The organism is Amycolatopsis sp. NPDC054798 (assembly GCF_053611505.1).
In genome coordinates, this window is sequence record NZ_JBSHAM010000049.1 from 1 (window position 1) to 55,033 (window position 55,033).

Annotated in this window: 56 protein-coding genes and 1 pseudogene; 31 read left to right on the forward strand and 26 right to left on the reverse strand. The window is 70.8% G+C overall.

All coding sequences use genetic code 11. The annotated features are described in order from the left end of the window. Positions 1-299: 299 nt before the first annotated feature. A complete protein-coding gene (locus ACWGIC_RS26980; RefSeq protein ID WP_452078714.1) occupies positions 300-1,022 on the reverse strand; it encodes a hypothetical protein in 723 nt (240 codons plus the stop codon). A gap of 693 nt (positions 1,023-1,715) precedes the next feature. On the opposite strand from ACWGIC_RS26980, the gene ACWGIC_RS26985 reads away from it, so the two are divergent. Beyond that, positions 1,716-2,051 carry a hypothetical protein gene (locus ACWGIC_RS26985; protein WP_452078715.1) on the forward strand — a complete coding sequence of 112 codons (336 nt, stop codon included), beginning with the start codon at positions 1,716-1,718 and terminating at the stop codon, positions 2,049-2,051. A 578-nt stretch (positions 2,052-2,629) separates the two neighbouring features. Here ACWGIC_RS26985 and ACWGIC_RS26990 read toward each other — a convergent pair. Next, on the reverse strand, positions 2,630-3,211 hold the full coding sequence (locus ACWGIC_RS26990) for an STAS domain-containing protein (protein ID WP_452078716.1): 582 nt from the start codon (positions 3,209-3,211) through the stop codon (positions 2,630-2,632). A 324-nt stretch (positions 3,212-3,535) separates the two neighbouring features. Here ACWGIC_RS26990 and ACWGIC_RS26995 point away from each other — a divergent pair, with 324 nt between their 5' ends. The 7 genes and pseudogenes from ACWGIC_RS26995 (at position 3,536) to ACWGIC_RS27025 (ending at position 6,983) form a co-directional block, all read left to right on the forward strand. Continuing rightward, the gene (locus ACWGIC_RS26995) at positions 3,536-3,775 is read left to right on the forward strand and encodes a hypothetical protein (protein WP_452078717.1); all 240 of its coding nucleotides are present in this window, start codon (positions 3,536-3,538) and stop codon (positions 3,773-3,775) included. Continuing rightward, positions 3,772-4,170, forward strand: a complete 399-nt coding sequence (locus ACWGIC_RS27000; protein WP_452078718.1) for a hypothetical protein — start codon at positions 3,772-3,774, stop codon at positions 4,168-4,170. The genes ACWGIC_RS26995 and ACWGIC_RS27000 overlap by 4 nt, the downstream gene beginning before the upstream one ends. Positions 4,171-4,382: 212 nt before the next feature. Continuing rightward, positions 4,383-5,081, forward strand: a complete 699-nt coding sequence (locus ACWGIC_RS27005; protein WP_452078719.1) for a GAF and ANTAR domain-containing protein — start codon at positions 4,383-4,385, stop codon at positions 5,079-5,081. Between the two features lie 5 nt (positions 5,082-5,086). Then, entirely contained in the window at positions 5,087-5,887 is an 801-nt protein-coding gene (locus ACWGIC_RS27010; RefSeq protein ID WP_452078720.1) for a GAF and ANTAR domain-containing protein, read from the forward strand. A 36-nt stretch (positions 5,888-5,923) separates the two neighbouring features. Beyond that, positions 5,924-6,208, forward strand: a pseudogene (locus ACWGIC_RS27015) (WhiB family transcriptional regulator); the annotation flags it as partial. Further along, complete coding sequence (locus ACWGIC_RS27020; protein WP_452078783.1) at positions 6,148-6,582, forward strand: hypothetical protein; 435 nt, start codon at positions 6,148-6,150, stop codon at positions 6,580-6,582. The pseudogene ACWGIC_RS27015 and the gene ACWGIC_RS27020, both read left to right, overlap by 61 nt. Positions 6,583-6,692: 110 nt before the next feature. Next, a complete protein-coding gene (locus tag ACWGIC_RS27025; RefSeq protein ID WP_452078721.1) occupies positions 6,693-6,983 on the forward strand; it encodes a hypothetical protein in 291 nt (96 codons plus the stop codon). 174 nt (positions 6,984-7,157) lie between these two features. Here the strand turns inward: ACWGIC_RS27025 and ACWGIC_RS27030 are convergent, their stop codons facing one another. Both ACWGIC_RS27030 and ACWGIC_RS27035 read right to left on the reverse strand, forming a co-directional pair. Next, complete coding sequence (locus ACWGIC_RS27030; RefSeq protein ID WP_452078722.1) at positions 7,158-7,322, reverse strand: hypothetical protein; 165 nt, start codon at positions 7,320-7,322, stop codon at positions 7,158-7,160. Positions 7,323-7,415: 93 nt separating this feature from the next. After that, positions 7,416-9,023, reverse strand: a complete 1,608-nt coding sequence (locus ACWGIC_RS27035) for a choice-of-anchor P family protein (RefSeq protein WP_452078723.1) — start codon at positions 9,021-9,023, stop codon at positions 7,416-7,418. Positions 9,024-9,958: 935 nt separating this feature from the next. Between ACWGIC_RS27035 and ACWGIC_RS27040 the strand changes: the two genes are divergently transcribed. From ACWGIC_RS27040 to ACWGIC_RS27050, 3 genes are all read left to right on the forward strand, one after another. Further along, positions 9,959-10,174 (forward strand): hypothetical protein, encoded by a 216-nt coding sequence (locus ACWGIC_RS27040; RefSeq protein WP_452078724.1) that lies wholly within the window; start codon positions 9,959-9,961, stop codon positions 10,172-10,174. A gap of 433 nt (positions 10,175-10,607) precedes the next feature. Next, a complete protein-coding gene (locus ACWGIC_RS27045) occupies positions 10,608-11,363 on the forward strand; it encodes a GAF and ANTAR domain-containing protein (protein WP_452078725.1) in 756 nt (251 codons plus the stop codon). A gap of 736 nt (positions 11,364-12,099) precedes the next feature. After that, positions 12,100-12,621, forward strand: a complete 522-nt coding sequence (locus ACWGIC_RS27050; RefSeq protein ID WP_452078726.1) for an ATP-binding protein — start codon at positions 12,100-12,102, stop codon at positions 12,619-12,621. A gap of 33 nt (positions 12,622-12,654) precedes the next feature. Here ACWGIC_RS27050 and ACWGIC_RS27055 read toward each other — a convergent pair whose 3' ends face one another. After that, positions 12,655-13,872: a PP2C family protein-serine/threonine phosphatase gene (locus tag ACWGIC_RS27055; RefSeq protein WP_452078727.1), complete on the reverse strand. Its 1,218-nt coding sequence runs from the start codon at positions 13,870-13,872 to the stop codon at positions 12,655-12,657. A gap of 140 nt (positions 13,873-14,012) precedes the next feature. Between ACWGIC_RS27055 and ACWGIC_RS27060 the strand changes: the two genes are divergently transcribed. The 9 genes from ACWGIC_RS27060 to ACWGIC_RS27100 all read left to right on the forward strand — a co-directional run bounded on the left by ACWGIC_RS27060 (position 14,013) and on the right by ACWGIC_RS27100 (position 21,536). Beyond that, positions 14,013-14,483 carry a MarR family transcriptional regulator gene (locus ACWGIC_RS27060; protein ID WP_452078728.1) on the forward strand — a complete coding sequence of 157 codons (471 nt, stop codon included), beginning with the start codon at positions 14,013-14,015 and terminating at the stop codon, positions 14,481-14,483. A 94-nt stretch (positions 14,484-14,577) separates the two neighbouring features. Continuing rightward, the gene (locus ACWGIC_RS27065; RefSeq protein WP_452078729.1) at positions 14,578-15,447 is read left to right on the forward strand and encodes an STAS domain-containing protein; all 870 of its coding nucleotides are present in this window, start codon (positions 14,578-14,580) and stop codon (positions 15,445-15,447) included. Continuing rightward, positions 15,444-15,836: an STAS domain-containing protein gene (locus tag ACWGIC_RS27070; RefSeq protein ID WP_452078730.1), complete on the forward strand. Its 393-nt coding sequence runs from the start codon at positions 15,444-15,446 to the stop codon at positions 15,834-15,836. The genes ACWGIC_RS27065 and ACWGIC_RS27070 overlap by 4 nt, the downstream gene beginning before the upstream one ends. Further along, a complete protein-coding gene (locus tag ACWGIC_RS27075) occupies positions 15,826-16,263 on the forward strand; it encodes an ATP-binding protein (RefSeq protein WP_452078731.1) in 438 nt (145 codons plus the stop codon). The genes ACWGIC_RS27070 and ACWGIC_RS27075 overlap by 11 nt, the downstream gene beginning before the upstream one ends. Beyond that, entirely contained in the window at positions 16,260-17,282 is a 1,023-nt protein-coding gene (locus ACWGIC_RS27080; protein WP_452078732.1) for a SpoIIE family protein phosphatase, read from the forward strand. The genes ACWGIC_RS27075 and ACWGIC_RS27080 overlap by 4 nt, the downstream gene beginning before the upstream one ends. Next, positions 17,282-18,484 carry a PP2C family protein-serine/threonine phosphatase gene (locus tag ACWGIC_RS27085; protein ID WP_452078733.1) on the forward strand — a complete coding sequence of 401 codons (1,203 nt, stop codon included), beginning with the start codon at positions 17,282-17,284 and terminating at the stop codon, positions 18,482-18,484. Before ACWGIC_RS27080 ends, ACWGIC_RS27085 begins: the two co-directional genes overlap by 1 nt. Before the next feature lie 91 nt (positions 18,485-18,575). Next, positions 18,576-19,067, forward strand: a complete 492-nt coding sequence (locus tag ACWGIC_RS27090) for a MarR family transcriptional regulator (RefSeq protein WP_452078734.1) — start codon at positions 18,576-18,578, stop codon at positions 19,065-19,067. A 135-nt stretch (positions 19,068-19,202) separates the two neighbouring features. After that, positions 19,203-19,595: an STAS domain-containing protein gene (locus tag ACWGIC_RS27095; RefSeq protein WP_452078735.1), complete on the forward strand. Its 393-nt coding sequence runs from the start codon at positions 19,203-19,205 to the stop codon at positions 19,593-19,595. 1,383 nt (positions 19,596-20,978) lie between these two features. Further along, entirely contained in the window at positions 20,979-21,536 is a 558-nt protein-coding gene (locus tag ACWGIC_RS27100; RefSeq protein ID WP_452078736.1) for a DUF3558 family protein, read from the forward strand. A gap of 569 nt (positions 21,537-22,105) precedes the next feature. On the opposite strand, the gene ACWGIC_RS27105 is transcribed toward ACWGIC_RS27100, so the two are convergent. Beyond that, positions 22,106-22,246 carry a hypothetical protein gene (locus tag ACWGIC_RS27105; protein WP_452078737.1) on the reverse strand — a complete coding sequence of 47 codons (141 nt, stop codon included), beginning with the start codon at positions 22,244-22,246 and terminating at the stop codon, positions 22,106-22,108. A gap of 224 nt (positions 22,247-22,470) precedes the next feature. Here ACWGIC_RS27105 and ACWGIC_RS27110 point away from each other — a divergent pair, with 224 nt between their 5' ends. Continuing rightward, the gene (locus ACWGIC_RS27110; protein ID WP_452078738.1) at positions 22,471-23,595 is read left to right on the forward strand and encodes a S1 family peptidase; all 1,125 of its coding nucleotides are present in this window, start codon (positions 22,471-22,473) and stop codon (positions 23,593-23,595) included. Positions 23,596-23,786: 191 nt separating this feature from the next. On the opposite strand, the gene ACWGIC_RS27115 is transcribed toward ACWGIC_RS27110, so the two are convergent. After that, a complete protein-coding gene (locus ACWGIC_RS27115; RefSeq protein WP_452078739.1) occupies positions 23,787-25,247 on the reverse strand; it encodes an MFS transporter in 1,461 nt (486 codons plus the stop codon). A 110-nt stretch (positions 25,248-25,357) separates the two neighbouring features. Here ACWGIC_RS27115 and ACWGIC_RS27120 point away from each other — a divergent pair, with 110 nt between their 5' ends. The 4 genes from ACWGIC_RS27120 (at position 25,358) to ACWGIC_RS27135 (ending at position 28,006) form a co-directional block, all read left to right on the forward strand. Continuing rightward, positions 25,358-25,933 (forward strand): MerR family transcriptional regulator, encoded by a 576-nt coding sequence (locus ACWGIC_RS27120; protein ID WP_452078740.1) that lies wholly within the window; start codon positions 25,358-25,360, stop codon positions 25,931-25,933. Positions 25,934-26,191: 258 nt separating this feature from the next. Beyond that, entirely contained in the window at positions 26,192-26,557 is a 366-nt protein-coding gene (locus ACWGIC_RS27125; protein WP_452078741.1) for a RidA family protein, read from the forward strand. Positions 26,558-26,678: 121 nt separating this feature from the next. Further along, positions 26,679-27,407 carry a DinB family protein gene (locus ACWGIC_RS27130; protein ID WP_452078742.1) on the forward strand — a complete coding sequence of 243 codons (729 nt, stop codon included), beginning with the start codon at positions 26,679-26,681 and terminating at the stop codon, positions 27,405-27,407. Continuing rightward, a complete protein-coding gene (locus tag ACWGIC_RS27135; RefSeq protein ID WP_452078743.1) occupies positions 27,404-28,006 on the forward strand; it encodes a hypothetical protein in 603 nt (200 codons plus the stop codon). The genes ACWGIC_RS27130 and ACWGIC_RS27135 overlap by 4 nt, the downstream gene beginning before the upstream one ends. 48 nt (positions 28,007-28,054) lie before the next feature. On the opposite strand, the gene ACWGIC_RS27140 is transcribed toward ACWGIC_RS27135, so the two are convergent. Continuing rightward, positions 28,055-28,780 (reverse strand): helix-turn-helix domain-containing protein, encoded by a 726-nt coding sequence (locus ACWGIC_RS27140; protein ID WP_452078744.1) that lies wholly within the window; start codon positions 28,778-28,780, stop codon positions 28,055-28,057. Between the two features lie 356 nt (positions 28,781-29,136). Between ACWGIC_RS27140 and ACWGIC_RS27145 the strand changes: the two genes are divergently transcribed. Further along, positions 29,137-29,961, forward strand: coding sequence for an oxidoreductase (locus ACWGIC_RS27145; protein ID WP_452078745.1), 825 nt, complete (start codon positions 29,137-29,139; stop codon positions 29,959-29,961). A 32-nt stretch (positions 29,962-29,993) separates the two neighbouring features. On the opposite strand, the gene ACWGIC_RS27150 is transcribed toward ACWGIC_RS27145, so the two are convergent. Continuing rightward, positions 29,994-31,760 carry a P-loop NTPase fold protein gene (locus ACWGIC_RS27150; protein ID WP_452078746.1) on the reverse strand — a complete coding sequence of 589 codons (1,767 nt, stop codon included), beginning with the start codon at positions 31,758-31,760 and terminating at the stop codon, positions 29,994-29,996. A 189-nt stretch (positions 31,761-31,949) separates the two neighbouring features. Between ACWGIC_RS27150 and ACWGIC_RS27155 the strand changes: the two genes are divergently transcribed. After that, a complete protein-coding gene (locus ACWGIC_RS27155; protein ID WP_452078747.1) occupies positions 31,950-32,396 on the forward strand; it encodes a hypothetical protein in 447 nt (148 codons plus the stop codon). A 70-nt stretch (positions 32,397-32,466) separates the two neighbouring features. Here the strand turns inward: ACWGIC_RS27155 and pepE are convergent, their stop codons facing one another. Genes pepE through ACWGIC_RS27175 form a run of 4 tightly spaced genes read right to left on the reverse strand, consistent with a single transcriptional unit; the run spans position 32,467 to position 36,807 of the window. Next, positions 32,467-33,201 carry a dipeptidase PepE gene (pepE, locus tag ACWGIC_RS27160; RefSeq protein ID WP_452078748.1) on the reverse strand — a complete coding sequence of 245 codons (735 nt, stop codon included), beginning with the start codon at positions 33,199-33,201 and terminating at the stop codon, positions 32,467-32,469. Positions 33,202-33,230: 29 nt separating this feature from the next. Further along, entirely contained in the window at positions 33,231-34,520 is a 1,290-nt protein-coding gene (locus ACWGIC_RS27165) for a M20/M25/M40 family metallo-hydrolase (protein WP_452078749.1), read from the reverse strand. Then, entirely contained in the window at positions 34,517-35,857 is a 1,341-nt protein-coding gene (locus ACWGIC_RS27170; protein WP_452078750.1) for a cytosine permease, read from the reverse strand. Before ACWGIC_RS27170 ends, ACWGIC_RS27165 begins: the two co-directional genes overlap by 4 nt. Beyond that, positions 35,854-36,807, reverse strand: a complete 954-nt coding sequence (locus tag ACWGIC_RS27175; protein ID WP_452078751.1) for a DUF1177 domain-containing protein — start codon at positions 36,805-36,807, stop codon at positions 35,854-35,856. The genes ACWGIC_RS27170 and ACWGIC_RS27175 overlap by 4 nt, the downstream gene beginning before the upstream one ends. A gap of 100 nt (positions 36,808-36,907) precedes the next feature. On the opposite strand from ACWGIC_RS27175, the gene ACWGIC_RS27180 reads away from it, so the two are divergent. Then, entirely contained in the window at positions 36,908-37,702 is a 795-nt protein-coding gene (locus ACWGIC_RS27180) for an IclR family transcriptional regulator (protein ID WP_452078752.1), read from the forward strand. A 41-nt stretch (positions 37,703-37,743) separates the two neighbouring features. Here ACWGIC_RS27180 and ACWGIC_RS27185 read toward each other — a convergent pair whose 3' ends face one another. Next, positions 37,744-38,670 carry an AraC family transcriptional regulator gene (locus tag ACWGIC_RS27185; protein ID WP_452078753.1) on the reverse strand — a complete coding sequence of 309 codons (927 nt, stop codon included), beginning with the start codon at positions 38,668-38,670 and terminating at the stop codon, positions 37,744-37,746. 142 nt (positions 38,671-38,812) lie between these two features. On the opposite strand from ACWGIC_RS27185, the gene ACWGIC_RS27190 reads away from it, so the two are divergent. Then, positions 38,813-40,042: a cytochrome P450 gene (locus ACWGIC_RS27190; protein ID WP_452078754.1), complete on the forward strand. Its 1,230-nt coding sequence runs from the start codon at positions 38,813-38,815 to the stop codon at positions 40,040-40,042. Between the two features lies 1 nt (position 40,043). Further along, positions 40,044-41,057, forward strand: a complete 1,014-nt coding sequence (locus tag ACWGIC_RS27195; protein WP_452078755.1) for a 2Fe-2S iron-sulfur cluster-binding protein — start codon at positions 40,044-40,046, stop codon at positions 41,055-41,057. Here the strand turns inward: ACWGIC_RS27195 and ACWGIC_RS27200 are convergent. The 12 genes from ACWGIC_RS27200 to ACWGIC_RS27255 form a co-directional block, all read right to left on the reverse strand. Beyond that, entirely contained in the window at positions 41,038-42,624 is a 1,587-nt protein-coding gene (locus ACWGIC_RS27200; RefSeq protein WP_452078756.1) for a PucR family transcriptional regulator, read from the reverse strand. The genes ACWGIC_RS27195 and ACWGIC_RS27200 overlap by 20 nt on opposite strands. A 117-nt stretch (positions 42,625-42,741) precedes the next feature. Continuing rightward, positions 42,742-43,761, reverse strand: a complete 1,020-nt coding sequence (gene fgd, locus ACWGIC_RS27205; protein WP_452078757.1) for a glucose-6-phosphate dehydrogenase (coenzyme-F420) — start codon at positions 43,759-43,761, stop codon at positions 42,742-42,744. 97 nt (positions 43,762-43,858) lie between these two features. Next, complete coding sequence (locus tag ACWGIC_RS27210; protein ID WP_452078758.1) at positions 43,859-45,448, reverse strand: helix-turn-helix domain-containing protein; 1,590 nt, start codon at positions 45,446-45,448, stop codon at positions 43,859-43,861. Then, positions 45,445-46,761 carry a hydantoinase/oxoprolinase N-terminal domain-containing protein gene (locus ACWGIC_RS27215; protein WP_452078759.1) on the reverse strand — a complete coding sequence of 439 codons (1,317 nt, stop codon included), beginning with the start codon at positions 46,759-46,761 and terminating at the stop codon, positions 45,445-45,447. The genes ACWGIC_RS27210 and ACWGIC_RS27215 overlap by 4 nt, the downstream gene beginning before the upstream one ends. Continuing rightward, positions 46,758-47,828, reverse strand: a complete 1,071-nt coding sequence (locus ACWGIC_RS27220) for a DUF917 domain-containing protein (protein ID WP_452078760.1) — start codon at positions 47,826-47,828, stop codon at positions 46,758-46,760. Before ACWGIC_RS27220 ends, ACWGIC_RS27215 begins: the two co-directional genes overlap by 4 nt. Before the next feature lie 29 nt (positions 47,829-47,857). Continuing rightward, positions 47,858-49,006, reverse strand: coding sequence for a M20 family metallopeptidase (locus tag ACWGIC_RS27225; RefSeq protein ID WP_452078761.1), 1,149 nt, complete (start codon positions 49,004-49,006; stop codon positions 47,858-47,860). Beyond that, positions 49,003-49,941 carry a DUF1028 domain-containing protein gene (locus tag ACWGIC_RS27230; protein WP_452078762.1) on the reverse strand — a complete coding sequence of 313 codons (939 nt, stop codon included), beginning with the start codon at positions 49,939-49,941 and terminating at the stop codon, positions 49,003-49,005. The genes ACWGIC_RS27225 and ACWGIC_RS27230 overlap by 4 nt, the downstream gene beginning before the upstream one ends. Next, positions 49,938-50,753: an alpha/beta fold hydrolase gene (locus tag ACWGIC_RS27235; protein ID WP_452078763.1), complete on the reverse strand. Its 816-nt coding sequence runs from the start codon at positions 50,751-50,753 to the stop codon at positions 49,938-49,940. Before ACWGIC_RS27235 ends, ACWGIC_RS27230 begins: the two co-directional genes overlap by 4 nt. Before the next feature lie 2 nt (positions 50,754-50,755). Beyond that, entirely contained in the window at positions 50,756-51,193 is a 438-nt protein-coding gene (locus ACWGIC_RS27240; protein ID WP_452078764.1) for a nuclear transport factor 2 family protein, read from the reverse strand. A gap of 12 nt (positions 51,194-51,205) precedes the next feature. Continuing rightward, entirely contained in the window at positions 51,206-52,213 is a 1,008-nt protein-coding gene (locus tag ACWGIC_RS27245; RefSeq protein WP_452078765.1) for an LLM class flavin-dependent oxidoreductase, read from the reverse strand. A gap of 391 nt (positions 52,214-52,604) precedes the next feature. Further along, positions 52,605-53,066: a DUF6098 family protein gene (locus ACWGIC_RS27250; RefSeq protein ID WP_452078766.1), complete on the reverse strand. Its 462-nt coding sequence runs from the start codon at positions 53,064-53,066 to the stop codon at positions 52,605-52,607. A gap of 35 nt (positions 53,067-53,101) precedes the next feature. Further along, complete coding sequence (locus ACWGIC_RS27255; RefSeq protein ID WP_452078767.1) at positions 53,102-54,568, reverse strand: aminotransferase class I/II-fold pyridoxal phosphate-dependent enzyme; 1,467 nt, start codon at positions 54,566-54,568, stop codon at positions 53,102-53,104. Between the two features lie 113 nt (positions 54,569-54,681). Here ACWGIC_RS27255 and ACWGIC_RS27260 point away from each other — a divergent pair, with 113 nt between their 5' ends. After that, positions 54,682-54,855, forward strand: coding sequence for a hypothetical protein (locus ACWGIC_RS27260; protein ID WP_452078768.1), 174 nt, complete (start codon positions 54,682-54,684; stop codon positions 54,853-54,855). The last annotated feature ends 178 nt before the right edge of the window (positions 54,856-55,033 follow it).

The following is a 55,033-nucleotide window of genomic DNA, read 5'->3' on the forward strand; positions in this document are numbered from 1 at the left end:
GAACTTCGGTTCCCCGGCCGCGGGCCCCGGCGCGGAGTTGCCCGGTTTCACCGGAAAACAGCCCGGGCTCCGGACGGCCGGTGGCCCGCTTTCCGCTGCGCCCTGCCGGACGCGGGGGCAAAGTGCTCCCGGTGCCGTCGCGAAGTCTTCCGGAAACCGGGCGGACCGTGCCCGCAAGTGTGCATTTGTGGACAGTGCGGCCACGGTTTTCGACTCGGAGAAAACACCCGCGTGAAACCGGGCCGCCCGCGAATGCGGACGGCCCGGACTGGTGCGTGTTCTCGGGTGGATCGAAGCGGTTATCCGATGCAACCGGGAACCGGCGAAGGGCTGCCGGTGCAGTTGGTCGCGATGTTTGCGGTGACAGTGGAGGTGTTCAGTGTCGCGGAGCCCGCGACGTAGTAGATGCCGCCGGGATTCACGGTGGCCGTGTTGGCGTTGACCACGCTGCTGGTGAGGGTGAGTGTCCCGTTGACGCTGGCGACGCCGCCCGCCTGGCCGGCGGTGTTGGTCTTGACGGTGCTGCTGGTGAAGGTCGCCGCGGCCGCCGTGCCGGTGCTGTAAAGGCCGCCTCCGACCCCGCCCGCGTTGTTGCCCGACAGCGTGCTGCCGGTGAGGGTTACCGCACCGTAGTTGAGGATTCCGCCGCCGTCGCCGGTTGCCTGCCCGCCGCTGAACGTGACAGCTTTGAGCGTGAGACCGCCGGTGAGGCCGACCTGGGCGATCCGGAAGGCGGGTGCCGTCGCGGCGCGGGCGATGGTGTTGGCGTTGCCCTCGAGCGTGACGGGCGTCGTGATGATCGGCAGGCCGTCCGGGCCGTGCACGCCGTCGTCGCCGTGGCTCGCGGTCAGGGGGTAAGCGCAGCCCGGGGTCAGGGTCACGGTCCCGCCGCCGGCGGCGTTGGCCGCGGTGATCGCGGTGACCAGCGCCGTTTCATCGCAGGCGACGGAAGCGACGGAGGCGCTCCGCGCCTGCGCGGCCATAGGCAGAAGGAGGCCGGTGCCGGCGGCCAGAACGGTCACGCCGGCGAGGGTGAACATAGTGCGATTCGTGCGATGGTGTCGCATGAGGACTTTCCTGGAACTGAGACCGATGGTGGAGGAGCGAGATGCTCAAACGTTCCGCAGGAGCGGTCACCGGCGGCCAATGTACAACCACCTCGGATGTTACCCTGATCGGCGGGAAATAGATAGCCCTCGCCAGCGAAATCGGCCAGCTTATTCCGCGGAAAAGCGGAAAATACGCAGCCGGGCCAGCCTGCCGACATTTCCGGTGCGACCGCAGCCTCGGCCCGGGAGCGCCGGAGAGGTACCGGTGCCGCATCAGCAGTACCCGGCGGCGGTACCGGACGATACGCTCATAACCGTCACCCGGTCGCCCGCTCCGTTCCTGCGGGAACCACCGGTTACGCCCCAGACCTCGGCGTCGGCATCCCGGACCGCCCGGGAAAGGGCCATCGTGAACATTTTCGCCACGCCATCGCCAGGCGGCCCGACTTCGACGAGGCTGTCGCCTCCGCGCGCTCGGCGAGCCGCCTGATGACCGGATCGCCGGGACGGCAACGGGATCGGGATCGGCTCCGCGTGGTCGCGGGGCCGAGCGCCGATCTCCCGGAAGAACCGCGAGAAGCCACCGCACAGTGAGGTTTTCCAGCGATGGAATTCCCGTCCGGAACACATTTTCCGCAAAACTGATTTCCCGGGAAAGGGCACTTAGTGCAGCAGCTCACACTCGGCGTCCTCGCACGGTCCCGGAAGGAACACGAACATCGCCTTCCGATCCATCCGCGGCATCTCGGCCGGATCGACGCGGACATCCGCGCGAACCTCTACCTCGAACACGGCTACGGCGAGCGCTTCGGCGTGCCCGACGCACACCTCGAGAGCCTGGTCGCCGGAATGCGCTCCCGCGAACAGCTCATCGCCGGGCACGACGTCGTCCTGCTCGCCAAACCGGTGGCGCGGGACCTGGCGGGCCAGGTGCTGGGGGGGGCTGGCCGCACTGCGTGCAGGACGAGGAACTCACCCAGCAGGCCATCGACCGGCGGCTGACCGTGCTCGCCTTCGAGGCGATGAACCACTGGAACCGCGACGGCTCGTTCTCGCTGCACGTCTTCCACAAGAACAACGAACTCGCGGGCTACTGCTCGGTCCTGCACGCGCTCCAGCTGATCGGCTCGACCGGCGACTACGGCAGGCGGCTCCGCGCGGCGGTGCTCGGTTCCGGGCGACCTACGCCCCCGCCGGGGCACGGCCGAAACCTCCGGGAAACGCCGGCGCCCGGACCGCGAGCGGTCAGTCCACTATGGACATTCCAGCAACCGCCGGATCCCGCCGAGCGGGCCGCGACTCTCCCCGGCCGCCGGATCCGGTGCCGGGCGAGGCACGACTCCGCCCGGTTCCCGCGATCTGCCCGAGTTCGCTCCGGACTGGCCGGTCTTCGCTGTCGCCGTGCTGGCGAGTTTCCTTTTCCCAGCCGGTGTTCTCATCAGTTTTCACCCAGTTGCGCCGTGTCCCGGAAATCGCGGAAACCGATCCTGCCGCCCGCCGTCGGTTCCGGCGGGACTGAGCGCCCAGCTGAGCTTCTCCCTGCCCGGGAAGCATCGGCGGCGCGGCTTGGCGGATCGCGCTCACGACGGGGCCGAGACGATCGGCGGGAACGACCGGCAGGACTCCGCTGGGCCGGAGCGGCCGTCGGCTCCGCGCCGGGCGGGGGCAGAAATCGCCGCGGCACGCGAGGTGTGGATGACCAGTTGCTCGTGCAGCCGGGTGATCTCCAACGGGCGCCAGGTCGCCCGCGTGGCGGCGACCAGCCGCAGATCTGTGCCGTGCGGGGTGCGGCGGTGCGCCGCCAGCAGCACCTCCAGCCCCGCGGCGTTCAGGAACCGGACCAGGGACAAGTCCACCACCAGCCTTCTCGGCCGGTGGTTCAACGCCGTGGTGATCGCGTGTCCCACCGCGGGCGCGGTATCCGTGTCCACTACACCGTCCACGGCAAGCACCAGTGTCCGTCCGCACCACTGCACCGTCACGACCGCGGACAAGCTCCGGCGGCACGACGGCTCCCGCCCGCCGGCCCGGATCTCGATGACCGTCGCGGAATCGCCCGGTTCGGTCTTGTCCCCCTCGCGGCGGTCAGGCGGAGGGATCGCGTCCGGCAAGGCAAGCGCGGACAACGTGCGACGGCGAAGATCGAGCGTTCTGCGGTTCACGGTCGGGCTCCAGACCTGGCTCTGCGGTCGATCGTCGCGAGGGCAGGTTCTGGGCGCTCCGGCGCTGTCGCCCCACCCTACCGCGCCGCCGGAGCGACAACGGCTGTTCCGCCCGCCAGGTTCCGGTCCGCGAGGCGGCTGACGGCTCGTCGGCGGGAAGGTACCGGTCCCGCATCGGCGGCATCCGGCGGCGGGCTGGGGGACTACGCTGGCAGGCAGCACCCGGCCAGCCGCTTCTCGGGCGGCAGGAACTCCAGTGCCGTACCGGGTTTCGCCCCAGACCTTGGCGTCGCAAGCTCGACTTGCCCCAAGGAAGGGTCGCCAGTGAGAAGCATCGCCTGGACCGCGCCCGGCACTGTCTCCGAATCGCCGCTGGACGGCGGAGCGGGCCAAGGCGCCGCCGTCACGATCCCGGCCGAAGTCGCCGGAGCGTTGACTGAAGCCGTCGAAAGGCCCTTCGGTCGCATCGCCGGGGTCGCCGCGGCCATCAGGCCGACCGTCCTGCTCCTGGCGCGTCTCGCCGGGGCAGGCCGGTCCCGCCGCGGTGGGCGGGCGCGCCGATGACCGGCTCGGGATTCAGCCGACACTGGCATCGAGCAGCCCTGCCGCTCGCCGCGGTCCCGGACCGCGGCCGTCAGCGGTGGGAGCGGAGCCGGGTGGTCTCGGTGTCCTGCGCGGTCGCCACCGCCCTGTGCGGGCTGTTCGCCGCGGTGCTCGTGGCGTGGATCGCGATGGTGCTCGGCGGAGCGAACCCGGCCGGCTGGGTCGCCGGCTTCGTCCGGGACTTCGCGGCGGCGGTGTCCCTCGGGTTCGACGACCTGTTCACCCCCGCGAACCCGAAAGTCCGCGTCCTGCTCAACGACGGGCTCGCCGCCGTCGCGTGGCTGGGCATCCGGGCACTCGCGACGCTGCTGATCCGCCGCTTCGCGCTCCCCCGCCCTCGCCGGCTCCCTGATTAGCGGCAAGAGCGCGGCATTCGCGTGTCCGGTGTCCCGCGGAGAGTAAGCTGCTCAGCAGTGGTGCCCCGGCCCCCGGCGCTGACCGTCCGAGCGTGATGAGCAAAGGCCGACGCCATGACACTCCTGCCCAGCCGCCGCCAGGCCGTCCGGAAAGCGTTGCGGCCACGCGTAAACGGCACCAGCCTCTCTCCTCCGCCGGGCAGGCGGCACCGATGAACCGGGGCGGGAGCAGCAGGCTCCTCGCGCTGCTCGAGGGCACCGCACCGGGAATGGGGCCGATCGAACGCATCTGCGAACTGTGCGTCACCGAACTGTCGGTGTCCGGGGCCGGGGTCAGTGTGATGGGCACCGGGCGGATTACCGGAGCCCAGGCCCTGGTGCACGCCACCGGCCCGGTCGGGGTCCGGCTGGAGGACCTGCAGCTCACGCTGGGCGAGGGACCGAGCGTCGACGCCCACAATTCGGGCGGCTCGGTGCTGATTCCGGAACTGGCCCTCGAGCATCGGCGGTGGCCCGCTTTCTCGCCTGGCGCCGCCGGCATGGGCGTGGCCGCGGTGTTCTCGTTTCCGCTGCAGATCGGGGCCGCTCGGCTGGGAGTGCTGGATCTGTACCGCGTGACCGCGGGCTCGCTGACCCCGCGGCAGCTCCCCGACGCGCTCGCGCTGGCGGAAGCCGCCACGGTGGCTCTGCTGGACGACGCGGAGGCTCCCGGCGGTACGAGCCCGCAGTGGCTGGGCGACCTCCACAGTCAAGTGCATCAAGCCACCGGCATCGTCTCGGCCCAGCTGGAGGTGAGCCTGCGCGAGGCACTGCTGCGCATCCGCGGCCACGCCTACGCCCATCAGCTGTCTCTCAACGAAGTGGGCAAACGGATCGTCGACTACGAACTCCATTTGCGGAAAGAAGAGTGACAGACATGCCAGAACTCCCCCCGCCCGGCGACGTCCCCCGGTCGGCCGGCACCGCTGCCGGCGCGCACCGTGAACGGCTCCTCTCCCGCGCCTTCGTCGAACTCGCGGACACTCTCGTCGACGATTTCGACGTGGCAGATTTCCTGCGCACGCTGGTCGAGCAGTGCCTGCGGCTGATAGAAGTGTCCGCCGCGGCTGTCATCCTGTCCGACCCGGCAGGCCGGCCGCGGCTGGCCGCGGCCTCCTCCGAACGCGCTGGCCTGCTGGAAACCCTCGCCGTTCAGGTCGAAGACGGACCGTGCATCGAATGCATCCACAGCGGGCACATCGTGACCTGCACCGATCTCGTCCGCGACGCGCACCGGTGGCCGCGGTTCGCGGCGGCGGCGGATCTCGCCGGTTTCCGGACCGTGCAAGCCATCCCGATGCGGCTGCGCCGCCAGAGCATCGGCGCGCTGACCCTGCTCGACACCGAATCCGTCGAGCCGGACCCGGACCGCGCCAGCCTTGCCCAGGCCCTCGCCGGCGTCGCCACCATCGGCATCCTGCAGCACCGCGCGATCGTCCGCGGCGAAGTCGTCACCGAACAGCTGCAGACCGCGCTCAACAGCCGGGTGATCATCGAACAGGCCAAAGGAGTGCTCACCGCGCGAACCGGCGACCCGGACATGGAACACGCCTTCACCGCTCTGCGCAACTACGCCCGCGCCCACAACCAGCGGCTCGCGGAACTTTCCCGCGAAGTCGCCGAAGGCGCCGCCGACATCCCGGCGATCATCGCCCACGCGTCCAAATCGCAGTCCTGACGCCCCCTGCCCTCGCGAGCGGAACGGAACCATCGCATGACGACCACCTGGCGGCTCCCGTCCCCCTTGACGGGCAACTGGGACTGGCAGCTGCGCGGCTCCTGCCGCGGAATGAACACCGGGCTCTTCTTCCACCCCGACGGCGAGCGCGGGATCCCCCGGGCCGAGCGCGTCGCCAACGCCAAGGAGATCTGCCGGACCTGTGCCGTGCTCGAGCAGTGCCGTGCCTACGCGCTGACCGCGCAGGAGCTCCACGGCGTATGGGGAGGCCTGTCCGAAACCGACCGCCGCGCCGTCCACGAAAACTCCCCGCGCCGCTTGCCGGGGAAGCGACCTGGCCCGCCACCGCGATGGACGAGATCTACGACGCCCGCGATCGACGCGGGAGAAAGCGAGAGTCCGCGATGTTCACCTTCACCGGAGCCGCGTCCGAGGCCATCGACCAGCTCACCGCCGCTGAGAACGTCGGCGAGAAAGGCGGCCTGCGGCTGAGCCTGAACGGTTCTCCCGAAGACGGCGCCGTCTTCTCCGTCGACGTCAACGCCCGCCCCGCGCCCGGAGACGACGTCATCGACGTCGCCGGCACTCAGGTGTTCCTCGCGCGCGAGGTCCGCGTTCAGCTCGCCGCCAAGGTTCTCGACGCCCGCAAAGACATCGACGGGCACTTCACCTTCCTGGTGACCTCGCCAGAGTGAACAGCCCGTAGGCTGGCACCGGGAGCGGACGCCGGAAAACGTCCGGCGAGGCACCGCCGCGTCTGGCAACCCTCATTGTCCCGGCGCACCCCGGTTCCGCTCGTCTGAGGATGAACAGGCAGTTCGCCAGCACTCCCCTGCTCGGCAGCGGCTCGTTGAAACTCCTGCACGGCAACGACTCCCGGCGCGGACACGGGCAACGACACGGCTCGGTTCACGCCGCGGCGACGGGGCAGGCGTTCCGGCGGCGCTTTCCCGGTCAAGCGGCGGTGGAGTTCTCCCGGCTCCCCGCACGAGCGGGAGGTCTCTGGAGCCGCATCGACCGGCTCGCCCACAAGCTGGCTTCCCGCGCGTGCGGGTGGTCCCCGTCCGGGCACATCGGCCTGGGATCGACGCGGTGAAGCGGTCGTTGCCGTACAAGCCCGCCACCTCGGTCCGGAACGGCAGCACCACGATCGTCAGTGGTCAGCCGAAGTTCGCCGCCGTCAACGGCCTGTTGCACGCCTTCATCTGCCCGAACACGTGGTGGTGCACGGCCCCGAGCCGGGCGATCACCGCAAGCTGGGAAGGAAGCTCTAGATCTTCCCCTGGTTCTCGCCGACCAGCTCGGCCGGGCTGAGGTGCTGCGCGACGCCGTCCGGCACGGCCTGGGCAAGGGGCAGGACCACCAGGGCGGTCGCGATCGCGACGACCGCGTCGGTGAAGAACACCAGCCGTTCGGGAGACCTGCTCCGGGTCATCAGAGGATCTGGCGAAAATGCGGGATACGTGCCATTGCCGCCTGGACGAGGGCGGCGGCCCGGTGTCCGGGCCGCCGCGGTGGACCGAGGTTGTCACGGGCAATCGCGGATGTCGCTTTCGGAGGAGGCCACGATGACGTTCACCTTGGCGAGGCCGAGCGTGTCGACCCTGATGTGCACGGCGTTGACGGTCAATCCGTTGTCGGGGCTGGTGAACGGAATCTGTTCGTTGAGGACCAGCGAGACCGCGCCGAGGTTGATCGTGGTGTTCGGAGCGGGCCGGGCCGCTTGGCCGATCACCACTGTGCTGCCGACCCGCAGGAAGCCGATGGTGGTGGTGCCGGCGGATCCCGCGCAGGTCGTGGTCGACGAGGAGCCGACGAGGCGCATCGTGATCGTCGGGACGGTCGCGATGCTCACTGTCGCGTCGGCGACCGAGGCGGTGGCCGCGGAGGTGGCGGGGGACGCTGTCGTAGTCACGTTGGCGCAGAGGACGTGCGCGCTCACCGGCCCGTTCAGCGTGGCCGCACACGGAGTCGAGGTGGTGGACGAGGAGGCGGTCGAGACGAAGCCGGTGTCGGGAGTAGGCGCCACCGTGAGGAGGGGAAGGCCGAGCAGGGTCGCGGTCGCGGCGAGCCCGTAGGCACGCCCGGTCAGGGTCTGTGCGGTGACCTCTACCTGTTCGCTGCCGCACGGCGAGGTCGCCGCGTTGTTGCCGGCGTCGCCGCTGTAGGTGGCCGTCCAGTTGTAGGTGCCGGCGGCGCCGGTGGCGACAGGGCCGGAGGCGGCGGTATTGCCGCTCAGGGAAGCGATCCTGGTGGCGACAGGAGTGACGCAGGTGGTGTCGCCCGGGGCGAACAGAGCGAAGGTCACGCTCCCGGTGGGCGTGGCTCCGCCGGTCAGCCGCGCCGAGTCCGAGACGCTGCCGCCGGCCGGGACCGATCCCGACGGCGTGGTGGTGATGGCCGGGCTCGCCTTGCCGCCGGAGCCGGAGCAGGTGCTCACCCGGGCGGAGTCCATGGTCACCGCGCCGGTGTGCGCGTACAGGCCGCCGGTGCCGGTGGCGCCGGCGTTGAAGGTGACGGAGGCACCGGCCAGAACGTTGCCGACGAAGGCGGTTCCGGTGCCGACGGTCGCGCTGGCGCCGACCTGCCAGGTGATGTTGTTGTTATTGCAGGGAATGGCGCCGCCGGTCAGCACTACGGCGGCGTTGCTTCCGGTCGTCAGCGAGCTGGCGATCTGGAAAACCCAAGCGGCGTTGGGATTTCCTTGCGCGTCCAAGGTCAGGGTGCCGGTCAGCTGCGCCGAGGAATCGAAGCAGTACACCGCGGGCGGCAGAGTCCTCCCGCCGAGGTCCTGCCCGCTCAGATTGGCATCGCAGGGTTCTCCGGCGGCGAAGGTGATGGCCGTGCCGACGTCGGCCTGCGCCTGCGCGGCCACCGCGTCGGTGGTGTGGACGGTCCCGGTCACCGAGCCGGGCGGGAATCCGACCACCGCCGTCCCGGGACTGACACCCAGGTCGCCGGTCACCACGGTCGGGCCGGTATTGGTCACGGTGGACGCGCCCAGCACGGCGAAGTTCCCCGCCGAGCCCAGCGGCGGGCTCGTCGCGGCCTGCGCGGGCGCCGGAACCGCGACAGCCACCGCCGCGGTCAGGACAGTGGCACCGAACAAGGTCCGGATCGTGCGGTTTGGTCTCATGACGCCAGCTTTCTGGTACTGGTCAAGGGAATCCGCGGCGTGCCAGTGGACTCGACCGGTCCGCTGCCCGGCGGCGGGGGCACCGAGCAGCCCGCGGCCCGCGGCCCGCGGCCCGCGACGGCGACGGGCTGCTGGCCCTGCCAGGGCAAACCTGCTCGCTCCACGCAAAAGACCCCGGCCGAGGCCACCGGGGTCTGGGGCAACACCCAGTACTGTACTCGCGTGCACCCGCGATTCCAGAGGAAACACGGAAAAACATCTGACACTGTCGTCACGAATAGACTCTGCCTGCCGCGAAAAACCGATAAGTTACGGAAAATCCCCCCGGGCTGCGCGGGCAGTGCGATGATCTTCCAGCCGGCTTCACCGGATTCCTTGCCACGTCCCTGTGCAGCGTATTCGCCTCCAGGATCCTGGGCAGTCGCGCGTCGGCCGCGTAACGGAGAAATCCCGATTGCCGAAAGATGACCACAGTTGCGGGTCTTGCGAGTGACAACTACTCCGGAATCCTCGCTTCGCGAGAAAGGCCGCCTTCGGCCGCCGCGACCCGTTGAGCCCTTCGGGAAGCGTTGTCCCGCCAGTCCGCGGAACCCGGCTCTGGTCCTGAAATCGAGGGAGCGGCGGAGCCTCGGCGGCGGGCCGCGAACAAACTGTCCGATTCAGTGCCTGGAGGCGGCGCGGCTTCCTCGATGCCCGCGGCCTCGGCCGCGTACTTCTTTTGACGTCCGGGGGCCGGCCGGCACCTCGCCCGGAGTGAACAGGCTGCGGTGCCGGCCGGCGGGACGCTGCCGCTGTGGCGTCCCCTGGCGGCGGTTTTCTTGCGAGATCCGCCGTCAGACTGGAGGGGGCACTATGGATTTCGGTTCCGGGCGGCGAAAGGCGGCCGCCGCCGAGTTCAGCAGGGCCGCGACGGCCGCGATTCCGGGCTCCCGCGAGTGAACAACGGCGAGTGGCAGCCGGTCACTCTCTCCACCGAGGTCAACCTCGACACCTGGCGCATGTGGTGGACCCAGATCACCGTCAAGCCCGGCACCCACCAGGCCTTCGTCCGCGCCGCCGACAAAACCGGCTACACCCAGACCGAACAACGCGCCGGAACCGTCCCGGACGGAGCCACCGGATGGCACTCCACCACCTTCATCGCCACCTGAACCCCAGCGCGCCTCGTCCTCATGGACCGCTGTCGCGCGATGCGGACGCGAAGTAGTCCAATGTGGACTAATCGGAGTCTGTGGCAGGTGTCGCACCCGCTTTGCCGACCGGTGCGTTGGGGAACGGTCCCGGGCGATGCCCGTAGCGTCGGATCCGCGACGGACGCGCCGCCGACTGTCAGCGGCCGGGCGGGCCAGCGCGACGCGAGTCCGGAAAGGACGGACAAGGCCAGCGGCCGCGGCGCTTCGCAGCGCTGAGAGGCGGACCGAATCGGCGGGATTCCCGAGAACCGAACGCGGGTATGCCTCTGCCAGGTTGCGGCGATGCCCGGGCACCGGCGCAGCCAGGTCCTGCGGGTTGAAACCGGCAGCCGGCAGGACCGCTCCGAATCTTGGACGAGGCTGTCCGACGAGAACACGAGAGGCGGTACCCATGGACACCGGACGTCCGGATCCGCTGGAGCGGTTGGACAGCACCACCGAGGCCGTCCGCGGGCTGCACGAGATCGCCGAAGCAGAAGAACCGCTGGACGACGTGCTCGCGCGGGTAGCGGCCACCGCCGCCCGGGCCATCCCCGATGCCGACGCGGCGACCGTCACCGTGCTGACCGGAGAACAGCCGCGCACAGCGGCCTTCACCGATGAGCGAATGACGAGCATCGACCGCGAGCAGTACGCCGCGGGCCGCGGCCCTTGCCTGGATTCCGCACGAACGCATCACACGGTCCGGACCGTGATCAGCGAAGCCAGCCAGGACTGGCCGGAGTTCTCCGCTGCCGCCGGACGAGCCGGGATCCGCGCCACTCTGTCCGCGCCGCTGCTGGTGGACCGCGCCGAGGACGGTCGGGAACTGGTCGGCTCGCTCACCATCTACAGCCGCACGGCCGCCGCGTTCGATCCGTTCGACGAGGGCTTGCTGCGCCTGTACACCACCGCCGCGGCGGCCGCGATCGTCAACGCGCGCCGCTGGCAGCAGTCGCGCGACACGATCGCCCAGCTCGAAACCGCACTGACGTCGCGCGCGGAAATCGATCAGGCCAAGGGAATCCTCATGGCCCTGCACGGCTGCACCGCCGACGACGCCTTCGCATTGCTGGTCAAGCAATCCCAGAACACCAACGTCAAGCTCATCACACTGGTCCGCGGTCTGCTCGGCTCCGTCCGGAAACCCGACGCCGCTGCGACCTAGGAAGCGATGCTCCGTCCTCCTGGACAACGCATCGCTGTGGTCCGCCGACGGGAATTGCGTCGGGCTCAGCGACAGCAGCTACGGCTTCGGGCACCCCGGATTCGCCGCGGCCCAGGCACAGGCCAACGCCCCGGCCGCGTCCACCCGGTACTAGTCGACACCGCGAACATGGGCAGGGACAAGCGAGCCGCCTCCGACGTCGCCCGGCAGCTCAAGGAAAATACCGACGCGATTCGCGGCGACCGGTCTCGGACTGAGCCTCCGGCAAACCGCAGGGGGCGGCCGATCTGCTGGGCAGAGCGCCCGACGAGGTGCCGATAGTCGCCGACGTCGGCACCGCCGAGGGATTCGACGCCACCAGATCGCGCGGCAGAGAAGGCGTCTTCGCCCACCGTGCGGCGAGCTTGCCCCCACGGTGTCGGCGGCTATTTCTATCGCGTCGCGTACAGCAACTCCGCACAGATCACCAGCCTCGCCAAGCATCTCGGTGCCCAACGCCCGGACCTCGTCCTCACGCGACAGCCAGTACCGCAGCTGCAGCGAGTCCATCCGGTATCGCCGAGCATCGCCCGCAAGCCCTGAAACAAGAGTGCGGAAGCTTCTCCCCGGCGTTCTCGCGACCGCAGGGCGCAGCGCCCTGGAGAAGGTCCCGGGTGAGAAACGGAAACGGTGGGTACCCCCTTGATCGAAGCGCGGGCAAGCGATTGCCGCGCACGCACGAGGGAAGGAGTAGATCGTGTATCGAGGTACTCCAGATCCGAGCACGGAGAGGACCGACGACGCCGACGCGGCCCATACCGCCGCCCCCGCCGGAGCGGCCGCACCTATCGACCCGTCGGTGCGGTCGAGCTTCGAAGAGCTCGTGCCGGCGCTGCCTGAGGCAGCTGCCGCGCTGCGCCGGAAACTGAAGGCGTGGCTGGAAGAGCTGCCGCTGGATTCGGACAGCTGCCACGAGATCGTGCTGGCCGCCTACGAGGCGCTGGCCAACGTCGTCGTGCACGCGTATCCCGAGCGGTCCGGCTGGGCGCGGCTGTATGCGGAATGGGCCGGCGACACCGTGCGGGCCACCGTGACCGACACCGGACGCGGCATGCCGCCGCGGCGCGGCCGGACGGCGGACCCGGCAGCCCCGGGAGGTCGCGGCCTGCGCATCATCGACGAGGTAACCGACCAGATGACAGTCGAGTCCGGTGCGCGCGGCACGCGGGTGACGATGGTCTGGCGGCCCGCTGCCTTGCGGCAGAACACCGCGTCCTAGGTTCCGGGCCGATGCCGTTGCCGCGAAACAGGTTCACCCGTCGGCGGCGGTCTGGGCGACCGTCGTCGACGGACTGGTGCTTCCCTCCGGCAGCGGTGTCGGCCCGAACCAGTCCAGGCACACGACCATCGCGTCGTCTTCTGCCTGTCTTCCTCGCCGGCGGGTGGAGAGTTCCCGCAGCATCGCGCCCGACACGTGCGCGGCCGGCAGATCCGCGGTGGCGACGACCGCTTCGGCCAGCTCGCGGTCGCCGTAGGTCTCTCCGTGCGGGCCGAGGGCGTTGTAGACCCCGTCGCTGACGAAGACGTACCGGTCGCCGTCCGCGGCCTGGAACCGGTGGACAGCGTAGACGGTTTCCTCGAACGCCCCGAGCGGCAGCTGTTCCTCGAACAGCACTCGCTCGGCCTTGCCGTCCCGCAGCCGCCACAGCCGCGGGGAACCCGCGTCGACCACGTCGACCGAGCCGGTCCCGAGATCGAATTCCAGCAGCAGCGCGGCCACGTGCTGCGCACCGCGGTAGTGAGCGTAGAGCGCCTGGTCGGCGAGTTCGGCTTGAGCGTCAAGGGAAACTCCCGCGCGGCGGGCGTTGCGGAGAGCGTTGACCGCCAGGTTGGTCAGCAGCGCTGCCTCGCTGCCCTCCCCCATTCCGTTGATCAAGGTCACCGCGAGCTTGCAGGCGGAGGCGGACCAGTCGAAGCAGTCGCCGAAGATGGCATAAGCCGGTTCGAGCTGGCCGCCGAGCGCGAACTCCGCGCGGGTGCACGCTCGGCCGGGCAGCAGCTGCCACTGCATTTCCGCGGCCAAGGTCAGCCGGGACGAGCGCCGGGCCTGGACGTAGAGGTCGGTGTCGCGATCGGCGACGACCAGTTCGTGGGCCACCGCCTCGGCGAACCGCTCGAGGTCCGCCCACACGGGCGGTTCCGGTTCCGCCGGCAGGGTCACGGCCAGGATGCCGAGCCGGTCGCCGCGGACGCTGACCGGCAAATAGCCGGTGACCTGCGCGCCGTCGTGCTCGAACGTCGCGGCCTGGGCGACGAATGCCGCCCCGGCGGCCGTGCCCTCGACCGGGACCGGCTCGTGCACGTAAGGCAGGGTGCCGACCTGGCACAGCTCGGTCAGGGCGTAGTCGGCCAGCTGCAGTTCGACCGCGGTGGCCCCGAAATGCTCGCCCAGCACCGTGCGCAAGGCCGAGGGCAGATCATGCGGCGGAACCTCGCGCAACCGGCGTTCGACCGCCAGGGATCTGTCCAATGCCGTCTCCTGCCCACGGGACCGCGGACGGGATGCCCGCGATCGGCCTGCTGAGTGTGCGCCCGCTCCGGCGGGCCGGTCTACGGCGAGTCGCGTGAGCTGTGCTGCCGTTCAAGCATAAAGATGCGACCCTGGAGGTCGTGGACCGATCCCGCGAGCAGGCCGTCCCGGACGGGCCGACAGCGGGCGCGGCGAGCCTCGCGGAACTGTTCGAGGCGGTGCTGGGAAGCGTGCGGGACGTGCCGCCGCATCCGCTGTCGGCGCCGCAGCTGCGCGCGGTACTCGCACTGGAACTCCAGGACGGGATCACTCTGCGCGAACTCGCCGAACGGCTGGGCTCGACCTCGCCGCTGGCGAGCCGGCTCTGCGACCGGCTGGAGGCCGTGGGATTCCTCCAGCGGCTGCCCAGCGCGCGCAGCCGCCGCGAGCTGACGCTGCGCCTGTCCGAACGCGGCCGCGCCTACCTGCGGAATCTGCGTGCCCGGCGCCGCGACGCGATCCAGACGGTGCTGGCCGGGATGTCGCCCGCCGGCCGCGCCGCGCTGGCGGCCGGGCTGCGGGAGTACCAGGCGATCGCCGCCGGGCAGCGAGGCGCGCCGGGGTCGGCGTGAACCACGCGCGCCGCGCCGGTAGCATCCGCTGTTGTTATATGACAACAGTACGACGGCGTGCCGCAGCGGACGCCTCGACCTGCAGGAGGACCGGGTGCCGCGGACTGACGATGCCGCCGTTCGGGAACTGGTGACCCAGACCCTCGACGCCGACCAGGCCGTCGTGGCCGGCGACTGGGTCCGGCAGCACTCGGAGGCCCTCGGCTCCTCGCACAGCGAGCACGAATTGCGTCGCGAGGTCACCGAACTGCTGGACTCCCTCCGGACCGCGCTGGCCACCGCCGCACCGGCCGGCCGGATCGTGGAGGAGGACGGAGCCGTGCGCGACGCGCTGACGTCCCTCTCGGAACGACTGGCGCACGCGGGAGCAGAGCCTTCGGCCACCGCCATGGCGATTCTCGCGCTCAAGCACACCATGCTGAGCGCGATCGAACGCCACAGCGACGACGCAGCGCTGCGCTACCGCGCCGCCCTGCTGGTCACCGACCTGCTCGACCGGGCCGGGGTGCTGTCGTTCGCCGCGTACGTCAACGGCCGCGAGGCGATCATCCGCGAGCAGCACAGCCAGATGCTCGAGCTGTCCACGCCCGTCGTGCGGCTGTGGCGCCATGTTCTCGCCGTGCCGCTGATCGGCACGCTCGACAGCGCGCGCACCCAGGTGGTGATGACGACCCTGCTGGAAGCGATCCAGGCCAACCAGGCGCGGGTGGCGATCATCGACATCACCGGGGTCCCGACCGTGGACACCGCCGTCGCTCAGCACCTGCTGCAGACCGTCAGCGCGGTGCGGCTGATGGGCGCGGAGTGCGTGGTCAGCGGCATCCGCCCGCCGATCGCGCAGACCATCACGCAACTGGGCATCGACCTCTCGCACATCGTCACCCGCGGCTCGCTCGCCGACGCGCTGGCGACCGCGATGCGGCTCATCGACGAGGGCTCCGGCCCGGGCGCGGTGACCGGATGAGCGCCGGCCTGCCGATCCTGCGCCTCGGCGACATCCTGCTCAGCGGGCTGCTGAGCGACCTGGACGACGCGACCGCGCTCGCCTTCACCGACGAGCTGACCGCGCGGATCGCCGACGAGGACGTCCGCGGGGTCGTCATCGACATCTCCCGGCTGGAGATCATCGACTCGTTCGTCGCCCGCGTGCTCATCCAGCTGGCCGGCACCGGGCGGCTGCTCGGCGCGCAGATGATCGTGGCCGGGATGCGCCCGGCCGTCGCGCTCACGCTCGCCGAACTCGGGCTGCGGCTCACCGGCGTCCGCACCGCGCTCAACGCCGAGCAAGCCGTGGAACTGCTGGGCTGGCGCCGTCCCGCCGAGGCCGCCGAAGAGGCGCCTCGTGCTTCCTGACGAACTCACCGGTCCCGGCCAGGACATCCCGCCGCGGGAGCACGCCGTCCGGGCCGAGGAGGACTTGCTCGCCGCCCGGCACGCGGTGCGGGCGGCGGCGGTCGCGGCGGCGTTCTCCATTGTGGACCAGACGAAGATCGTCACCGCCGCCAGCGAACTGGTCCGCAACGCCTACATCCACGGAGGCGGCGGCACCGTCACCGTCGCCGTGCTGCGCGACAGCGGCGGACGGACCGGGATCCAGGTCCTGGTCCGCGACGAGGGCCCCGGGATCGACGACGTCGAGCAGGCGCTGTCCGACGGGTTCAGCACCGGCGCCGGACTCGGCCACGGCCTCGGCGGAACCCGGCGGCTGGTCGACGATTTCGCCATCGACACCGGACCCGGCCGCGGCACCGCCGTCACCGTCGTGCGCTGGGCCCGATGACCGGCGTCGTCGTGCCCCCTCCGTCCCGGTGCGTGCGGATCGGCCACCCCAGCGCCGTGTACGCCGCCGCCCGGGCGGCCCGCGACACCGGACGCGCCGCAGGACTGCCGGAAGTGCTCGCCGAACGCGCCGCCGTCGTCACCGCCGAACTGGCCAGCAATCTCGACAAGCACGCCGCCAACGGCGTGGTCGTCGTGCACCGAACGGCGATCGGGCTCGGCGTCGACGTGCTCGCCGCCGACGACGGACCCGGCATGGCCGACGTCGGCCATTGGCTGGTGGACGGCAACTCGACCACGGCGACGCTGGGCACCGGCCTCGGCGCGGTCGACCGCATGGCCGCCGCGTTCCGGATCGGCTCCGCTCCGGGCGCGGGAACCCTGGCCGCCGCCCGCGTCCTCGCGCCCGGCGCCCCGCCCGGCCGCGTCGCCGCGACCGGGCACTTCTGCCTGCCTCGCGACGGGGAACACCTCTGCGGGGACGCGGTCGCCGTCGCCGAGACGGCCGGCAGCTGGAATGTCGTCGTGGCGGACGGGCTGGGTCACGGACCGGACGCCGCCGAAGCGGCCGACGCGGCGATCCGCGTGTTCGGCCAGAACCCGGAGCGCCCGCTGCCCCATCAGCTGACCAGCATGCACCGGGCCCTGCGCGCCACCCGGGGCGCGGCCGTCGCGCTGGCCAGGATCACGCCGCACCGGGTCGATTTCTGCGGCGTCGGCAACGTCAGCGGGACTGCCCTCAGCGGCTCCGGCCGCCCGGGGCTGCTGCTCAGCATCCCCGGGATCGTCGGGTTCACCCTGCCGAACCCCCAGGTCCGGCGGGCACCGCTGGGCACGGGCGACGTCGTCGTGCTGCACACCGACGGCGTCGGCCCCGGCTGGCGGAACCCGCCGCCGGGCAGCCGTCTCGCCGCCCGGCCCGGCGACGCGCTTCTGCTGGCGGCGGAACTCGTTCACCGGCACCGGAATCCGCGCGACGACGCGGCCATGATCGCCTTGCAGCCGGACCGGCTCGGCTGATGCATCTTCCTCTCGCCCAGCTCCGCCGGAGCCTGCGCACCGCCTGCAGCGAAGCCGGTGTGCCGATCGGCGACCGCGCTCGCCTGGTCCTCGCCGCGACCCTGCTGGCCGAACCCGCCGTCGCCGCCGGCGCGGAGGTCTCCGCAGAAACGACGACGGCGGACCGCCGCCTCGCCGTCGTCCTCCGCCTGCCCGCCCCTGTCGACCAGGCCCGGCGCAACACCCTTCCGCTGCTGCCCGACACCGGCGACGGCGCGACGGTCACCTGGCACCTCCCCACCAGTCCCGGCGACGGCACCGGCTTCGCCGCGGACGACGCCTCGGCCACTCGCGAGGAGATGCTCGCGCTGATCGCCCGCACCGACGCTCTGGTACAGGAACAACGGGACCTCAAGCACGAACTGGCCGAAACCAACAGCGGCGTGCTCGCCATGTACGTCGAACTCGAGCAACGCGACGAGCAGCTGCGCCGCGCGCACGCGGTGATCTTCCGCGAACTGGAGGACGCGCTGCGCCCTCGGCCGCCGGCCGTGCCCGGCCTGCAGCTGGCGGTCCAGTACTCCCCCACCGGCCAGGACTCCCCGACCGGCGGCGACCTCTACGACTGGTTCGTGCTTCCCGACGGCCGGCTGCACGTCACCGTGGTCGACGCGGTCGGCCACGGCGTCGCCTCGACCCGCGACGCCCTCACCGTCACCCACGCCATCCGCACCCTCGCACTGGAAGGAACGCCCTTCCCCGGCCTCATCGCCCGCGCCGCCCGCATCCTGGCCACGATCGAGCCCGACCTGACGGCCACCGTGCTCCTGGCCCGGATCGACCCGGCGACCGGCGACACGGCCTTCGCCAACGGCGGCCACCCCGAGCCGGTCCACATCTCCCCCGGACGCCCCGCGCGCCTGCTGCGCGCCCCGGTCGTCGGACGCGGCATCGGGTTCCCCGACCCCGGCAGTCCCGCGCTCGCCCTCCACACGCTCGTCCCCGGCGACACGGTGCTGCTCTACACCGACGGCCTGATCGAAAGCCGCCGCGACCTGGACGAAGGACAAGTCCGGCTCCTGGACCACACGAGCGCACTCGCCCTCCTGCCGACCGCGGAACTCCCGCGCGAACTGGTCACGCGAATGCACGACGTCGTCCTGCACGCCGACGACACCGTAGCCCTCGCGATCCGGCGGGACCCCGGAACGGCACCAGCCTGAGCGGCGGGCTGCCCTCACTGCGCTGCCGGCCCTCCGGGGAGCGGACGGCGCACGGTAAACTGAAGCGAGAGGCCGACCTAGGGATGCCGCCGTGAATACCGTGAACCGATCCCGCAGGACGCGCCAGGCCGACCAGACGGCCGCCGCCGTGGCCGATTCCGCCGAACTGCTCGAGATCCTTTTCGAGCGCGCCCGCGACGCCTCCCCGAGGCCCCTGTCGGTGTCGCAAGTACGCGCAGTCATCGCACTCGACCGCTGCGAAGGACTCAACCTGCGCACGTTGGCGGACCTGCTCGGGTCGACCCCTCCCCTGACGAGCCGCCTGTGCGACCGGCTCGAAGCCGTGGGCTTCCTGGAGCGGCTCCCGAACGCACAGAACCGCCGCGAGCTGATCCTGCGGCTCAGCGACGCCGGTCGCGCCTACCTGCAGGACCTGCGAGCGCGGCGCCGGGAAACTCTCCACACCGTCCTCGCCGGGCTGACCGCCGACGAGCGGGAAGCTCTCGCGATCGGGCTGCGCGCTTTCCAAGAGGCGGCGAACCGGGATCTCGACGAAAGTGACAACGCGGCCGCGGCGCAGTAGGGTGATTGTTGTCATGCGACAACAAACCTGGTGACGGCCTGTTCGCCAGATCGCGGTTCAGTCGGCAGCCGCGGCCGCCCGGCAGGCCGCTTCCTTCGCCGGCCAAGCAAGCCGGCATCCTTCGGAGCGCTGCTCATGGAACGAGCGTCCACGCCGGTCTTGTCCATCACCGCGAAATCCCACGGCACTGTCAGCGTGCTCGCAGTCGGCGGCGACGTGGACCACACCGCGCGCACCCCGCTGCGGGACGCGATGGCCGCGGCCTTCGCCCGGCACCCGCGCGGACTGATCGTCGACCTGACCGCCGTGCACCTGTTCAGCGCGGCGGGCTTGTCCGCACTGGTCTGGCTGCGCCAAGCCGCCGCCGAAGCGCAGATCGAGGTCGTCCTGGTCGCCACCCAGCACAGCGTGCTCAAACCCTTGGCAATCACCCGGCTCGACGAACTGTTCGACATCCAGCCCACACTCCGGCAAGCGGTGGGACAACACCGCGGACCGCCGACGGCTCTCGGGCCCGGCAACGCCTAGCCGGCACCGCCACCGGCCGATAGGCGGCAACGACGACGCAGCGACTCCGGTCCCGGTTTTCTCGGCGACGACCGGCCCCGCGGGTCGCAGGCGAGGCTGGCGCAGGCGCCATTGCGGACGGCTCGGGCCAGGTCCAGTGCCGTCGCCGTGAAACGGTCGGCGGCCGCTCCGCTGCCGGTGGTTCGCGTGTTGAGATTTGGCGTGGTGATCGCTTGCGCCGATGCAGACTAGAGCGCCAAGGCGCTTGTAAATGCACCCAATGGTGCTGGACTTTCGCGAGAGACCTGCCATTTCCTTGCATCGAGTCGGCTATTTTTATGAGATCGACGCCTTATTGCTTCGACCACAAGGGAGACGGCAAGCACTGTCACGGAGGCAATGAGGCCTTCGACCGCGGCCTGGCCGTACGATTCGTTGAAGATGAACCTGAAACCCAGCAGCAGCACCAAGAAGAGTGCGGGGTCGCGAACAGCCAGTACGCCCGGGATTTCAGCTTGCGCTCCCTCATTGGCCTTCTTTCTCGTAATTTTCCTAAGCTGAACGGGTGCAACGTCGCGACGCAGCCTCCGAGTCCGCTGGCCAGAGCACCCGAGGGCCGCTGCGCGCACCGAAAAGCGCTCCTGTCAAGAAGGCGAATTCACACTTCTTTTCCTGCGGGAAGAGTGCGCCTCCTCCGCACACCTGGCTTCCGGCAGTGATCGTATGCCGCCCAGGTTTGCAGGAGAGGGTGTGAGGAATCGGCCCCAGCCAGAAGTACCAGCGGTAGCCGAGCAGCATGTCGACGGCCGACTTGCGTGCCCCGCCATGCCCCGGTCTACGAAGCGACGCGTGCACGCCTGCGCAACCACGGCGATCGATGGAACGCCAACGATCTCGCGGACCTTCTCTACCTTGGCCGGGCGAGCGCTTATGCGGATTTCGTGGTGTGCGAGAGGAAAGCCGCCGACTATCTTGGCCGCGCTTGGCGTGGACGCACTGATCAGGCGCGCGTCGTCACGATGCTCCCGGCACTGCTCGCTGAACTCGAGCCCGTGCTGACGACACCGCCAGCCACGGAATGAGCGGGTGCGTTCGCACATCGCCGCCAGCATTCCGCGGCACGCCTGCCCGGTGACGGCAACTCCTCGACGGCTACCCGGCCCGTCAACTCGCGTGTCCGATCTCGTCGGCTCCCGAGGAAGGCTGGCGGCACAGCGCCCGGCATCGTGCCCGACGCATGTTTTCCTTCTACCAGCACGGATCTCCGGACAACTGCTCGTCAAGCGACGAGACTGCTCCGCATCCCCGGTTCGGTGGGGGCCAGCTTGGCGGACGTGGTTGAATGGTCGCCTAGCACGACATCTGGATTGCCAGTTTCAGGTATTCACTGTCGAAGGCGGAAAAATGAACAGAACGCGACCACTGCGGTTCCTTCCCGTGGCCGCACTGGCTTCTCTCGCAGCATGCGGTTCTCTGGAGAACCACCCTGGCGCGAGCGCGGCGCCTCCGCCCGGCAGCACGTCGATGTCGTCCTCCTCGCAGAACTTCACGGGCGCGGATCTCTGTGCATTGCTTACCGCCGCGGACAAGGAGACGCTGGGCCTGGCAGGACCGAGCAAGGCGTGGGACCGGCCGTACAAGATGGGCGGCACGCGCCGCGCCCGATGCCAGTGGACCAGCGAGGACACCGAACTGGACCTCGCCTTCCACGACGCCGACATCCCGCAGAACACTATGTTCTCGCCCGACGCGCAGGTAAGCCAGGAGCAGATCCGCGGGCGCGACGCGAAGGTCGTCGCTTTCCGGAAAGCACCGATGAATTGCCTGGTACTGGTGAATCTGCGCGCGCAGGCCCACCTGAGGGTGGACTCGACTCCCGGTTCCGACGCTCCGGAGCCGGCCGAGACCTGCGCGTTCGCCAAGCGGGTCGCGGCGGCCGCCGCCTCGAGAATCTCCGGTTGAAGCGTCGAGGCGGCGGCACCTGCTATCGCCGAGGGCGATGTTCCCGCCGAAGCTACTTCGCGACGACGAGAACTCTTTCCCTGCCTAGTTGCGTGCCGGAGTCGACGTACATATTGACCTCGCCGTCGATCCAGCGGACCAGCAGATCGTCGGGGTGGTCGTTGCCGTCGCAGCGTCCTCGCGCGGAGACACAGCGCCCACGCTGATCCCAGAAAATGCCAGCGTCAGGAATACCGAGAAGTCACCGGTAACTGCTGCACTCCGCAAACTCCGTCTGCCCACCGTGTTCCGTCCCCTCCACGCGATAAGCCCAATCGCCGTTGTTCCCGCGCCAGGACAGTTCTATTCAGGCTGCGCTCGATGGATACAGCGAACGAGAAGCGGATTTCCGGCCGGCTGCGCGCGCTTAGCCCGAACGAACCAGAAGCCCTGGCCGTAAATCAGAACTAGCGAGTCCAGCGGTTCCACCGAGACGACGCACGGCACGACCGGTCCCGATGGATGCCTTAGAACTTGATCCTTGCGCCCACGGTCTTTCGCCGTGAACAGCGCGTAGTCGGCCGCAGTCATCAACCCTTGCAGTGTTCTCCCCGCTCCGGGAAACGATTCGGCACCGATGCAAACACAGACTCGAGCGGACGAGCCAGCAGATTCCGAGCAGGCATCGACGATTCGCCGCCGAAGTCGAAGATGCCTTCCATACGCGCCATCGCCGAGATCCTTGCGCCAGCCGACCAAACCCCTGCGCCGCCCTGCCCATCTGAGCGTCGCCAGCGCGGCATTTGCCCGGAAGTCCGTTCCAGGGTGGCCGGACGGAGCAACCACGGCGACAGCTTTCAGACAAAATGCGGGTCGCCGCTGGACCGGCTTCGACCGGCCTCCCCACACTCGGCCGACAGTGAGTTTCTTTCCCCCGAGCCTTGGAGGAGTTCCGATGCGTCGAAGAATCGCCCTCAGTCTCACCGGTGCGGCCGTTCTCGCGGCGAGCCTCGCCGCCGCGTTCGCCCCCGCAGCCGCACAAGCGTCGCCCGGACTGATCGCGGCCATGCAACGGGATCTGGGCCTCAGCGCCGAACAAGCGCAGACCCGGCTCGGACAAGAACTGACGGCGGCGAAGCAGATGCCCGCTGCCCGGCAGGCGGCCGGCGCGGCGTTCGGCGGAGCCTGGTTCGATCCGGCCCGAGGCAAGCTGGTGATCGGCGTGACAGACCCGGCCGTGGCCGACGCTGTTCACCGCACCGGCGCGGAAACCGTCCCGGCACACGTCACCGCCGCAGCGCTCGACGCGGCGAAGGCGTCCATCGACAACGCGGCAAAGGCGAAACGCGCCCCCGCCGCGGTCAGCGGCTGGCACGCGGACCCCCGCACCGGCAGCGTGGTCGTGACCCTCCAGCCCGGCGCGCACGGCCCGGACGTCGACGCCTTCCTCTCGCGAGCCCGCGCGGCGGGCCCGGTGACCGTGGCGTCCGGTGCCCGCCCGCAGACGTTCTCGGCAGGCACCGTCGGCGGGGATCCCTACTACATCAACGGAAACACCCGCTGCTCCATCGGCTTCTCGGTCCACGGCGGCTTCGTCAGCGCCGGGCACTGCGGCGGCGCGGGCAGCTCCGTCGTCGGCTGGGACAACTCGGCGATGGGCACGTTCGCCGGATCTTCTTTCCCCGGCAACGACTACTCGTACATCACCATCGGCAACGGCTGGTGGACCGCCCCCGTCGTCCTCGGCTGGGGCACGGTCAGCGACGTGATCGTCCGCGGCTCGTCGGTCGCGCCCGCCGGCTCGTCGATCTGCCGCTCCGGCTCGACGTCGCACTGGCATTGCGGCACCGTTCTCGGCCTCAACGAAACGATCAACTACGCCCAGGGCGCGGTCTACGAAGCGACGCACACCAACGCGTGCGCGGAACCAGGCGACTCCGGCGGCTCCTTCATCACCGGCGACCAAGCCCAGGGAGTCACCTCAGGCGGCTTCGGCAACTGCAGCTCCGGCGGCGAGACCTGGTTCCAGCCGGTGAACGAAATCCTGCAGACCTACCATCTGTCCCTCGTCACCGGCTGACCCGCTGGCCGGGGTGCTGGGCTCGCTCCGGAAGCTCGCGCCCCGGCCCTGGGGGCACTCCGAATCAGAGGACCGGCCAGCCGAGGGCGGCCGGAGAGATCTCCGGCCATGTGCGCCAGTGCGTCTCGCGATGGGCGGTTCCTGCGACCAGCATCCGCCACCACATCAGCGAACGCTTCGATCCAGGCACCTCAATCGCGTCCGCGAAACGAGGACGGCCGCAGTGCGCTCGCCGAGGCAGCACAGCCGGGCGTGTTCTTCTGCCGCCGCCCAAGGCCCAGAGCAGACAGCACGGCGAGCCCAGTGACAATCGCCAGCACCGTGAACACGACCGTGTAGGCGTGCGCATGCGGAACACCGTCCGGTCCGCTCATGCTGGCCAGGAGCGTGGCGGTGACGGCGGTGCCGAAAGCGCCTCCGCCCGCGCGGGCGATCTGGTTGATGCCCGTGGCGACGGCGGTGTCGGCGGGCGCGACGGCTTGCGCGATGACGGTGGGCAGCACGGCATAGGCGCCGCCGACGGCCAGGCCGAGGAGGACGCCCGCACCGACTAGGTCGGCCAGGGTGTCGCGGGACAGGGCCGGCCAGGCGAACGAGGCGATCATGACCGTGACGGCGACCAGCAGCACCGGCCGGGGTCCGGTGCGTCCGGTGGCCCGCGCCGCGATCTGGACGCCGGCCGGGAGCAGCACCATCGCGGGCAGGAGAACCAGTCCGGAGACGGCGGCGGACTCCCCGAACCCGGAACCGGCCGGGGCGGTGACCAGTCCGGGAACGACGACATAGCCGGCGTACATGCCGAAACCGATGAAGAACGCGGAGAGGTTGCTCATCAGCACGGGACGCTGGACGAACACCCGCATGCTGACCAGCGGTGCCGCGGCCCGTCGCTCCACCAGCACCCACACGGCGAGCACGATCGCGCCCACGGCGAGCAGGCCGAGCACGGGGGCGGACGCCCAGCCCCAGCCGGGCCCCCGGTCGATGCCGAGCAGGATCGCCCCCAGTCCGGAGGCCAGCAGCACTGCGCCGGGCGCGTCCATCCGGGTCCGCTCGGACGCGGGCTCGCGGCGCGGGGCGGTCGCCCCCACGGCGAGGGAGCCGGCCGCACCGAGGACCGCGGCAGGGGCGAACATCCCGGGCAGGCCCCAGGCACCGATCAGGACTCCCGACAACGGCAGCCCGATCCCGCCGAGACCGGTCATCGCGCTGAGCAGGCCGATGCCGAGGCCGAGCCGGTGGGCAGGCTGGGCGGCGCGCAGGATCGAGAACCCGATGGGGAAGATCGCCGAGGCCAGGCTTTGGGTGAACCGGCCGGCCAGGAAGATCCCGAACGTCGGCGCGGCCATGCACAGCACACTGCCCACCGCGAGACAGGCCATGACGGCGACGCCGACCCGCCGGTGCCCGTACCGGTCGCCCAGCCGCGCGAGGACCGGGGTCGTGACTGTGCCGCCGAGCAAAGTGATCGTCAACGCCCACGAAGCCGATCCGTTCGGCAGGCCGTACCGCTGGCCGATCTCCCCGAGGGCGGGAATCACCATCACCGCCGCCAGGCCGTAGCCGAACCCCGACACCAGCAGCGCGATCAGCGCCCCGGTCCCGGCGGCACGGTCTTGGCCGGCGGTCGCTGTGCTCGTCTCGTTCGTCACTGCGCTCCCTCTCGTGCCCGGTCCCGTTACGGCAGGACTCAGGCAGTCTTGATAACTGTTTTCATCAAGAACCTTGCCGGGTGAAGTCGGCTTCAGGTCAAATGAGCGGCATGGACGACGTCACGCTCACCAGCGGCCAGGCCGCCGCGGTGTTCGACCTGCCCGTGTCCACGCTCCGGTGGTGGGAGAAGGAGGGGCTCGTCCAGCCGTTGGCGGGTCCCGGCGGTCGTCGCCGATACGGGCGGGACGAACTCCGCCGGATCGCTCTCGTCTGCCTCTTCCGGCAGGCCGGGATGATGTCGCTGGACGACGTCCGGAACGTATTCGCGGGCAAGACGCACGGTCACGACTGGCGCGACACGGTGCTCGCCCGGATCGACGGCATCGACCGCCAGCGCGCCCGGCTCGACAGCGCCCGCCGCTATCTCGCCCATCTGCTGATCTGCGAGCGCGACGATCCCACCCACTGCCACCTGATGGACCGGGATATCGCCGCGCACACTCCCTGGACAGCGGGGAGTGACAAAACCTCGGGTGACGGAACTGACGATGACCGGGAGTCCGTTGTCGAGCAGGCTGTCTGCGAGGTGTGCGGTGCAGCTGTCGCCAGGTCGGCCACTGGGCGACCGCGGCGGTACTGCTCGCACGCGTGCCGCCAGCGCGCGTACCGGCATCGCACCGGATAAGGAGGGCTGCCGCCGCCGGTTCGCGAAGTCGTGTGGTCGCACCGATTCCTGGCGGGTCGCGCTCGGCGACGGGCGGATGGCTGCCGGAATTCGGCCGCGGGCTGTGTTTCCCGCGAAGCGGCCCCGTTCAACCCGCTGCGCGGTTGAACATTTGGGCAGCGACCGCCGATCCGGAAAGCTCGCGCTCGCACCGGAGCGGCGCCAGCACGACCGACCGAGCAGGGACGCCGCTGTCCTTCCCGCCCGCCAGGAGGCTTGATGAGTCACGACGCGATCGCCCCGCCGCCCGCTCCCGCGTTCCGCCGCCAGGGCGATCTCCTGCTGTTGTCGGGCCAGGTCGGCGTCGACGAGAACTGGCGGCCGGTGGCCGGGACGTTCCGCGACGAGGCGCGCGCCGCCTTCGCGAACGTCCGCCGGGTGCTCGCCGAAGCCGGAGCCCGCCCGGAGCACGTCCTCAAGATCACCGGCTACCTCGCCGACCTCGCGGATTTCCCTGCCTACAACGAGGTCTGGACCGAGGAGTTCCCCGGCCTCCGTCCCGCCCGGACGACGATCGGCGCCCAGCTGCTCCCGCCCTTGCGCGTCGAACTCGACGTCGTCGCCTGGCTCGGCGACACCCCCTGAGCGGCGGACGCCCCAGGGCCGGGCTGGGCGCGAACGTCGCCTGTCTCGCAGCGGAACCGTCACTTCGCCGGTTGACAGCGAAGTCGCGCGCTGCGTGCGCGATTCCGCCTAGGCTGTCCGCATGCGACGCTTCAACGACGAAGACCTCACCGGCGCGGAGTTCCGCGAGTGCGACCTGAGCAGAACCCGGCTGGTCGGCGTAGTCATGCAGGACGCCGAGATCGACGGCCTGGTCACCAATCTCGTGGTCAACGGCGTCGACGTCATGCCGTACGTCGAGGCGGAACTCGACCGCCGCCACCCGGTGCGCCTGCTGATCCGCTCCGACGAACCGGCCGACCTGCGAGAGGCCTGGCGGCAGCTGCGGGACGACTGGACGACGACCGCCGAGCGCGTCCGGTCCATGCCGGAGAACAGCGAGCATCGGGGCGTCGACGGCGAGTGGTCGATGGTCCAAACCCTGCGGCACCTTGTCTTCGTGCACGACTCCTGGTTCCGGCGCTGCGTTCTCGGGATCACCGAGCCGTTCACCGCCATGGGACTGGGTCCGGACTTCGTCATGGACCAGGAGAACGGGCTCGGCCCGTCCGCCCGGGTGAGCCTCGAAGAGGTGCTCGCCGTGCACGACCGGCAGGCTTCGGAGATCGAGACGTGGCTGGCCGAGGTCACGCCTGATCAGCTCGCGCGGACCGCGCCGGTGCCCGACGACGACAGGTGGCCGCCCTACGCCAAGGGACGGACCGTGCGGAAATGCCTCGGCACCGTGCTCGACGAGGAGTGGGCGCACCACGGATTCTGCAAACGAGACCTGGACAAACTCTCGCAGCAGGAGGCGGCGGCGGGTTCGTGAGCGGGATCCCGCCGGGTGCCCGGAGCGGAGACCACTTAGGATCCCGTTCGGGCGGCCGGGACGAGGGCGCACGGCGTCCGGACGCGATGCCGCTGTGGGCCGGCCCGCGCGTTGTCCGGGCCGGTGCGCGAATTCCGTGCAACCGCACGATAGCCAGCTCCCCGCAAGCCCGGATCGTCCTTGCCGAACTCCGTCTCTATCCGGAAGGCTGGCTGATCGAGGTCGAAGCCGAGGCGCACACCGTCGGCGAATCTCCAGGCGACCTGATCGCAAGATGCACGGCGGAACCCCTCGACGGCCCGGCCGATTCGCTGCTGCGGTTCGGCGTCCGGTTTCGCGACTCCGGCGAGGCAGCCACCACCGACTATGTCCTCACCCCGGCAAGCGAACCGGAACCACCTGTCCTCCTGACACTCGGCGGGCCCGGTTATCACATCGACGGCATGAACATCCGCAGCGAAGAGAATCTATGGCTGTGGCCCGCTCCCCCGGCGGAAACTTTCGATTTCACTGTGGAGTGGCCAGCATTCGGCATTCCGCTCACCACGACAACAATCGACGGCGGGCGGTTTCGCGACTCCGCGACCGGAAGCCAATAGATCGGGAGAGCTGGGCGGCATTCGTCCGAACCGGCATCGCGTTCGGTCTCAATCCTGTTGTCGTAGCGAAGAGATCCTGTTCGACCGGACAGATGTCCCGAGGTCAGAACGCCTGCGTTGCGCGGCGGTGGTCATGTCCTCGGCGAGCAGGCGGTAGAACCGCGCCGCGCGGCGCAGCCGGGTGCCTACCGCCGTGCGGTCGCCGAGGAGATCCGCGCCGTGTTCGGCGGTGTCGGCCCATCTGGTGATCGACCGGGTGCTGGCCTCCCAGGCGCGGTACCAGACCTCGTCGTCGACCAGGTACCGCTCCCGGCGGGTCGACGGGTGGCGTTCGCGTTGGACGATCTCCAGCTTCTCCAGATACGCGATCGCTTTGGAGATCGAAGCCGGGCTGACCTCCAGCCGCTCCACGAGTTCGGCGGCGGTGACGGCCGCGGAGTCGGTGGTCAACAGGCAGGCGAGCACGCGCGCGGGCATGCTCGGCAGGCCGGTCTCGATCATCATCGCGGCGAAATCCGCGACGAAGGCGTCCGCCTGCCGCCGATCGGTTCGGTCCGGTTCCCGCGCTGCCGAGGAGCGGTGGGCTCGGTGCAGGGTGGCCTGGTGCGCGCCGTCCGGTTCGTAGCCGTCCGGGCCGCCGTTGCGCCCCACCTCGCGGCTGATCGTCGAGGTCGGCCGGGCCAGCCTGCGGGCGATCTCGGCGTAGCCGAGCCCGTCGGCAAGCCACGCCGCGATGCGCCTGCGGTCTTCGATGGTCAGCCGGGTGCCGGGCATCGGCCCTCCTGTCTTCTCGATCACAGCGTGCGCGACCGTCGCCGTCGTTGCAATGGTTTTTCCTGACGCGAGCAGCCCCGTGCCACTGGCCGGGTCATTGCAATGAAGCGTAGATGCGTTGGCAGCGAGGAATTATCTGGCTTGATCTCGTTGACCGCCGTGGAAAGCGGTCGTAGCTTTCGTGTCGTGGAAACCATAACCAGCCGGATGGTCTCGCGAGGACCGGGGCTCCGGGCAGGAAACCGGATACAGCTGCTGATCGCCAGCGCGCCGCACCCGCGCTGGGAACGCAATTTCGGCGACGATCCCGCCGCCTCTCTCAACTTGTCCGCGCCCGCGCCGCGAGGAGGTGCCCGATGAAGGTGTGTCTGGTCACCGGCGCGTCGTCCGGAATCGGTCTGGCGACCGCGCTCGAACTTCGCAACGCCGGTCACACGGTCTACGGCGCTGCGCGGCGCGTGCACCGGATGGAGCCGTTGCGCGCCGCTGGCGGGCACGTGCTGAAGATGGACGCCCGCGAACCCCAGGACCTCGATCGCGCGGTCGGCACTGTGCTGGCTGAACAGGGCCGGATCGACGTGCTGGTCAACAATGCGGGCACGGTCCTGCACGGCGCGGCCGAGGACGTGCCGCTGGACCTGGCGCGGGATCAGTTCGAGGTCAACCTGTTCGCGCCTGCCCGGCTCGTGCAGCTCGTGCTGCCCGCGATGCGCGAGCAGCGGTCGGGCACGATCGTCGCCATGTCCTCGATCGGCGGCGAGATCTCTTTGCCGCTGGGCGCTTGGTATTACGCCGCGAAGCACGCGCTCGAAGCGTATTCCGACACGCTGCGGATGGAGGTCGCTCCGTTCGGCATCGACGTCGTCATCGTCCAGCCTGGCATCATCCGCACCGAGTTCGAGGACCAGACCGCCGCGCAGCTTCGCGAATTCTCCGGGCACGGAGCCTACCGGGACATGGCCGAGGCGATGGCGAAGCGCGGGGAAACCGGGCTGGCCGACGGCTCCGATCCCAGCGTGGTGGCGCAGGCGGTCCGCACCGCGGTGGAAGCCGACCGTCCGGACACCCGCTACGCCGTCGGCTGGCAGGCCGAGACGCTGCTGAAGCTGAACCGGACGCTGCCCGACCGCGAGTTCGACGACCTTGTCACCCGGGGCCTCTCCTCCGGTCCCGGGCAGTGACCTGATCACCGGAGCCGGACTGCGCTGGAGCGCTAAAGGCTCGCGAGGAAGGAAAGCAGCACGGCAGCCGGTACCGGATAAACGCTGGGCCGGCGCACGGATTCGGCGACCGCCCGGTCTGACGTGACCACGATGACCGGACGCCCCTGCGGCTCGGCCCCGGCCACCCCGCTGATCGTGTCGCCGGTGGGCAATCCGGGTCCGGAGAAAAGCACCCGGACCCCGCGCGGCATGCCCGTAGGCACGGAAAACGCGACCTCGCCGTCGAAGACCGCCGTCAGCTCGGGCTCGAACCGCGCCACGAGCACGGCGAGCTGCTGCACCAGCTGGCTCAGCCGCTCGGCGGGCTCCAGCTCCGGGTACGCGGCCATGGCCACGTTGTCGCCGTCCACCACCATGTGCACCCACGGCAGGGCGAGCAGCCGCGCCAGGTCGGCCGGGCTTCGCGTCGCCTCCGCTTGTGTGTCGGTCGTGGCCAGCGGACGGCGCCTGAGGTGTTCCGCCAGCCGTTCGCTCTCCACGTCGATGCTGTCGAGCAGGGCCACGAAGTCCCGGTCGGCGGCCAGTTCCCGGTACTCCGCGGGCAGTTCGTTTTCCAGTCCCGCCAAGGCTTCCGCGGTGACCGACAGCTGCACGTCCTTCGCCGCGAACAGTTCCGCCCAGCGGTCCCGCGCCTGGTCGTCGCCGTGCTTCACGGCCGCGCGGTACTCGTGGTACGCCAGGAATTCGCGGATCGGATCGCGGTGCTTGGGATTGGCGAGCAGGCGGTAGAAATCCGGGTAGAAATGCTGGAGCATGATCACCTTCACCAGATTTCCCGCGCCGAGTTCGTCCCAGGACCGGCTGAGGTGGTACTCCAGCACGAAACTGTTGATCAGCCGCTTGATCCGCCGCGGATTGCGTCCGGTGCGCTCGATGACCATGTTCTTCGTCGACTCGTCGAAGAAGCCGCCGGTGTTCGAAAGCTCGAGATAGCCGTCGACGAGGCGCATCGCCTGTTCCGTCGACGGGACCGGGATCCGGTAGCTGATCTGGACGATTTTCTCCAGGTATTCGCCCGCGGACACCTGATCGCCGACGCCGGCGGATTCGCGCACCGCGTGCCACAGCGCGCTTTGATGGCAGGCGAGCACGAACACGATGCCGGGGACGTCGAGGTACAGCTTGATCGCCTCGCAGACCTCGATGACGCGCGCGCTGGCGCACCGGTCGAGATCGTCGACGAAAACCACCACCAGCCGCCGGCCGTCCGGGGTGCCGCTTTTGGCCATCCAGCCGCCGACCGCGTCCCGCAGCACCCCTTTGATCTGGTTGCGCGCCCGCGCGTCCAGCGACAGCCGCTGCCAGATCTCGTCCACCACCCGGCCCAGGCCGAAGAAGCTCGCCGCGACGAGCCCGGCGCCGCGCAGCACGCCGAACAGGTGCGCGCGCCGGGACATCGACCGCACCGTCCGCCGGATCAGGTTGCGGTCCAGGCGCAGCAGAACCGACTTGATCAGCCCTTCCAGTGCGTTCGTGGCTCCGGACGTCCACGCGTTGAACCACACGACGGACACGTCGGGCTCGCTGGACAGCTTGGCCTCCAGCTGGTGCAGGAGGCTGCTCTTGCCCATCCCCCACGCCGCGTCCACCGCCACCGTGAACGGCGCGGTGGCCCGGGACGCCGTGATGAGACCCGCGAGGCTGTTCGCCACGTCGGCGGCCTCCAGCAGGTCGTCCGCGGCGCCGTCGCCGACCGGGGCGTCGTTGAGCACGACGAAGCCCCGTTGCCGGGAGCGGTCGTCTGGGGTCGTGGTCATGGGCACCTTTTTAGCGGAGGCCGCGGCAGGCGGGGAGCGGACCCTTTAAGCCAGAACGCAAAAGGTGTACGGCAGGCCCGGGCCGGGGCAATACTCCCCACCAAGCGAAGCCGAGGAAAAAGGTCAGACAGTACTGGATACGGGAGGACAAAGGCTATGGTTCGCACTTTTTGGCGAAGACTGACGGCAGTGGCTGCGATTTCCGCACTCTCGTGCTTGCTGGCGGCGGCCCCTCCGGCGAGCGCGGCGCCGGCCGCGGGATGTCCGGGCAACACGCACGCGGTCTACAGCGGGCACAACCTGGGATGCGAGATGGACGGCCAGCACCACAGCGGCTGGGTGACCTGGAGCGGGACGAACGGACGGCAAACGCTCGCGGTGGTCGGTGTCGGTTATGTGACGTACTACGCCCCGTGCAATGGCTGTCAGTGGCTCCCGCTGGACCGCGGGCAAGCCAGTCCGAGCGGCGGCGGAATCTTCTTCTCCCTCGATTTCTGGGACACTCAGGGCGTGCCGCTGAACGGGCACTACTACGTTCTCGGCACAGACGGGCACACGCGGTGGTGCATCAATTTCGACAGCCAGCACGATTATCCTACGTCGGGCTGGTATTACGAGGGATGCCGCACGGATTGAAAAGGTGCGGGAAAAGGAAAGCGTTCGAGGCCGGGACCGGCCTCGAACGTCCTCGCCGTCAACCAGCCCTTCAGCCCCACACCGGTTCGCGCACCGGGGCGAGCAGCTCGCTGACATCGCCGGAAACGTCCTCGTCCGGTGTGCCGCGCCGGAACAGCCTGCCGGGCGCGCCGCCGCTCGTGGACACTCCGGCCAGTTCCGCCCAGTCGCCGCGCACCCGCAGCCACGTGCCCTCGCGGAGGCCGAGCACCGGAATGTCGTTGCACTCGTGGAATTCCGCGAGCCGTTTCGCCCGGGTCTCGCCCATGTGCGTGCTGCCCGGGTCGGGGTCGACGTAGTGCGGGTTGAGCTGGAACGGCACCAGGCCCAGCGAGGCGAGGCTGGGCGGCTCCACGATTGGCATGTCGTTGGTGGTGCGCACGGTGGGGCCGGCGATGTTGGTTCCCGCGCTCGCGCCGAGGTAGGGCATTCCGGCGGAAACCCGTTCCCGCAACGGTTCCAGCAGCTCGCGCCGGTACAGCTCGGCCAGCAGGCGGAAAGTGTTGCCGCCGCCGGTGTACACCGCCGGGGCCGAGCGCACGGCGGCGACTGGGTCGGCGGCGGTGTGCAGCCCGCGCACGCGCACCCCGAGCGGGGCCAGCGCGGTCGCGATGCGTTCGGTGTAGCCGTCGTGGTCGGCCAGTGCGAACGGGACGAACACCAGCTCGGTGCGCCCGTCCAGCACCTCGGCCACCGCGTCCAGGGCGTGTTCGAGGGGGCCGCGGCCGTGGTTGGTCGAATTGGACAGCAACAGCAAGTCAGTCACGCGTTTCTCCTTGGTTCGCCCGCCATTGTTCAGCAGGTCCGCAGCAGCCGTTGCAGGACCCGGACGGAGAACCGCAGCGATTCCAGCGGCACCCGTTCGTCCACGCCGTGGAACAGCCGGTTGTAGGGCAGTTCCGGCGGGACGCGCAGCGCTTTGAATCCGAAGCCGCGGATGCCGAGCGCGGACAATGCTTTGTTGTCGGTACCGCCAGCGTTGCAATACGGGGCGGGGTGCCCGTCCGGGTCCTCGGCGATGACGGCCGCGCACATCGCGTCCACCAGCGGGCCGTCGAAGCCGCTTTCCATCGCGATGTCGCGGTGGATGAACTCGCGGCGCACCGACGGCAGCAGCAGTTCGTCGATCGTGTCCAGCAGTTCCTGCTCGTATCCGGGAAGGAACCGGCCGTCGACCGCGGCGGTGGCCCGGCCGGGGATGACGTTGACCTGGTATCCGCCGGAGATCATGGTGGGGTTCGCGGAGTTGCGCAGGATCACGTTCACCAGCTCCCGCACCGGGTCCATCCGCGCCAGGCTTCCGTCCACATCGGACGGATCGAACGGGACGCCGAGCAGTTCCGCGGCGCGTTCCAGCAGCGCCCGCACCGGTTCGATCAGCCGGACCGGGAAGCGGTGGCGGCCGATCCGGGCGAGCGATTCGGCGAGGTCGGTGACCGCGTTCTCGTCGTTGGGCGAGGAACCGTGCCCGGCGCGGCCGGTAGCGACCAGCCGCAGCCACGCCTGCCCGCGCTGCGCGCATTCGATCGGGTACAGCCGGGAGCCGTTGCCGAGGTCGAACGACACGCCGCCGCCCTCGGTGATCGCCTCCCCCACGCCCTCGAACAGGTCGCGGCGGTGCTCGGCCAGCCAGTGCGAGCCGAACTTCCCGCCGCCCTCCTCGTCGGCGAGGAAGCCGAACACGACGTCCCGCGGCGGTTTCTCGCCGGTGCGGCCGAACTGCCGCGCCAGCGCGAGGATCGCCGCGTCGAAGTCCTTCATGTCGATCGCGCCGCGGCCCCAGAGCATGCCGTCGGCGATCTCCCCGGAGAACGGCGGGACGCTCCACTCGTCCGCGTCCGCCGGCACCACGTCCAGATGGCCGTGCAGCAGCAGCGCCGGCCGCGATGAGTCCACTCCGGGCACTCGGGCGAACACGCTGGCCCGGCCGGGCGCGCTTTCCACCAGCGTCGGTTCCAGCCCGGCTTCGGCGAGTTTCTCCGCGACGTACTCCGCGGCGGGCCGCTCGGTCGCGCCGGGATTGGACGTGTCGATGCGGATCAGGTCCCGGCAGAGGCCGACCACCTCGTCCTGCGCGCTGGTCACTGCGCCACCTCCTCGAGTTCGGCTGAGCCCACCGGGCGGATCAGCCCGGCCCGGCCCAGCACGGTGTACAGGATCGCGGCGGTGAGCAAGGAGTTCAGCGCGGGAATCCCCCAGTGCACGAACTTGCCGACGCAGAACGCCGCGGCCCACACCGCGAGCGTGGCGGGCACCCACACCGGCATCGTGGCAGGCACCCGCCCGGCGGCGCGACTCTCGCGCAGCGGCGTGGAAAGCCTGCGCACCAGGAAGTACTCGGCCACGATGATGCCGCCCACCGGCGGGATCGCGACGCCGAGGATCGACAGGAACGCGGTGAAGTGCTGCAGGAAGCCGACCGCGGACAGCACCGTCCCGGCGAGCCCGATCACCAGGGTGACGACGCCGCGGTGCAGCGGGCGGCCGAACACGGTCCGCACGAAGTTCACCACGCCCAGCGAGGAGCCGTAGAGGTTCCAGTCGTTGATCTTCGCGGTCGCCAGCACCACCACGATCAGCCCGACGAAGCCCGAAGTGGACAGCACGATGTGCGTGACGTCGGAACTGCCGACCAGGTGCCCGAGCAGCACGCCCGTCATGCCGACGATGTACTCGGACAGCACGATCGACGCCGAACTCTGCAGCAGGACGTGCCAGCCCTTGCGGTTGAACCGGGTCATGTCCGGGGCGACCACGGCTCCGGTCATGTAGCCGCCGGCGATGATCGTCGCGGCGGCCGGGATGGAGATCGCGGTCGCCGTCGGCGCGGCCGACATCAGCGCGCCCACCGAGTGGTCCGACAGCGTGGAGATCACGCTCCACGCCACGAGCCCGAAGAACAGCGGCACCGCGATCTTCGCCAGCCACATCATGTACTTGAAGCCGTAGATCACCAGCAGCGTCAGGACAATGCCGGACACCGCGCACCACAGCCACGGCGGGCCGCCCGCCAGTGCGTGCATGCTGTTGCCGAAAATGCCGTTCTGCACGCCGAACCAGCCCACCAGGCTGATCGCGATCACCAGGCTCACCAGTGCGGACCCGTTGCGGCCGAAGCCGGTGAACCGGGTCAGCATGGTCATGGTGAGCCCCTCGCGCTGGCCGGCCAGCCCGATCAGGAAGATCACCACCTCCAGGATCACCGCGCCGAGGGTGAACGCCCAGAACGCGTCGGAGAACCGCATCCCCACGCCGAGCGTCGCGCCGAGCACGAACTGGGACAGCGACCCGGACTGCGCGAGCCACTGCAGCAGCATCGAACCGAACCCGTAGCGGGCGTTCTCCGGGACGCGGCGCAGCGAGTAGTCGTCGTTGCCGATCCGTTTCCTGGTCCGCTTCGCGGTTTTCGTCGCGGTGCTCATCCGGCCACCTCCGTGCCCAGCGTCTGCAGGTGCGCCATCGAGCCGTAGCGGGCCTGCAGGGTGGCGAATTCCGCCTCGTCGTGGAACTTCAGCGCACCCGCGCCGAATTGCTTCGCGACCTCGACCGCGTAGCGCGCGGCGGCGGCGATGTCCGTCTCGTGGCTGGCGCCGGTCGCGCAGCCCGCGACAGTCGCCGCCGAGGTGATCGCCAGTCCGACCACCGGCGCGTCCGTCGCGGTCGCGGGCTGGAGGATCGAGTTCAAGTGGTAGACGCCGTTGCCGTAGGGCGTGATGTCCTGCGTGGTGATCGGGTAGGTCACCAGCGGCGCGCCGGTCACCGTCTCCAGCAGGTCGCCCAGTCCCTCCGAGACCCGCAGGATGTAGCCGCTGCGGACGGTCGGGGAAAGGGCGAGGCCGCGGTGGTTGATCACCCGGTTGCCCTTGGTGGTGTCGATCGACAGCACGGCGGCCATCTCGGCGGACAGCTCGTAGCTGTTCATCGTGGCGATGTCGACCGGCGAGTTCATGAACGGCACCGGGTCGTGCGCCAAGGTGGGCGCGTCCGGGCAGATGTGCGTCCCGATCAGCACGTCGCCGGGCAGCACGTCCCCGCGAGCACGCATGGACAGCAGCTTCGCGGCCGCGGCGAGCGCGGCGGCGGCACCGTCCCCGTCGGACACGAACCCGGTCACCTCCGGCCGGGCGCCGACCCCGCCGAGGCGGCCCACGACACCGAGGGTGGGCGCGTCGCCGCCCGCGGCGCGGCCGTGGCTGCCGGGCACCCGCACCCGGACGAAATCGGTCCGTCCGGAGCCTTCGCCGGTGACCGTGGCGACCTCCGCGCCGCTGCCGACGGCACCGGCGACCGCGTCGAGGTAGGCAACGGCCTCTTTCCCGGTCACCGCCGGGTCGTCGAGGATTTCGAGCAGTTCCAGGACGTGTTTGAGCATGTGGTTCCTCTGAAAAGTCAAGCCGCCGGGGTGGTCCGACCAGACTCGGCCCGGGCGCCCCGGCTTTACAAACATTTCCCGTTATTCGCACAATGGCTGGGTGCCCGAACGAGACGAGCGCGCCACCCCGCCCGGGCTGCCGCAGACCGCGGACCGCGCGCTGCAGGTGCTGCTCGCCTTCGACCGCGCGCGCCCGGAGTGGGGAGTCACCGCGGTGGCCCGCGAGTTCGGCCTGCACACCTCCATCGCCCAGCGGCTTCTGGCGGTGCTGGCGCATCGCGGGTTCCTCGTCCGCGACGACAGCACCCGGCGGTACCGGATCGGGCCGGCCGCGCTGCACCTCGGCCGGTTGTGGGACCGGGCCGGAGCGCTGGACCTGCTGGTGGTCCCGGTCCTGTCCGACCTCGCCGCCCAGACCGGGCACGCCGCCCTGCTGTCCCTTCCCGACGGTGCGCACACCCGGTGCGTGCTGGCCGCGGAGGGCGCGGACGGGCGGCTGCGCGGCTACTCGCTGGTCGGCGAGCTGTACCCGGCGCACGCGGGCGCGACCAGCAAGGCGTACTTCGCCTTCCTGCCCGAAAAGGAGCGCGACCGGCTGTTCGCCGACCGGCCGATGGCGCGGTTCACGCCGGACACCGTCACCGATCTCGCCGTCCTGCGCGAACAGCTGGCCGAGATCGCCGACCGGGGCTGGGCGTTCACCACCGGCGAGTACGACACCGGCGTGGCGACGCTCGCGGTACCAGTGTTCCTGCGCGGCGAACCGTACGGCAGCCTGTCCGTCGGCTGGTCCGCCGAGCGCTTCCAGCACGACCCGGAGCGGTGGGTGGATTTGCTGCGCCGCGGCGCGGAGCTGATCGAATTGCGGCTTTCCCGGCCCGTTCCGCGCCGCTGACCTCGGGCGGCGGGTACGAAACCGCAGCACCCGCGCCAAAGTCAGCGAGCTTGCGAGGGCGGGCAGCCGTAGCGCTGCCGAAAGGCCGCCGCGAACCGGCTCGCGCTGGAGAAATTCCACCGGGCGGCGATTTCGCTCACCGACAGTTCCGGATGCGCTTCGAGATCCGCGCGAGCGTGCTGCAGCCGGACCGCTACGAGATGCTCCGTCGGGGTGCAGCCGACCCACTGCCGGAAGCTTTCCTGCAGCCTGCGGACCGTGGTCCCGGCGACCTCCGCCATCTGCGCGGCGGTCCACGCCCGCGCGGGATCGTCGCGCACCGCGTCGACGACCCGGGCGATCGCTCGCGGCTTCGGGGGCGGGCCGTGTCCCGCGTCGGGGCAGCTGGCGAGGAGGAACCCGGCCGAGACCGCTCCGGCCAGCTGGTCGCGGACCAGCGGCTGGCCGGCGAACAACCGGCATTCGCGCATCTGCGAGGACAGACCGGCCACCAGATGCCGCCAGTCGCGGGCCGGGCCGTGCTCGAGGCGGAGCTGGTCGGGCAGCGCCCCGGCCGCCCGGACCGTGCCGAGGACCCGCTCGGCCTCCCGGTCCAGCCAGTCCCGGTCGAATTTGACGCCCAGCACGGTGCAGGTCGCGTCCCAGTGGCTGATCAGCGACGAGGTGTCGGCCCGGAAGACCGTCGCCTGTCCCGGCAGCGAGGTGACCGTGCCGTGCCGGCCCCGGCTTTCCAGATGGCCGGTCAGCGGCAGGTTGACCTCGTACGCGCTCGGGTAGTCGCACGCGACCTCCACGTCGGCTCCCCACCCGACGTACCCGATCAGCACCGGGCCGAGGTCCAGCGTCCGCAGGGTCAGCCGCGGCTCCCGTCCGCCCAGCGGCGTGAGCTGGTGCGGGAAGTAGGCGTCGGCCACCGACCTCGAGGCTCGCTCCCAGTCCCGGGGCGTCGCACCACGGCGTGCGGACATGACCGCATGCTAACCGATCCGCGGCGGCGCGCCCGATTCGTCGCGCGATCCGTACCGGATCCGCGCTTCGCGTGTCGCCGGCCCGTTCCGCCGGACCTACCTTCTCCCCGACCGGACGGAATCGGCGAAGGAGGCCGCGTCAATGACGACGATCGACACCAGCGCCCAGGATCTTTCCTGGATCGGCGAAATCACCATGGCCCAGCTCGAGCGGAACCCTTACGAGCCCTACGAACGGCTGCGCCGGGAGGCTCCGCTGGCGTACGTGCCGGTGCTCGGCTCGCACGTCGCCACGACCGCGGACATCTGCCGCGAAATCGCCACCAGCCCCGCCTTCGAGGCGGTCATCACGCCGGCCGGCGGGCGGACGTTCGGGCACCCGGCGATCATCGGGGTCAACGGCGACATCCACGCGGACCTGCGTTCGATGGTCGAACCCGCGCTCCAGCCGGTCGAGGTCGACCGCTGGATCGAGGATCTCGTCCGGCCCATCGCGCGCGGCTATCTCGAGAAGTTCGAGAACGACGGCCGGGCCGAACTCGTGTCCCAGTACTGCGAACCGGTCAGCGTCCGTTCCCTCGGCGACCTGCTGGGGCTGCAGAGCGTCAGCTCGGACAAGCTGCGCGAATGGTTCGCGAAACTGAGCCGTTCCTTCACCAACGCCGCGATGACCGAGGACGGCGAATTCGCCAACCCCGAAGGCTTCGTCCAAGGCGACGAAGCCAAGGCCGAAATCCAGGCGACGGTCGACCCGTTGATCGACAAGTGGATCGCTGAACCGGCCGACACCGCGATCTCGCACTGGCTGCACGACGGCATGCCGCCCGGCAAGACGCGCGACCGCGAGTACATCTACCCGACGATCTACGTGTATCTGCTCGGCGCGATGCAGGAACCGGGCCACGGCATGGCTTCGACGCTGGCCGGCTTGTTCAGCGAACCCGGCCAGCTCGAAGAAGTCGTCGACGACCCGGCGCTCATCCACCGCGCGATCTCCGAGGGCATGCGCTGGACCTCGCCGATCTGGTCGGCTACCGCGCGCGTCTCGACCGAGCCGGTCACCGTCGCCGGGGTCGACCTGCCCGCCGGAACGCCGGTGATCCTGTCCTATGGCTCGGCGAACCACGACACCGGCGTCTACGAGGCACCGACCCGCTACGACCTGCACCGCCCGCCGCTGCCGCACCTGGCTTTCGGCGCGGGCAACCACGCGTGCGCGGGCATCTACTTCGCCAATCACGTCATGCGCATCGCACTGGAGGAATTGTTCGAGTCGATCCCCAACCTCGAACGCGACACCGGCTCGGACGTCGAGTTCTGGGGCTGGGGATTCCGCGGACCGACGTCGCTGCGCGTCGCCTGGGAGGCCTGACATGGCGTTCACCGCGACCGTCGGCGGACGGGAGGTGCGGTGCGAGGAAGACCAGCCGGTGCTCGACGCCTTCCTCCGCGCCGGCGTCTGGATGCCGAACTCCTGCAACCAAGGCACCTGCGGCACCTGCAAGCTGCGGGTGGTCAGCGGCGACGTCGATCACCGAGACTCGCCGTCCGACACCTTGACCGGAGACGAACGGGCGGCCGGGTTCGCGCTGGCCTGCCAGGCTCGGCTGCGCTCGGACATCGTCGTCGAGAGCACCGGCAGCGCCGCCGTCCGGGACACCTATCCGCTGCGCGATTTCACTGCCACCGTCAGGGAAATCGAGGACATTGCCCGCGACACCCGCAGGCTTCGGCTCGCGCTCCCCGAACCGTTGGCCTTCCACGCTGGACAGTACGTCGAGCTGACCGTGCCGGGCACCGCCGTCCGACGGCAGTATTCCCTGGCCAACACCGCTGAAGAGGACAAAGTCCTGGAGTTGCACGTGCGCCGGGTGCCCGGCGGGGCGGCGACCGAGAAGTGGATCTTCGCCGGTCTCGCGGCCGGGGATCAGGTCCAGGTCACCGGACCGCTCGGCGACTTCTTCCTGCCCCCGGCGGAAGAAGACGACGGCGCGCCGATGGTGCTCATCGGCGGCGGGACCGGCCTCGCGCCGCTGCTCGGGCTCGCCCGCACCGCGCTCGCTCGCGATCCGGAGCGGAAAGTACTGCTGTACCACGGCGTTCGCAATGCGGCTGATCTCTACGACCTTGATTTGCTGGCGGAGCTTTCCGACGGTTGTCCGGGATTCGCGTTCGTGCCGGTGCTTTCTGATGAGCCCGAAGGTGCGTCGTATCGCACCGGTTTTCCGACCGACCGGTTCCTCGACGACGTGTCCAGCGCACGCGGCTGGTCGGGATGGCTCTGCGGTCCGCCGCCGATGGTCGAGGCCGGGGTGAAAGCGTTCAAGCGGCGGCGGATGGCGCCGCGGATGATTCACCGGGAGAAGTTCACTCCTGCCGGGGCTTGAACCGGTTCGGCGAAACGAGAAGACGGGTCTGCAGTTCGATCGCGAATCGCTGGACCGGATCGGCGAGATCGACCCCGCACAAGGCTTCGATGCGCTGCAGCCGGTACCGGAAAGTGTTGCGGTGTATGCGAAGTTCGGCTGCGGCCCGGGTGGCGTCGCCGCCCGCGTCGAACCAGCATCGAAGTGTGTGCAGGTATTCGGCACCGCGCGTGGACTCGTCGCGGCGCAGCACGTCCAGTGCGCCGCCGAGCAGGCCGGGGTGTTCGGCGGCCAAACCCGCCAGCTCGGCGAGCAGGACCTGCGGGCGCAGCTCCTCCAGCTGGGCAGTGCCCGGTTCGGCCCGCGCGGCGAGCACCCCCGTCGCGTGTCTGAGCGGCCCGAGTTCGGCGCGGATCTCCCGTCCGGCGGCACAAGAACGGCTGACACACGCCACTAGCGGCACGCCGGTGACCGACGAGGCGCGCCGTCGCAAGCGCTCGACGAAGCTGGCGGGGCCGGAACCGGGAATTTCGGGGAACAGCACGAACATGAGACTGCCCAGCACTGCCGTGGCCGTACTTGGGTGGAGCATCCGTGCGCAGCGCGCCATGGCTCCTTCGTGGTCGGAAGTGACCGTGTCGGCGTGCGCACCGAGGGCGGCGAGGCACCATTTCCGGTGCCTGCCGAGCCGACCGGTCACTGCTTCCCACGATCCCGTGCCTGCCAGCAGTCCCCGCAGCAGTTCGGCGCGGACGGCGTCTTCGTCGTCCCGTCCGGCGGGTTCGCCGATGAACCAGGCAGCCGCGGCCGTCGACACTTCGCTCAGCACCTGCGGCACGGACCCGGGCGTCTCCGGGCCGGGCGCGCAGAGGACATATCCGCCGACTGCCTGGCCAGCCTGGATCGGTGCGGCCCATCGCGGACCTGCGCCCGGCAGGTCGAGGCGATCGACGCTGCGCAGGCGAGCGAGTCTCGCTCGGATCTTTTCCGGGACTCGCCGGGTGAGAGCCATTTCGCTGGTGAGCGAGTCGGGGGTTTCCCCGCAGCCGAAAGCGAGAACACGGAACGCGGAGTCAGTGACCACCACCGCACCGTCCAGCGCGAGAGCCGCGCTTTCGACGAGATCGTAGAGACCGCCTGCGGTCGGCGTGGCTCCGCGCGCGCCGAACCGGGTGCCGGACAGCAAGGAGCGCACCAGTGTCCGGATCTCCGCCCAGCCGATCCGCTCCTCCGCCGCGAGCACCGGCACCCCGGATTCGGCGGCGGCAGCAGGGATGTCGAGTTCCGCCGGCAGACCGCTTTCTCGCACCACGAGCGCTGCGGCGCCCGCGCGACCGGCGGCCGTGAGCACGTGCACGAGTTCGTCAGCGGTCAGGCGGGGCCGCGTCACCAGCACCAGCTGATTCCGCTCCGGCGGCCGGACGGGGTCCCACGGAGCCGCGCCGGCCACCAGCCGGTCGAGGCCCGAAGCCGGTGCCGCCACGCTGAACCAGCCGCGCCGGGCGCTGACGAGGAGCGTCAGCCGGATCGCCCCGTCCGGCTCCCGCACCGGGAAACCGGTCTCCGGCCAGGCCTCGGCTGCCGTCATCGGATCGCTCCTTCCGCCTGCGCCACGTCGCGTAGGGGGAAGGCTAGGCAGCGCCCCGACCGCCGTCAGTGGGCGCACAGCCCTGCGAAGACCGCCCGGCAGGGCTGTGCGCCCTCCTCAACCCAGCTTCCGCAACCGGGGCAGGAGGTCTCGCCGGGCCAGTTCCAGGAAGCGGGCCTGATCTTCGCCGGGCGCGTGCAGCACCAGGTCGGTGAAGCCGGCGTCGACGTACGGGCGGATCCGCTCGACCACCTCGTCGGGGTCGGCGGAGACGATCCACCGGGAAGCGACCTGCGACACCGGGAGCGCGTCGGCGGCGCGCTCCATGTCGAGAGGGTCGGAGATACCGTGTTTCTGTTCAGCGGTCAGGGACAGCGGCGCCCAGAACCTGGTGTTCGCGACGGCGGTCTCGGCGTCGGTTTCGTAGGACAGCTTGATCTCGATCGAGCGCGTGACGGCCGCGGGCTCGCGGCCAGCCTGCTCGGCACCGGCGTCCACGGCGGGCTGCAGCTTCTCCGTGTACAGCTCCATGCCCTTGCCGCTGGTGCAGATGAGGCCGTCCGCCGTCCGGCCTGCGTACTTCGCCACCACCGGGCCGCCCGCGGCGAGGTAGACGGGCACCGGCTGCGGCGGCCGGTCGTAGACGGTCGCGTTCTCCGTGCGGTAGTACTCCCCGTCGAAGCTCACCCGTTCCTCTGTCCACAAGCGACGGATGAGGTCGACCGCCTCCCGCAGACGGGCGAACCGTTCCTTGAAGCCGGGCCACTCGAGCCGGGAGACCGCCACCTCGTTGAGCGCTTCGCCGGTGCCGAGACCAAGCACGATCCGGCCGGGGCAGAGCGCGCCGAGGGTGCCGAAAGCCTGTGCCACCACGGCCGGGTGGTAGCGGAAGGTCGCGGTCAGCACGCTGGTGCCGAGCCGGATCCGTTCGGTGCGCTCCCCCGCCGCGGCGAGCAGGGCGATCGAGAACGGCGCGTGCCCGTGCCGATGCCGCCAGGGCTGGTAATGGTCGCTGACCATGACGGAGTCGAAGCCTCGCTGTTCGGCGAGAACAGCCAGTTCGATCAGGCGGCGCGGCCCGAACTGCTCGGCCGAAGCCTTGTAGCCGACGGTGATTCCGGCGGAGTTGGTGTCCATTCCGGACAGTCAACCGGCCGGGCGGGGCCGGGTCATCGGGCACGGCGGCCGAACGACGGAGCCTTGTGTTGTGGTGCGTGCTGTGTGATGCGTGCGGTCAGCCGGGTTCGTCCCAGTCGACGTCGGCGGCCCGCGTCGCCAGATGCACGGCCAGCCGGTCGTCCGGATCGCCGAGGTCCGCGGGCAGGATTTCGGCGATCCGCTCCATGCGCTGCATCACGGTGTTGCGGTGGACGCCGAGGACGGCTCCGGCGGCCTTCGCCGAGAACTGGGCGTCGAGGTAGCTCCGCAGCGTGCGGACCAGGACACCGGACGGGTCCGCCTCGATCAGCGGAGCGAGCAGGTCCGCCGCGGCACCCCGCAACGGCGCGGAGCCGTACCAGCCCGCGAGCAGCCTCCGGGTGCTGCCCGCGTCGACGTGTTCGACGACCGCCCGGCGGTGCGATGTGCGGGCGAGCAGAGCCGCGCGACGGGCTTGCTCGGCGGAGCGGCCGATGCCCGCCGCGCCGACGTGCGCGCGGCCCACTCCCGCGCACAGCCGCAAACCGGGATGCTCCGCTTCGACGGCGGCGAGCGTGCTGGCGACGCGCTCGATCAGCGGACCAGGGTCCGCCGCTTCGGCTTGCGCGTCGGTGGTCGACCAGAACAGCCATCCTTCGCCGCGTTCGACAAGCCTCGCGGTGACGCCGTGCTCTTCCAGCTGAGCCTCCAATTCCGTGCCCAGAACGGAGGTCCGGAGGGCGGCGGGGACGGCCGGCGCCTCCACCTGCACCGCTGTGTGGCAGCCGGCGAGACGCCAGCCGAGCGCGGTAGCCCGCTCGACCGTATGACGTCCCGGTTCTTCGGGCTGTTCGAGGATTTCGTTGAGCAGCAGCGAACGGCGGCGGTGTTCCCGTTCGGCGCGAACGGCTTCCCCCGCCACGTGCACCGCGAAGGACAGCGCCGCGATCGCGATCGCCCGCCGGACCGGTTCGAGCAGCACTCCCGCCGCGAAACGGGGCCGCCGCACGACGATCCAGTAGACCGCGGGCCCGGTCGCGTCGACCTGGACCGGTTGCAGCATCAGGTCGCCGTCGAGGCCGACGGTCAGGGCGGCCGGTCGCGGATCGGCCAGTCGCGCCGGGTCGGCCTGCCTGCCGAGCAGCTCGTGCACCGCCGGATCACCGGCCACGAAACGGGATTCGGCGTCGACGAGCGCGACTGGTTCGCCGAGCGTCGCCCTCAGCTGCGCGGTGAGCGCGCCGGCGTCCGACGGCGGGCGCTGGAAGCGACGGGAGGCGTCGCCGAGCACGCGCAGGCCCGCGATCTCGGGCGCGCGCACGTAAGGATCGAACGCGGTGACGACCCTCGTGGGGGTGAGGTCCTCGACGCCGACGAGCGGCAGCGCCAGCCGGTCGGCGAGCCGGCGGGTGGCGAACGGGACCCGCCGGGGCGGGCGGGCCGCGACGATCCCGGACAGCCCCGCGCTCGCGGCCAGCCGGATCGCGAGATCCGCCGCGAGATCGTCGAGGACGAGCTGTTCCCGGCCGAACACCACGACGCTGCGCGGGGCGAGTTCGGAGATCTCGGGCACGGCCGAGCCCGGGACGACCGTCGCGACGGGTCTTTTCAGCCCGGCTTCGCCCGCCAGCACCTCGTAGTGTTCGAGCAGGCCCAGGTCCAGCAGCTGGGCGAGGGTGACCGTCATGGCGCCCCCGGTTCCAGGATCGGTCCCACCGCGGTCGCCCGCAGGCGCGCGGCCGGCACCGGAACGTACGTCATCAGCGCCTCCTTCACCGGGGTTTCCCGGAGGGTGCGGGGATCAGCTCCGGCCCGCACCGCGGCGTCCCGGGCCAGCTGCCGGGCGCGAGCCGCCGGCTCTTCCCTTCCTCCGGAGCCCTGCCAGAAGATCCGGTCGACCGAGCCCGCCGCTTCGGCGGTGGCGGCCCCCATGGCGGCCGCGAGGTCTCCGTCCTGCGGCCGCAGCACGGAAACTCCGGGCGGATCCGGAATCGCGGCGGACTGATCGCCGACGAGCACGACCGGGAGGTCACCGTGCCCGTACCGCGCGCGGGCGACCGCTGCGGCGAAAGACTTTTCGCGGTCCACCGCGATCAGCCGCGGGAGACGCGAGCCGATCCGGATACCGCCGAATTCCCGGTATGCGCCCGATTCGCGAAGCAAACCGCCGTAGGTCGTCCCGACGACAGTGCGGCTGCCGGTCATTTCCGCCACCACGGCCGCAGGCACTCCGGCCAGCCGCGCGGCACCGTGCGTCAACGCCGCCCGGGCCGCCCCGAGACATGCCGTGGTGTGGCGCTGCGCCTCGAGTTCGGGCAGCACTGTCCCGTCGCCGCGGACCAGGTACAGCTCGGCGGCGGGATTGTGCTTCCGGACTGCGGCGCCCAGTTCGTCGATTCGGGCGCGGGCGAACCCGGCCAAAGCCGCGTCGAGCAAAGCGGTGTTCTCCCGCTCCAGCAGCCCGATCGCCTCTGTCTCGCCGCCTCTGCGCACCAGCACGTCCGGCCCGAGCACATCGGCGAGCAGGGCCGCGGCCCGCTGTTCGTGGTCGGAGTTCTCCAGCCCGTGGACCCCGGTGATCGCGACCGCGCGGACGTTTTCGGCGCAGTGCCGGGCAAATTCGGCCACTGCGGCGAGGTCGAGGGGCGCGGACGCCGTGCCGTCGTATTCGTGCCCGCCCCGCACCATCGCGACCGGTCCCGCAAGCGCGCCGGACATCCGCACCGGCCAGCCCGCGAGCGGCGGAAGCGCGGTCGCCCCGCCGATGCGCAGGACGCCGACCCGGGACCCGCCGCGCACCTCGGCGGGCACGGGCTCCGGCAGGATCGCCACCACCCGGTCGATCGCCGCGCCGTCAACCTCCGAGACGAGTGCGTCGAGCAGTCCCGACGGCGAGTCGCCCCGGGGAATTCCTCGACTGGACGCCACGATTCGGCTCGCCTCGTCCAGAGCCACGGCGCGCGCGGAGACCGCATCAATGCCCACCCGCACGCGGCTCATCGGACACCAGCCCCAGGCGAACCGTCGAACCGCACCGCGTCGACGGCGTAACCGAACGCGCGCGGCCCGGCCGCCGCGTGTCCTTCCGGGGTGTGCCACCGCTCGTCGACCGGGCTGGCGAGCACGTGCACTTCCTGCCCGGCCGCGAGATCGACCGTCTGCGTCAGCGCGCCGGTGTCCGCGTCCGCGACCCCGATCAGGTCCGGGACCGTGGCCAGCACCGTGCCTTCCCGGCTGACGATCAGGTTCTCGTTCTGGAAATCGATCCGCACGAACCCCTCGGGCGTCTCCAGGGAAACCACGCCGCGCGGCCAGCCGTCGGAGGAATGCTGCAGGACTTCGGCGACTGTTCCGGTGCACACCAGGCGACCGCCGCAGGCACGCAGGTATGGCTCGTACCCGTGCCGGGAGACGTCGGCGAGCGCCGCGCCGATCCTGGCGCACTCGCTGATCGAACCGACCGTGCCGAGCCTCGCGCAGTCCCCGGCGGTCACCCGGTACGCGCTGATCAGCGCCACGAGCCCCAGCGGCGGCAGCACGGCCCGGACCAGCTCGCCGAGCACGGCGCCGGAGCCTTGGCTGAACTCGGCGACGACCCCGGAGCCGCCGACGACGGTGATCGGCGAAACGGAAAACCCGGCCAGCCGCAGCAGGGTCAGGTCGATCGAGGGCAGCGTGCGGCGCATCAGGTCGAGGTCGAGGCACGGCAGCCCGAGTTCGGCCGCGACGACGAGCGGTATGGCCGCGTTGACGCTCCCGAGCTGGATCGGGAGGACCGCCGCGCACTCCCGTCCGGCGCGGGCCTCCACTGCCGCCCGCAGCGTCTCCGCCTCGACTCCGCTGTGCGCCTTCTCGACCAGGGTGTGCGGGGTCCCGCCGGACACCACCGGGAGCACGAGAGCGTCCGGGGCGAGGTCGTCCGCCGTCACGAGCGGGATCGGCCCGTGCCGCCGGACGGCCGCGATCAGGAGCTGCTGGGCGAGATACGGGTCTCCGCCGCCTCCGCTCCCGAAGTGCACGGCACCGCGCACCACGTCGTCGATCACGGATTCGGCGACGTGCTTCATGCCCAGACCTTAACCGGCGTCGCCGCTGCTCATGAGGGTGTGACACCCCGGAAACCGGCGTAGAGCCGGGCGAACGCGCGGGCGGCGGCGACCAGTTCGGCGACCGGGACGTGCTCGTCGGCGGTGTGCGCGACGGTCATCGAGCCGGGTCCGTACACGACGGCCGGGATGCCGAGCCGGTTGCGGAGGAACCGTGCGTCCGTGCCGAGTTTCAGCCCCCGGACCGGTGCGTCGTCCGCCGCCCTGCGCACCTCGGCGACGAAGGGGTGTCCGGGGTCCATTTCGGATCCCTCGGCGAACGCGACGACCTCGGCGTCGTAGTCGAACTCGCCCGCGGCGTCGATCAGCCCGGTCAGCGCGGCCAGCGCCGCGTCCCGGGTCTGGCCGGGCAGCACGCGCCGATCGACCCGCAGCCTGCACTCGGCCGCCACGATGTTGGCGGCGGTGCCGCCGGAGATCGTCCCGACGTTGCCGGTGGGCGTGCCGAGCAGCGGATGCTCGCCGTCGCCGAAGTCGGCGAGGTGGAGCGCGGAGACGATCCGCGCCGCGTCCGCGATCGCGGAGTGCCCGGCCGCCGGGTCGCTGCCGTGCGCCGCCCGGCCCCGCACCGCGATCTCCGCCATCAGCGAGCCGCGCTCGGCCACCCCGACCCGCAGTTCGCTCGGTTCGGGGACGACGGCGGCGTCGGCGTGCACCAGCCCGGCGGCGACCAGCGCCTCGGTCCCGGCCCGGCCGCCGGTCTCCTCGTCGGCCACGAAGTGGAAGACGAGGTCCGCGGGCGGCACGATTCCGGCGTCGCGGCAGGCGCGCATCCCTTCGACCGCAGCGGCGATCCCGCCTTTCATGTCGCAGGCGCCGCGGCCGTACAGCAATCCGTCCCGCACCAGCCCGCCGAACGGCGGCACCGACCAGTCCTCTTCGGCCACCGGGACGACGTCCACGTGCCCGTTGACCAGCAACGTGGGGCCGTCGCCAGTGCCGAGGCGAGCCAGGATCGACGGGCGGCCAGGTTCGGGTTCGAAGATCTCGACCTCCGCGCCCAGCTCGCGCAAGGCCGCGGACAACGGCTCGACCACCGGCCGCTCGCCGCCGGGCGGATTCTGCGTGTCGCACCGGATCAGGCTCGCGGCCAGCTCGGTCACCCGGTCGGCCCGTACCGCGGCTGCGGCGGCGTTCATGCTGGCTCCTCAAGGTATTTCGTGATCGCGGCGAGCGCTTCGCGGTCGAGGAAGCCGAGCGGGGCCAGCCTTTCCGCGAACCCCAGCAACGCGGGCCGGAACGCCACGACCTCCGCGAACAGGTCGGCGGCCTCCCGGTTCCGTCCGGCGCGGGCGAGCAGCACCGCGCGCCAGAAATCTGCCTCGCGGTTGTCCGGTCCGATGACCTCGGCCGCCGACGCGAGGGCGTTCAACCGTTCGTCCAGTTCGGCCGGGGCGATCCCCTCGAACGGCCCGAGCGTCAAGCCGCGCGCGAACATCACCTCGCCGACGGCGCCGAACGCCCGCGAACGAGGCAGAAGCCGCGACAGCTCGGCGATCGGGTCCGGGTGGTCGTCGACGCGCAGATCGACGATCACCTCGTTCCACGGCTCCGGACTGCGGCGACCGGACACCACCAGCAACGCGGCCGACTGGGAACCGCGCACGTCTCCCCCGGTGCCGTCCGCGGCGCGGAGCCCGGCGAGGATGCGGTCGGCGAGATCCCCTTCCGCGGTCTCGAAAGCGGAGAGCGCGGCCTGGCAAACCCCGGGAGCGGCCAGCATGTTCCCTTGCACGCTCACTTGGTGCCCGCGCGCGGAACCGGCGTGCGGCGCGCACGAACCGCCGGTGTGCCCGCCCACCGAGCCCCGGGCGTCGACGACCCCCAGCTGGCGGTATCCGGCTTCCGGGTCCTCGTTCACCAGGATGTCCACAGTGGACGGCGCAGGGACGCCCGCCCGCAACAGTTCCAGGCCGCGAGGCCCGTAGCCGACATTGACGAACGCCTGCGTGGCCACCGCGCCGACGCCCGCCTCGGCCCAGGGCAGGAGCGTGCCGACGCCGAAGAAATGGGTCTGGGCACCGACGCCGAGCCATCCGGTGGCCGGATCGCGCGCGACGATCGAGTAAGTCACGGCCTTCCTTCCCCTGCCTTCGCGACGTTTTCCCGGAGGAGGTCCGCCACCCGGTCCGGCTCCTCCAGCATCGGCAGGTGACCGGTCCCGGCCAGCTCCTTCGCGACGCCGCCAGTGCCCTCGGCCAGTTCGCGCGACATCGCGGGCGGGCACGTCGGATCCTCGGTTCCGGCCACTGCCAGCACCGGAATCCCCGACATGGCAACACTTCCGGCCAAATGCCGGATGTCCGCGCCGAACGCCCCGTACAGGATCTCGGCGACCACCGCCGTCGGCCGGGTGCCGACCGCTTCCGCCATCACCTCCCGGAGCCGGGCCGAGCCGCGGTGCGCCCGGCCCACGATCTCGGGCACCTGACCGGCGAAATACCCGGCGGTCCCGCTGGCTTCGAGTTCGCGCACCATCGCGGCGATGGCCTCGGCCGGGACGCCGGTGCCCAGCGTCGAACCGAACGTGCTGACGCTGAGCACCCGCCGGGGGTGCAGCGCGGCCAGCGCGACGCTGATCGTGCCGCCGAGAGAACCTCCGCCGAGGTGCACCTCGTCCAGCCCGAGAGCGTCGAGGACCGCCAGGACGTCCGGAACGTAGCCCTCCTCGACGGTGAACGGCCCGGCCTGCCCGGAGTGCCCGTGCCCGCGCAGGTCCATCGCCACGACCGGCCGGTCGAGCCGCGCCGCGACGTCGGCCCAGACCACCGCGGCGGAGTTGATGGGATGGATCAGCACGAGCGGGGCGCCGGACCGGTCGTCCGCGGTGCGCAGCACCGACAGCCGTCCGGTCGGCCCCGCGACGCTGACGCGGTCCAGGTCCATCCTCATTCCGTCCCGTGCTTGGGCATCTGCGGGTCCTGGACGCTCACGTGCATGTGCCAGATCCGCCAGTCCCGGCCGCCTTTGCCGTCGTCGCGGCGGAAGAACTCGGTGGTGCGGAACGGAGTCCGCGCCGCGTCCTGCTGTCCCGGGGCCAGCACGTCCGCCACGCCTTCGGCGGTGAGCAGCGCGACGTCGCCGAAGATCTGGACGTCCGGGCCGACGGTGTCCTTGATCGCGGTGATGCTCAACCCGATCTTCGCGGCGTTGACCCACAGCCGGTGCTTGTCCAGGACCCCGTGGTAGGTGTGGCCGTTGAGGTTGAACTGGTGGTATCCGTCGCCCTCCGGGAAATATCGCAGCATCCGGTCGGCGACGAGGCCCACGTTCGCCTCGTACCAGCCTTGGTGCGCTTCGAGGATCCGTTCGAGGTCGGTGCTCATGGCTCTTTCCTTTCAGTGAGTGAATTCGCCGGTCAGCTCGCCTACCGCGGCGAGGGTTTCTTCCGCGCCGTCGGCGACGACGGTCGCGATGGCGACGTTGTCCGCGCCGGCGTCGAGGTATTCCTTGAGGCGGGCCCGCGCGGCGTCCTGGCCGCCCGCGACGGCGAAGAGGTCGATCCAGTCGTCCGGCATCTCCGCGGCGACCGTCTCGGGGCCGCCGCGGGACAGCATGTCCGCGAGTTGCTCGTTGGCTCCGACCGCGCCGAACAACGGGCCGGGCCCGGTCGCGGCGAGGTAGAAGGCGAGGACCCCCTTGAGCGCCTCGCGGGCGGCAGCCGCCCGGCCGGCATCCCGCGTGACGTTGGCGGCGGCGAGAACGGTGATCGTGATGCGTTCGCCGCGCCCCGCCGCGCGTGCGGCGTCGTCCAGTTTGCGCCGCGCGCTCCGGACGTATTCGACTGGTGCGAGAGCACTGACGAGCAGACCGTCGGCCAGTTGCCCGGTCAGCTCGAGCCCCTTGTCGCCGAGCACCCCGGCGAACAGCGGCACCCGCTCCGGGACCGGGTGGGTGATCGCGACCTCGCGGAAAGCGGCGAACCTCCCCTCGCGGTCGACCGTCGCTCCGCCCAGCAGTTCCCGGACGGCGGTGAGGGTTTCGCGCAAGGCGCTCATCGGCGACCGCTGGGTCAGGCCCATCTGCGCGGTCCAGGCGGGGACGCCGTGCCCGATCCCGGGCATCAGCCTGCCCGGGTGAGCGCGAGCCAGCGTGCTGATCTCCATCGCCAGCAACGCCGGATGCCGGACCACCGACGACACGACGCCGATGCCGACCGGAATCCGCGACGTGGCCCCGAGCGCGAGCGCCGCGCCCGCGATGCCGCCGAGGAAGAAGTAGTCCTCCGGCAGCCACACCTCCCCGAACCCGGCGGCTTCCGCGGCCGCGGCCTGGCTGCCGATCTGTTCGGGGGGCGTGGTGCTGCCGAGCAGCACTCCCAGCCTGCTGCGGGAGGGGTGGGTCATCGGCGGGCTCCTGTCGTGCGGGCTGGATCACAACGTTGGGCCCGACGTTAGGAACCGGGGCGGTGCCCGCGCTTCGGGCGCGGGGACGAAACGGGGAGCGCGCGGCAGTGCACGGTGCACGACTTGGCGGCGTCAAGCTCCGGGGGGTGGGAAGTGCTGCTCGTGTCGGCTGGGGATCGTGGCGGGGCCGGGAGTGTGGACGGAGCGGGAAAATTGGGCGCGGTGTGAAGCCGAATTGCCCGCCGATGGTTTCAGTATTCGCCCGGCTCGCGTGCCCGACGACGTCAGCCGCGAGAGCCGAACCACCCGCTCGCCCGCGGCTCAGCGGCGGTGAAATCCCGTGGAGCGCCGAGAATCCCGCGAGCTGGCCGTCCCGACCGGCGCGGACGGTTCACGACTGCCGGTCCATCGAGCCCCAGCCGGCCGGGGCCTCTTCGTCGATCAGCCTCCGGGCTTCGATCATCACCGCGTCCTCGACCCAAGCCAGCGGTTCGGCGTCGACGACCAGCGGCTCGTTGTCCGGTCCCCGGGCGATCTCCCGGCCCCGCAGCAGCCACGGGCGCACCCCGGGGCCGCCGCGTTCGCGCAGGTGCTGGTAGTCGTGCAGGCGCCTGGCCAGCCACAGCCGCAGCGACCGTCCGCGCCACCACGGCTGCTGGGCCAGCGAGTTCGCCGACAGCCCGGGCAGCGGCATCCCGGTGAGCCCGTCGCGGCTTTCCTCGCCGGAGCACAGGTCGGCGTCCGGGCCGCGGGACCATCGCACGTACAGGTCGTCCTCGCCGGCCAGGCGGAATTGCGAGACCAGTTCGTCGAGGTCGTGCACGACGGGCAGCCGGTTGTCCCATTCCGTCATGGGCCCGGGATTACCCGTCCGCGCCGCGGGCAATCTCAGCCGGCCACTACCCGTACGGTGCGCAGCGCCGAGTCCGCCGGGTCGGGCAGGAACATGCCCGCGGCGACGCCGCTCCGCAGGTAGTCGAGCACCGGGCGGGTCAGCACCTCGCCGGGCAGCACTGCGGGGACGCCGGGCGGGTACGGGCTGATCGTCTCGGCCGCGATCCGGCCCGCCGCCTTCTCGACCGGGATCTGTTCGGCCGGGGCGAAGAACGCGTCGCGCGGCAGCAGCGCCTGCTCTGGTTCCAGGTCCTCAGGGGCGGGCAGGTCCACGGGTTTGGCGCGGGGAAGCTCGTCGGCTCGCTCGGACAGCGCTCGCAGCGCTTCGACCAGCCGGGCGGCGGTGTCCTCGTCGTCGCCGACGGTCAGCTGGGCGGCGATGCGGCGGTGGTCGGAGAGGCCGACGTCGACTCGCTGCTGGTCGCGCAGCCAGTGGTTCGCGTCGTAGCCGGTGCATCCGAGGCCGGAGACGTCGAGCAGCAGCTTGAGCGGGTCCCGGTCGTCCGCCCGGCCGGGGCCGACGAGTTCGGCGTCGCCCAGCACGGTGATCCCGGGGATCGCGGCCACCCGCTCCCGGGTGTCCGCGGCCAGCCGGAGCACCTCGTCGAGCAGGTCTTCGCCGTGCTCGATCATGTGCCGGCGCCAGCCGTCGAGCCCGGCGTAGACGAGCGACGACGGGCTGGTCGTGTCCAGCAGATCGGCGCGCATGGCGAGCACGTCGGGGTCGACCAGGTCGCCGCGCAGGTGGTAGACCGAGCCCTGTTCCAAGCCCGCGCCCATCTTGTGCACGCTCGTCACGCACAGGTCGGCGTCCGCGTCCATCGCCCAGGCTGGCAAGTCCGGGTGGAACGGGAAGTGCGCGCCCCAGGCCTCGTCGACGATCAGCGGCACCCCGCGCGCGTGACAGATCCGGGCGACGCTCCGGATGTCCGCGCAGGAACCGTAGTCGGTCGGCGTGATCAGCAGCATTCCTTTCGCTGCCGGGTGTTCCGCGAAGGCAGCCTCGGCTTCCTCCGGCCCCGGCGGGTGGGCGAAATGCAGGGCGCGGTCCCAGCGCGGCGGCACCCACACCGGCCGGACGCCGCTGAGGATGAGCCCGGACACCACGGATTTGTGCGCGTTGCGGGAAACGAGCAGCTCTTCGCCGGGACCGGCGACCGACAGCATCGCCGATTTGACCGACAGCGAACTGCCGCAGGTCGAGAAGAACGCCCGGTCCGCGTGCACCGCGTCCGCCATCAGGTCCTCGGCCTCGGTCAGCACGCCGCGGGTGAGCGCCCGGTCGTCCAGTCCGTTCATCAGGATGATGTCCGAGGCGAACACGTCGCGGCCGACGATCTCCGCCAGCCTCGGGTCCACGCCGCGGCCCTGCTTGTGCCCAGGCGGCAGGAAAGAGACGTGTCCGGACGCGCGGAACCGCCGGATCGCTTCGAGCACTGGTGCGCGGGAATGATCGGCCACGCGCCTCGCTTACCCAGCGCCGCCCAGCTCAAACATTCCGCTGCACGAGCGCGTTTCGCGGGGTTCGGAAGGGGTAGTCCGAAGTGGTCTTCCAGGACGGAGACGGAGGAATCATGACTCAGGCGACAGACGAACCGCCGCCGGCGGGCAGCTCCCCCGCGACGCCTCGCCGCACGTGGATCGGCGACCACGACCCGGCGGACCAGAACTGGCAGGAGACCGGCGACGAAGTCCGGCTGGCCGCCCAGCGGGCCGGACGCAGATGGCAGCAACCCGAAACCGACTGAACGAACCCCGGGCGGACGACGGCGGAAGACGGCGGAAGACGGGCCGAAGGCACCGGGCCGACCGGGCAAACCGGTTGCCCGGACGTCCCGGCGCGGACCGGCTTTCCCCGTCGTCGCGCTGTGCGGCGGCCCGATCGCCGCAGCTCAGCAGGGGTGCGTCGGCCAGATGGCCGATGCG

What these genes read in the sequence shown, in the direction of transcription:
- ACWGIC_RS27260 (WP_452078768.1), top strand. Translation starts at nt 54,682, where the DNA reads ATGACTCAGGCGACAGACGAACCGCCGCCGGCGGGCAGCTCCCCCGCG.
- ACWGIC_RS27140 (WP_452078744.1), bottom strand. Translation starts at nt 28,780, where the DNA reads ATGCCCGGCACCCGGCTGACCATCGAAGACCGCAGGCGCATCGCGGCG.
- ACWGIC_RS27100 (WP_452078736.1), top strand. Translation starts at nt 20,979, where the DNA reads ATGAACAGAACGCGACCACTGCGGTTCCTTCCCGTGGCCGCACTGGCT.
- ACWGIC_RS27175 (WP_452078751.1), bottom strand. Translation starts at nt 36,807, where the DNA reads ATGCTCAAACACGTCCTGGAACTGCTCGAAATCCTCGACGACCCGGCG.
- ACWGIC_RS27120 (WP_452078740.1), top strand. Translation starts at nt 25,358, where the DNA reads ATGGACGACGTCACGCTCACCAGCGGCCAGGCCGCCGCGGTGTTCGAC.
- ACWGIC_RS27110 (WP_452078738.1), top strand. Translation starts at nt 22,471, where the DNA reads ATGCGTCGAAGAATCGCCCTCAGTCTCACCGGTGCGGCCGTTCTCGCG.
- ACWGIC_RS27010 (WP_452078720.1), top strand. Translation starts at nt 5,087, where the DNA reads ATGCCAGAACTCCCCCCGCCCGGCGACGTCCCCCGGTCGGCCGGCACC.
- ACWGIC_RS27215 (WP_452078759.1), bottom strand. Translation starts at nt 46,761, where the DNA reads ATGAGCCGCGTGCGGGTGGGCATTGATGCGGTCTCCGCGCGCGCCGTG.
- ACWGIC_RS27035 (WP_452078723.1), bottom strand. Translation starts at nt 9,023, where the DNA reads ATGAGACCAAACCGCACGATCCGGACCTTGTTCGGTGCCACTGTCCTG.
- ACWGIC_RS27025 (WP_452078721.1), top strand. Translation starts at nt 6,693, where the DNA reads ATGAACAGGCAGTTCGCCAGCACTCCCCTGCTCGGCAGCGGCTCGTTG.
- ACWGIC_RS27085 (WP_452078733.1), top strand. Translation starts at nt 17,282, where the DNA reads ATGCATCTTCCTCTCGCCCAGCTCCGCCGGAGCCTGCGCACCGCCTGC.
- ACWGIC_RS27080 (WP_452078732.1), top strand. Translation starts at nt 16,260, where the DNA reads ATGACCGGCGTCGTCGTGCCCCCTCCGTCCCGGTGCGTGCGGATCGGC.
- ACWGIC_RS27020 (WP_452078783.1), top strand. Translation starts at nt 6,148, where the DNA reads ATGGGGAGGCCTGTCCGAAACCGACCGCCGCGCCGTCCACGAAAACTC.
- ACWGIC_RS27195 (WP_452078755.1), top strand. Translation starts at nt 40,044, where the DNA reads ATGGCGTTCACCGCGACCGTCGGCGGACGGGAGGTGCGGTGCGAGGAA.
- ACWGIC_RS27245 (WP_452078765.1), bottom strand. Translation starts at nt 52,213, where the DNA reads ATGACCCACCCCTCCCGCAGCAGGCTGGGAGTGCTGCTCGGCAGCACC.
- ACWGIC_RS27200 (WP_452078756.1), bottom strand. Translation starts at nt 42,624, where the DNA reads ATGACGGCAGCCGAGGCCTGGCCGGAGACCGGTTTCCCGGTGCGGGAG.
- ACWGIC_RS27250 (WP_452078766.1), bottom strand. Translation starts at nt 53,066, where the DNA reads ATGACGGAATGGGACAACCGGCTGCCCGTCGTGCACGACCTCGACGAA.
- ACWGIC_RS27145 (WP_452078745.1), top strand. Translation starts at nt 29,137, where the DNA reads ATGAAGGTGTGTCTGGTCACCGGCGCGTCGTCCGGAATCGGTCTGGCG.
- ACWGIC_RS27225 (WP_452078761.1), bottom strand. Translation starts at nt 49,006, where the DNA reads ATGAACGCCGCCGCAGCCGCGGTACGGGCCGACCGGGTGACCGAGCTG.
- ACWGIC_RS27000 (WP_452078718.1), top strand. Translation starts at nt 3,772, where the DNA reads ATGACCGGCTCGGGATTCAGCCGACACTGGCATCGAGCAGCCCTGCCG.
- ACWGIC_RS27190 (WP_452078754.1), top strand. Translation starts at nt 38,813, where the DNA reads ATGACGACGATCGACACCAGCGCCCAGGATCTTTCCTGGATCGGCGAA.
- ACWGIC_RS27125 (WP_452078741.1), top strand. Translation starts at nt 26,192, where the DNA reads ATGAGTCACGACGCGATCGCCCCGCCGCCCGCTCCCGCGTTCCGCCGC.
- ACWGIC_RS27005 (WP_452078719.1), top strand. Translation starts at nt 4,383, where the DNA reads ATGAACCGGGGCGGGAGCAGCAGGCTCCTCGCGCTGCTCGAGGGCACC.
- ACWGIC_RS27045 (WP_452078725.1), top strand. Translation starts at nt 10,608, where the DNA reads ATGGACACCGGACGTCCGGATCCGCTGGAGCGGTTGGACAGCACCACC.
- ACWGIC_RS27220 (WP_452078760.1), bottom strand. Translation starts at nt 47,828, where the DNA reads ATGAAGCACGTCGCCGAATCCGTGATCGACGACGTGGTGCGCGGTGCC.
- ACWGIC_RS27130 (WP_452078742.1), top strand. Translation starts at nt 26,679, where the DNA reads ATGCGACGCTTCAACGACGAAGACCTCACCGGCGCGGAGTTCCGCGAG.
- ACWGIC_RS27185 (WP_452078753.1), bottom strand. Translation starts at nt 38,670, where the DNA reads ATGTCCGCACGCCGTGGTGCGACGCCCCGGGACTGGGAGCGAGCCTCG.
- ACWGIC_RS27070 (WP_452078730.1), top strand. Translation starts at nt 15,444, where the DNA reads ATGAGCGCCGGCCTGCCGATCCTGCGCCTCGGCGACATCCTGCTCAGC.
- ACWGIC_RS27240 (WP_452078764.1), bottom strand. Translation starts at nt 51,193, where the DNA reads ATGAGCACCGACCTCGAACGGATCCTCGAAGCGCACCAAGGCTGGTAC.
- ACWGIC_RS27170 (WP_452078750.1), bottom strand. Translation starts at nt 35,857, where the DNA reads ATGAGCACCGCGACGAAAACCGCGAAGCGGACCAGGAAACGGATCGGC.
- ACWGIC_RS27105 (WP_452078737.1), bottom strand. Translation starts at nt 22,246, where the DNA reads ATGGCGCGTATGGAAGGCATCTTCGACTTCGGCGGCGAATCGTCGATG.
- fgd (WP_452078757.1), bottom strand. Translation starts at nt 43,761, where the DNA reads ATGGACACCAACTCCGCCGGAATCACCGTCGGCTACAAGGCTTCGGCC.
- ACWGIC_RS27150 (WP_452078746.1), bottom strand. Translation starts at nt 31,760, where the DNA reads ATGACCACGACCCCAGACGACCGCTCCCGGCAACGGGGCTTCGTCGTG.
- ACWGIC_RS27235 (WP_452078763.1), bottom strand. Translation starts at nt 50,753, where the DNA reads ATGGACCTGGACCGCGTCAGCGTCGCGGGGCCGACCGGACGGCTGTCG.
- ACWGIC_RS27030 (WP_452078722.1), bottom strand. Translation starts at nt 7,322, where the DNA reads ATGACCCGGAGCAGGTCTCCCGAACGGCTGGTGTTCTTCACCGACGCG.
- ACWGIC_RS27210 (WP_452078758.1), bottom strand. Translation starts at nt 45,448, where the DNA reads ATGACGGTCACCCTCGCCCAGCTGCTGGACCTGGGCCTGCTCGAACAC.
- ACWGIC_RS27095 (WP_452078735.1), top strand. Translation starts at nt 19,203, where the DNA reads ATGGAACGAGCGTCCACGCCGGTCTTGTCCATCACCGCGAAATCCCAC.